Annotated in this window: 58 protein-coding genes and 4 tRNA genes (1 of these 62 running past the window's edge); 25 read left to right on the top strand and 37 right to left on the bottom strand. The window is 48.0% G+C overall.

The genetic code is table 11. The features are described from left to right. From KU392_RS06090 to KU392_RS06080, 3 genes are all read right to left on the bottom strand, one after another. On the bottom strand, window positions 1-44 hold the 5' portion of the coding sequence (locus tag KU392_RS06090; protein ID WP_246587356.1) for an ABC transporter ATP-binding protein. The gene continues 718 nt to the left of window position 1, outside the view; only the first 44 of its 762 coding nucleotides appear in the window; it begins with the start codon at window positions 42-44; the stop codon falls past the left edge of the window. A gap of 122 nt (window positions 45-166) precedes the next feature. Continuing rightward, complete coding sequence (locus KU392_RS06085) at window positions 167-1,189, bottom strand: ABC transporter substrate-binding protein (protein ID WP_217734867.1); 1,023 nt, start codon at window positions 1,187-1,189, stop codon at window positions 167-169. A gap of 43 nt (window positions 1,190-1,232) precedes the next feature. After that, window positions 1,233-2,138: a TauD/TfdA dioxygenase family protein gene (locus tag KU392_RS06080; protein WP_217734866.1), complete on the bottom strand. Its 906-nt coding sequence runs from the start codon at window positions 2,136-2,138 to the stop codon at window positions 1,233-1,235. A 425-nt stretch (window positions 2,139-2,563) separates the two neighbouring features. Between KU392_RS06080 and KU392_RS06075 the strand changes: the two genes are divergently transcribed. Then, the gene (locus KU392_RS06075; protein ID WP_217734865.1) at window positions 2,564-3,925 is read left to right on the top strand and encodes a Fic family protein; all 1,362 of its coding nucleotides are present in this window, start codon (window positions 2,564-2,566) and stop codon (window positions 3,923-3,925) included. Window positions 3,926-3,943: 18 nt separating this feature from the next. On the opposite strand, the gene KU392_RS06070 is transcribed toward KU392_RS06075, so the two are convergent. Genes KU392_RS06070 through KU392_RS06060 form a run of 3 tightly spaced genes read right to left on the bottom strand, consistent with a single transcriptional unit; the run spans window position 3,944 to window position 6,268 of the window. Continuing rightward, window positions 3,944-4,609 carry a thermonuclease family protein gene (locus KU392_RS06070; protein ID WP_217734864.1) on the bottom strand — a complete coding sequence of 222 codons (666 nt, stop codon included), beginning with the start codon at window positions 4,607-4,609 and terminating at the stop codon, window positions 3,944-3,946. 46 nt (window positions 4,610-4,655) lie between these two features. Further along, complete coding sequence (locus tag KU392_RS06065; protein ID WP_217734863.1) at window positions 4,656-4,886, bottom strand: DUF1289 domain-containing protein; 231 nt, start codon at window positions 4,884-4,886, stop codon at window positions 4,656-4,658. Window positions 4,887-4,891: 5 nt separating this feature from the next. Further along, the gene (locus KU392_RS06060; protein WP_217734862.1) at window positions 4,892-6,268 is read right to left on the bottom strand and encodes a class II fumarate hydratase; all 1,377 of its coding nucleotides are present in this window, start codon (window positions 6,266-6,268) and stop codon (window positions 4,892-4,894) included. A gap of 218 nt (window positions 6,269-6,486) precedes the next feature. Here KU392_RS06060 and KU392_RS06055 point away from each other — a divergent pair, with 218 nt between their 5' ends. Beyond that, window positions 6,487-7,137, top strand: coding sequence for a DsbA family protein (locus KU392_RS06055; protein ID WP_217734861.1), 651 nt, complete (start codon window positions 6,487-6,489; stop codon window positions 7,135-7,137). Between the two features lie 23 nt (window positions 7,138-7,160). On the opposite strand, the gene KU392_RS06050 is transcribed toward KU392_RS06055, so the two are convergent. Next, the gene (locus KU392_RS06050; protein WP_343212411.1) at window positions 7,161-8,066 is read right to left on the bottom strand and encodes a DMT family transporter; all 906 of its coding nucleotides are present in this window, start codon (window positions 8,064-8,066) and stop codon (window positions 7,161-7,163) included. Window positions 8,067-8,190: 124 nt separating this feature from the next. Between KU392_RS06050 and KU392_RS06045 the strand changes: the two genes are divergently transcribed. Beyond that, window positions 8,191-8,760: a DNA-3-methyladenine glycosylase I gene (locus KU392_RS06045; RefSeq protein ID WP_217734860.1), complete on the top strand. Its 570-nt coding sequence runs from the start codon at window positions 8,191-8,193 to the stop codon at window positions 8,758-8,760. Between the two features lie 36 nt (window positions 8,761-8,796). Here the strand turns inward: KU392_RS06045 and KU392_RS06040 are convergent, their stop codons facing one another. The 3 genes from KU392_RS06040 to rocF are packed head-to-tail and all read right to left on the bottom strand — an operon-like array spanning window position 8,797 to window position 10,808. Beyond that, on the bottom strand, window positions 8,797-9,417 hold the full coding sequence (locus tag KU392_RS06040; protein WP_217734859.1) for an NAD(P)H-hydrate epimerase: 621 nt from the start codon (window positions 9,415-9,417) through the stop codon (window positions 8,797-8,799). A gap of 2 nt (window positions 9,418-9,419) precedes the next feature. Beyond that, window positions 9,420-9,860, bottom strand: coding sequence for a multidrug/biocide efflux PACE transporter (locus KU392_RS06035; protein ID WP_343212410.1), 441 nt, complete (start codon window positions 9,858-9,860; stop codon window positions 9,420-9,422). Between the two features lie 12 nt (window positions 9,861-9,872). Beyond that, window positions 9,873-10,808, bottom strand: coding sequence for an arginase (rocF, locus tag KU392_RS06030; protein ID WP_217734858.1), 936 nt, complete (start codon window positions 10,806-10,808; stop codon window positions 9,873-9,875). A 144-nt stretch (window positions 10,809-10,952) separates the two neighbouring features. Here rocF and KU392_RS06025 point away from each other — a divergent pair, with 144 nt between their 5' ends. Next, window positions 10,953-11,723 (top strand): SDR family oxidoreductase, encoded by a 771-nt coding sequence (locus KU392_RS06025; protein ID WP_169295645.1) that lies wholly within the window; start codon window positions 10,953-10,955, stop codon window positions 11,721-11,723. On the opposite strand, the gene KU392_RS06020 is transcribed toward KU392_RS06025, so the two are convergent. Further along, a complete protein-coding gene (locus KU392_RS06020) occupies window positions 11,720-12,415 on the bottom strand; it encodes a GntR family transcriptional regulator (protein WP_246587338.1) in 696 nt (231 codons plus the stop codon). The two genes, KU392_RS06025 and KU392_RS06020, sit on opposite strands and share 4 nt — an antisense overlap. A gap of 121 nt (window positions 12,416-12,536) precedes the next feature. Here KU392_RS06020 and KU392_RS06015 point away from each other — a divergent pair, with 121 nt between their 5' ends. Genes KU392_RS06015 through KU392_RS06000 form a run of 4 tightly spaced genes read left to right on the top strand, consistent with a single transcriptional unit; the run spans window position 12,537 to window position 16,405 of the window. Next, entirely contained in the window at window positions 12,537-13,745 is a 1,209-nt protein-coding gene (locus KU392_RS06015) for an ABC transporter substrate-binding protein (protein ID WP_217734857.1), read from the top strand. 11 nt (window positions 13,746-13,756) lie between these two features. Further along, entirely contained in the window at window positions 13,757-14,686 is a 930-nt protein-coding gene (locus KU392_RS06010; protein ID WP_200233612.1) for a 3-hydroxyacyl-CoA dehydrogenase, read from the top strand. A 27-nt stretch (window positions 14,687-14,713) separates the two neighbouring features. Then, window positions 14,714-15,640 carry a 3,5-dioxohexanoate:acetyl-CoA acetone transferase gene (gene kce / locus KU392_RS06005; RefSeq protein ID WP_169295649.1) on the top strand — a complete coding sequence of 309 codons (927 nt, stop codon included), beginning with the start codon at window positions 14,714-14,716 and terminating at the stop codon, window positions 15,638-15,640. Between the two features lie 12 nt (window positions 15,641-15,652). Then, entirely contained in the window at window positions 15,653-16,405 is a 753-nt protein-coding gene (locus KU392_RS06000) for an SDR family NAD(P)-dependent oxidoreductase (RefSeq protein ID WP_169295650.1), read from the top strand. 35 nt (window positions 16,406-16,440) lie between these two features. On the opposite strand, the gene KU392_RS05995 is transcribed toward KU392_RS06000, so the two are convergent. The 6 genes from KU392_RS05995 to KU392_RS05970 all read right to left on the bottom strand — a co-directional run bounded on the left by KU392_RS05995 (window position 16,441) and on the right by KU392_RS05970 (window position 21,453). Continuing rightward, window positions 16,441-16,569: a helix-turn-helix domain-containing protein gene (locus KU392_RS05995; protein ID WP_329610620.1), complete on the bottom strand. Its 129-nt coding sequence runs from the start codon at window positions 16,567-16,569 to the stop codon at window positions 16,441-16,443. A 176-nt stretch (window positions 16,570-16,745) separates the two neighbouring features. Continuing rightward, complete coding sequence (gene dmpG, locus KU392_RS05990) at window positions 16,746-17,768, bottom strand: 4-hydroxy-2-oxovalerate aldolase (protein ID WP_217734856.1); 1,023 nt, start codon at window positions 17,766-17,768, stop codon at window positions 16,746-16,748. Between the two features lie 17 nt (window positions 17,769-17,785). Then, window positions 17,786-18,685, bottom strand: a complete 900-nt coding sequence (locus tag KU392_RS05985; protein ID WP_217734855.1) for an acetaldehyde dehydrogenase (acetylating) — start codon at window positions 18,683-18,685, stop codon at window positions 17,786-17,788. A 25-nt stretch (window positions 18,686-18,710) separates the two neighbouring features. Continuing rightward, window positions 18,711-19,499, bottom strand: a complete 789-nt coding sequence (locus KU392_RS05980) for a 2-keto-4-pentenoate hydratase (RefSeq protein WP_169295653.1) — start codon at window positions 19,497-19,499, stop codon at window positions 18,711-18,713. A 15-nt stretch (window positions 19,500-19,514) separates the two neighbouring features. Continuing rightward, window positions 19,515-20,432, bottom strand: coding sequence for an alpha/beta fold hydrolase (locus tag KU392_RS05975; protein ID WP_211182414.1), 918 nt, complete (start codon window positions 20,430-20,432; stop codon window positions 19,515-19,517). A gap of 121 nt (window positions 20,433-20,553) precedes the next feature. Next, complete coding sequence (locus tag KU392_RS05970) at window positions 20,554-21,453, bottom strand: LysR substrate-binding domain-containing protein (protein WP_169295654.1); 900 nt, start codon at window positions 21,451-21,453, stop codon at window positions 20,554-20,556. Window positions 21,454-21,589: 136 nt separating this feature from the next. On the opposite strand from KU392_RS05970, the gene hcaE reads away from it, so the two are divergent. The 6 genes from hcaE (at window position 21,590) to hcaD (ending at window position 26,890) form a co-directional block, all read left to right on the top strand. Further along, window positions 21,590-22,963, top strand: a complete 1,374-nt coding sequence (gene hcaE / locus KU392_RS05965; protein ID WP_217734854.1) for a 3-phenylpropionate/cinnamic acid dioxygenase subunit alpha — start codon at window positions 21,590-21,592, stop codon at window positions 22,961-22,963. Then, window positions 22,963-23,496: a 3-phenylpropionate/cinnamic acid dioxygenase subunit beta gene (hcaF, locus tag KU392_RS05960; protein WP_200233601.1), complete on the top strand. Its 534-nt coding sequence runs from the start codon at window positions 22,963-22,965 to the stop codon at window positions 23,494-23,496. The genes hcaE and hcaF overlap by 1 nt, the downstream gene beginning before the upstream one ends. 2 nt (window positions 23,497-23,498) lie before the next feature. Then, window positions 23,499-23,822, top strand: coding sequence for a 3-phenylpropionate/cinnamic acid dioxygenase ferredoxin subunit (hcaC, locus tag KU392_RS05955; RefSeq protein WP_169295657.1), 324 nt, complete (start codon window positions 23,499-23,501; stop codon window positions 23,820-23,822). Beyond that, window positions 23,819-24,631 carry a 3-phenylpropionate-dihydrodiol/cinnamic acid-dihydrodiol dehydrogenase gene (gene hcaB, locus KU392_RS05950; protein ID WP_200233585.1) on the top strand — a complete coding sequence of 271 codons (813 nt, stop codon included), beginning with the start codon at window positions 23,819-23,821 and terminating at the stop codon, window positions 24,629-24,631. The genes hcaC and hcaB overlap by 4 nt, the downstream gene beginning before the upstream one ends. Before the next feature lie 67 nt (window positions 24,632-24,698). Continuing rightward, window positions 24,699-25,637, top strand: coding sequence for a 3-carboxyethylcatechol 2,3-dioxygenase (locus KU392_RS05945; protein ID WP_217734853.1), 939 nt, complete (start codon window positions 24,699-24,701; stop codon window positions 25,635-25,637). Window positions 25,638-25,657: 20 nt separating this feature from the next. Next, a complete protein-coding gene (gene hcaD / locus KU392_RS05940; protein ID WP_217734852.1) occupies window positions 25,658-26,890 on the top strand; it encodes a 3-phenylpropionate/cinnamic acid dioxygenase ferredoxin--NAD(+) reductase subunit in 1,233 nt (410 codons plus the stop codon). Between the two features lie 43 nt (window positions 26,891-26,933). On the opposite strand, the gene KU392_RS05935 is transcribed toward hcaD, so the two are convergent. Then, complete coding sequence (locus KU392_RS05935) at window positions 26,934-28,028, bottom strand: ornithine cyclodeaminase (RefSeq protein ID WP_169295661.1); 1,095 nt, start codon at window positions 28,026-28,028, stop codon at window positions 26,934-26,936. 143 nt (window positions 28,029-28,171) lie between these two features. Here KU392_RS05935 and KU392_RS05930 point away from each other — a divergent pair, with 143 nt between their 5' ends. Further along, on the top strand, window positions 28,172-28,591 hold the full coding sequence (locus KU392_RS05930; protein WP_169295681.1) for an Lrp/AsnC family transcriptional regulator: 420 nt from the start codon (window positions 28,172-28,174) through the stop codon (window positions 28,589-28,591). A 114-nt stretch (window positions 28,592-28,705) separates the two neighbouring features. Here KU392_RS05930 and KU392_RS05925 read toward each other — a convergent pair whose 3' ends face one another. Continuing rightward, on the bottom strand, window positions 28,706-29,779 hold the full coding sequence (locus tag KU392_RS05925) for an ion channel (protein WP_217734851.1): 1,074 nt from the start codon (window positions 29,777-29,779) through the stop codon (window positions 28,706-28,708). Between the two features lie 266 nt (window positions 29,780-30,045). On the opposite strand from KU392_RS05925, the gene KU392_RS05920 reads away from it, so the two are divergent. From KU392_RS05920 to KU392_RS05880, 9 genes are all read left to right on the top strand, one after another. Next, complete coding sequence (locus tag KU392_RS05920) at window positions 30,046-30,831, top strand: enoyl-CoA hydratase (RefSeq protein WP_246587337.1); 786 nt, start codon at window positions 30,046-30,048, stop codon at window positions 30,829-30,831. A 333-nt stretch (window positions 30,832-31,164) separates the two neighbouring features. Beyond that, complete coding sequence (locus tag KU392_RS05915; RefSeq protein WP_217734849.1) at window positions 31,165-32,313, top strand: acyl-CoA dehydrogenase family protein; 1,149 nt, start codon at window positions 31,165-31,167, stop codon at window positions 32,311-32,313. A 45-nt stretch (window positions 32,314-32,358) separates the two neighbouring features. Then, window positions 32,359-33,333 (top strand): Bug family tripartite tricarboxylate transporter substrate binding protein, encoded by a 975-nt coding sequence (locus KU392_RS05910; RefSeq protein ID WP_217734848.1) that lies wholly within the window; start codon window positions 32,359-32,361, stop codon window positions 33,331-33,333. 41 nt (window positions 33,334-33,374) lie between these two features. Beyond that, window positions 33,375-34,232 (top strand): cupin domain-containing protein, encoded by an 858-nt coding sequence (locus KU392_RS05905; protein WP_217734847.1) that lies wholly within the window; start codon window positions 33,375-33,377, stop codon window positions 34,230-34,232. A gap of 36 nt (window positions 34,233-34,268) precedes the next feature. After that, a complete protein-coding gene (locus tag KU392_RS05900; RefSeq protein ID WP_217734846.1) occupies window positions 34,269-35,027 on the top strand; it encodes an HpcH/HpaI aldolase family protein in 759 nt (252 codons plus the stop codon). Beyond that, a complete protein-coding gene (locus KU392_RS05895) occupies window positions 35,028-35,426 on the top strand; it encodes a hypothetical protein (protein ID WP_217734845.1) in 399 nt (132 codons plus the stop codon). Continuing rightward, on the top strand, window positions 35,414-36,277 hold the full coding sequence (locus KU392_RS05890; RefSeq protein WP_217734844.1) for a class III extradiol dioxygenase family protein: 864 nt from the start codon (window positions 35,414-35,416) through the stop codon (window positions 36,275-36,277). The genes KU392_RS05895 and KU392_RS05890 overlap by 13 nt, the downstream gene beginning before the upstream one ends. A gap of 23 nt (window positions 36,278-36,300) precedes the next feature. Next, window positions 36,301-36,693 (top strand): RidA family protein, encoded by a 393-nt coding sequence (locus KU392_RS05885; protein ID WP_217734843.1) that lies wholly within the window; start codon window positions 36,301-36,303, stop codon window positions 36,691-36,693. Window positions 36,694-36,732: 39 nt separating this feature from the next. Further along, window positions 36,733-37,710: a flavin reductase gene (locus KU392_RS05880; RefSeq protein ID WP_281421600.1), complete on the top strand. Its 978-nt coding sequence runs from the start codon at window positions 36,733-36,735 to the stop codon at window positions 37,708-37,710. A 13-nt stretch (window positions 37,711-37,723) separates the two neighbouring features. Here KU392_RS05880 and KU392_RS05875 read toward each other — a convergent pair whose 3' ends face one another. The 4 genes from KU392_RS05875 to KU392_RS05860 all read right to left on the bottom strand — a co-directional run bounded on the left by KU392_RS05875 (window position 37,724) and on the right by KU392_RS05860 (window position 41,194). Next, window positions 37,724-38,680, bottom strand: a complete 957-nt coding sequence (locus tag KU392_RS05875) for a LysR family transcriptional regulator (protein WP_217734841.1) — start codon at window positions 38,678-38,680, stop codon at window positions 37,724-37,726. A 79-nt stretch (window positions 38,681-38,759) separates the two neighbouring features. Then, the gene (locus KU392_RS05870) at window positions 38,760-40,148 is read right to left on the bottom strand and encodes an amidase (protein ID WP_217734840.1); all 1,389 of its coding nucleotides are present in this window, start codon (window positions 40,146-40,148) and stop codon (window positions 38,760-38,762) included. 77 nt (window positions 40,149-40,225) lie between these two features. Then, window positions 40,226-40,444: a hypothetical protein gene (locus tag KU392_RS05865; RefSeq protein ID WP_217734839.1), complete on the bottom strand. Its 219-nt coding sequence runs from the start codon at window positions 40,442-40,444 to the stop codon at window positions 40,226-40,228. A 192-nt stretch (window positions 40,445-40,636) separates the two neighbouring features. Continuing rightward, window positions 40,637-41,194, bottom strand: a complete 558-nt coding sequence (locus KU392_RS05860; protein ID WP_169295666.1) for a hypothetical protein — start codon at window positions 41,192-41,194, stop codon at window positions 40,637-40,639. A 114-nt stretch (window positions 41,195-41,308) separates the two neighbouring features. Between KU392_RS05860 and KU392_RS05855 the strand changes: the two genes are divergently transcribed. After that, complete coding sequence (locus tag KU392_RS05855) at window positions 41,309-42,442, top strand: PQQ-dependent sugar dehydrogenase (protein WP_217734838.1); 1,134 nt, start codon at window positions 41,309-41,311, stop codon at window positions 42,440-42,442. Window positions 42,443-42,569: 127 nt separating this feature from the next. On the opposite strand, the gene serA is transcribed toward KU392_RS05855, so the two are convergent. The 14 genes from serA to KU392_RS05785 form a co-directional block, all read right to left on the bottom strand. After that, window positions 42,570-43,799: a phosphoglycerate dehydrogenase gene (serA, locus tag KU392_RS05850; protein WP_217734837.1), complete on the bottom strand. Its 1,230-nt coding sequence runs from the start codon at window positions 43,797-43,799 to the stop codon at window positions 42,570-42,572. Between the two features lie 145 nt (window positions 43,800-43,944). After that, complete coding sequence (gene rpoC / locus KU392_RS05845) at window positions 43,945-48,201, bottom strand: DNA-directed RNA polymerase subunit beta' (protein WP_217734836.1); 4,257 nt, start codon at window positions 48,199-48,201, stop codon at window positions 43,945-43,947. Next, on the bottom strand, window positions 48,198-52,313 hold the full coding sequence (gene rpoB / locus KU392_RS05840; RefSeq protein ID WP_169295670.1) for a DNA-directed RNA polymerase subunit beta: 4,116 nt from the start codon (window positions 52,311-52,313) through the stop codon (window positions 48,198-48,200). Before rpoB ends, rpoC begins: the two co-directional genes overlap by 4 nt. Window positions 52,314-52,496: 183 nt before the next feature. Beyond that, window positions 52,497-52,880 carry a 50S ribosomal protein L7/L12 gene (gene rplL, locus KU392_RS05835; protein WP_169295671.1) on the bottom strand — a complete coding sequence of 128 codons (384 nt, stop codon included), beginning with the start codon at window positions 52,878-52,880 and terminating at the stop codon, window positions 52,497-52,499. A gap of 80 nt (window positions 52,881-52,960) precedes the next feature. Continuing rightward, the gene (gene rplJ / locus KU392_RS05830; RefSeq protein WP_169295672.1) at window positions 52,961-53,485 is read right to left on the bottom strand and encodes a 50S ribosomal protein L10; all 525 of its coding nucleotides are present in this window, start codon (window positions 53,483-53,485) and stop codon (window positions 52,961-52,963) included. A gap of 229 nt (window positions 53,486-53,714) precedes the next feature. Continuing rightward, window positions 53,715-54,410: a 50S ribosomal protein L1 gene (rplA, locus tag KU392_RS05825; protein WP_169295673.1), complete on the bottom strand. Its 696-nt coding sequence runs from the start codon at window positions 54,408-54,410 to the stop codon at window positions 53,715-53,717. Next, entirely contained in the window at window positions 54,410-54,844 is a 435-nt protein-coding gene (gene rplK / locus KU392_RS05820) for a 50S ribosomal protein L11 (protein ID WP_014752666.1), read from the bottom strand. Before rplK ends, rplA begins: the two co-directional genes overlap by 1 nt. Window positions 54,845-54,901: 57 nt before the next feature. Beyond that, a complete protein-coding gene (gene nusG, locus KU392_RS05815; protein WP_169295674.1) occupies window positions 54,902-55,435 on the bottom strand; it encodes a transcription termination/antitermination protein NusG in 534 nt (177 codons plus the stop codon). Window positions 55,436-55,445: 10 nt separating this feature from the next. Continuing rightward, on the bottom strand, window positions 55,446-55,826 hold the full coding sequence (secE, locus tag KU392_RS05810; protein WP_169295675.1) for a preprotein translocase subunit SecE: 381 nt from the start codon (window positions 55,824-55,826) through the stop codon (window positions 55,446-55,448). 39 nt (window positions 55,827-55,865) lie between these two features. Beyond that, a tRNA-Trp gene (locus KU392_RS05805) sits at window positions 55,866-55,941 on the bottom strand. A 74-nt stretch (window positions 55,942-56,015) separates the two neighbouring features. Further along, entirely contained in the window at window positions 56,016-57,206 is a 1,191-nt protein-coding gene (gene tuf, locus KU392_RS05800; RefSeq protein ID WP_217734835.1) for an elongation factor Tu, read from the bottom strand. Between the two features lie 45 nt (window positions 57,207-57,251). Beyond that, window positions 57,252-57,326: transfer RNA gene (locus KU392_RS05795), tRNA-Thr, on the bottom strand. A 37-nt stretch (window positions 57,327-57,363) separates the two neighbouring features. Then, window positions 57,364-57,437, bottom strand: a tRNA-Gly gene (locus KU392_RS05790). An 88-nt stretch (window positions 57,438-57,525) separates the two neighbouring features. Further along, a tRNA-Tyr gene (locus KU392_RS05785) sits at window positions 57,526-57,611 on the bottom strand. Window positions 57,612-57,671: the final 60 nt, after the last annotated feature.

Genomic DNA, 57,671 nt, shown 5'->3' with positions numbered 1-57,671 from the left:
GCATATTCCAGATGAACATTCTTGACAGCCAGCAGGGGTTCCATCGCAAAGTGTGGCGTTGTTTCTATGGCTGTACCAGGAACCGTTACGGTTGCAGCCAGCGACCCTTTTTCAACAAAATCCCGCTGCGCCTGAAATGGCAAGGTAAGACTGTGGCTCATACCCGTTAACTCCCTGATGCATTGTGTGCATCGTCAAAGAAATAATCCTGTGCCGATTGCGGTTTGTTCTTGATAGCGCCAATACGATGCATGAAATCAGCCAGCGTAAAGGTATTTTGGGGTGTCAGCTTGGCCTCAATATCGGGGTTTTTAATAATTTCCAGCAACAGATTGCGATCTAGGCTGCTGTTATTGATGCGCTGGTAAGCATCAGCAGCCCCTTCCGGATTGTTTTTGATATATTGGGCCGCCTCAGCCAGTGCGCCAATAAATGCCTTATAGGTCTTGGGGTTTTCCGTACGGTATTTTTCTGTTGCATATAGAACAGTTGCGGTAGAAGGTCCGCCCAGTACGTCATAGGCCTCCAGCACCACATGGGCATTAGGGTTACCGGCCAGTTCCTGATCATGGAATGGCGGTGTTGCGAAATGCGCATTGATTTCCGTACCTTCTTTTAAAATGGCGGCGGTTGCCTCGGGATGCGGTATGGTAACCGACAGTTTATCCAGCTTTTTATAGTTTTCATCCCCCCATTGTCTGGCCGCTGCCAGCTGCAGAATACGTGACTGCACGGAAACACCCGCATTGGGCAGGGCAATCCGGTCTTTTTCCGTAAAATCTTCTATGCTTTTTACATTGGGGTTGGTGCTGATCAGCTTATAGGGAAAATTGCCCAATGAAGCCACCCCCCGCACATTATGACGGCCTTTGGTTTTGTCCCAGATGGTTAACAGGGGTGCCACACCGGCACCGGCAATATCAATGGAATTTGACAGCAAGGCATCATTAATGGCCGCACCGCCCGACAGTTTAATCCACTCTGGCTTGATATCCAGCCCCTGTTCCCTGCCATGCTTTTCAATCAGCTTCTGGTCCTGGGCCACATGCAACAGCAAATAAACAATACCATGCTGCTCGGCAATACGGATCTGGCCTTCGGCATAGGCCACGCTCAAAGGCGCGATACTTAATAATGCCACCAGTGAAGCCAATAAGCGTTTTTTTGATTTTGCAAAAAACATATTCATGCCATAAACCTTTAATATTAAAATATTATTTTCTTATTAAGAATCATGCAGCCAGTGGACTGGTGCCCTCGACCGTAGTACGGTACATTTTGCGCGGCAAATGATCGGGCGTACCGGCAGCCAAGTGAATCACGGAACGGTTATCCCAAAAAACAAGATCATTGTCCTGCCATTTATGCACATACACATTTTGCGGTTTGATGCTGTGGGCAAACAATTGCACCAGCAGGTCATCACTTTCATCTTGCGGCAAACCAATAATGCGTGATGTAAAGTTTTCATTCACAAAAAGGGTATTAAGACCGGTATCCGGATGACGGGTAACAACCGGGTGCACCACCGGTTTCACCTCTTCCAGTTGCGCTGCTGTCAGCTTGGGACGCCATGATGAACGGGCCTGCAATTCGGCATATTTCTTGATATAAGTATGTTCCGCCTGCCTGCCTTCAACCGCATTTTTCAGGTGTGCCGGCAAGGTTTGCCAGGCCAGATGCATATCGGCAAAATGGGTGTCTCCACCTTCTTCGGGTAATTGACGCGCATACAGCAAGGAACCCAGGCTGGGAATTTCCTTGTATGACAAATCAGAATGCCAGAAAGCGCCCGCATCACCCAAACCGATTGGATTATTATTTTCTTTTATATTTGAAATAATTAAAATTTCAGGATAACCCTGCAACTGGAACTGGTTCAGAACATGAATTTGCAGAGGGCCAAACAAACGGCTGAAATTTATATGCTGTTGTGGCGTAATATCCTGCTCTCGAAAAACCAGTAAATGATGATCAAGAAAAGCCTGTTTAACCCGTAAAAAATCTTTATGGTTCAATACCCTGGAAAGATCAATATGCGTGATTTCAGCACCCAGTGCAGGTAATGCATTAACTGTAAAAGACTGGCCAATTTCATCATTAACCAGGTCATTGATTGTTTTCAGTGAAGCCGCCATAATAAAAAAACCTTATTTATAAAATGTATTTACATACACTATAAATAAGGTTTAATCGCAGGCAAAATACAAGAAAATCATTTAGATATTTTTGTATTAGCTTATATTTTGCGGTCATTGGATCACTGTTTTATTATCACCTTTAATTGATATTTTTTAATAGATTAAATTTAAATTATTCAGGGCAATTACCCGCCTTGCGAAAACCGGCTGTCCTGGCTTCTTTCCCAGTTTTACGTGCTACCGTAAAAAACCTCTTGCAGTGTCTTAAATTACTTGATCACTGCAGCATTAGAAACCTCATCTTCCACCCTAAAATGGCGCAGATCATCACAAACTGCGCCATTTTCCTGTTTAAATCTGGCGCAATTTAATAAATTGCGCCATAATTGCGCCATATAAATCCAGAATGGCGCCACAACACTATGTCATCCACAACAGATTTACTGAACAGCATCCGGGTATCCCCGAACGGATTGTCGCTGGCCGAACTGCTGACCATACACCCTGATATTGCCAGGCGAACAGCACAGCGTTTGATCGCAAAGCTGATCGATAGCGGCCAAATCACTGCAACAGGTAAAAGTCGGGCCCGTCGCTATTTCTATGCTGATACCCAGGCTGACAACAGTGTACTAATCACTAAAACAGATCGCTTCCCGCCTTTTATTCCCCTGTCTGCCGACAGCCAGGACATCCTTGCCTATATTGATCAGCCTGAGGAAGCACGCAAACCGGTAGGATATCAGCGGGATTTTCTGGACGCTTACCGCCCGAATGAAACCTGGTATTTGTCTGAGCCGCTACGTCGCCAATTACAAAAAATGGGCAGAACCACTGACGCTGACAAACCAGCGGGCACCTACAGCCGCGCCATTCTCAATAGATTACTGATCGACTTGTCATGGGCCTCAAGCCATCTGGAAGGCAATACTTACTCCCGACTTGACACACGCGAACTCATTGAACATGGCAAGGCCGCACGGGGCAAGGCTGCCATTGAGACGCAAATGATCCTGAATCATAAGACGGCGATTGAACTTCTCGTGGACAACATCGACAGCGCAAGGCTCAACCACTACACGTTAATGAATTTGCACAGTGCTTTGGCAGAAAACTTGCTGCCCAATCCTGCTGATGAAGGACGAATTCGCCAACATGCTGTCGATATCGGCAAAAGCGTTTATCGTCCGCTATCGATACCACAACAGATCGAAGATATGCTGGAAGAGCTTCTGGGCAAAGCCAATCAGATTAAAGACCCGTTTGAGCAATCCTTTTTCATGATGGTGCATTTACCCTACCTGCAACCCTTTGCCGACATCAACAAACGCACCTCACGGTTAGCCGCGAATTTGCCGCTGTTTCACGCAAACCTTTGTCCGCTGACTTTTCTGGATGTGCCTGAGCAAGCGTACAGCCGGGCCACCCTCGGCGTATACGAAATGACCCGCGTGGAACTGCTGCGTGACCTTTACGTTTGGGCCTACGAACGCTCTACACAGGAATATCTGGCGATCAAACAAGACCTGGCGGAACCCGACCCTCTTCGTTTGGCCTGGCGTGATTTAATCAAGCAGACCATCCGCGAAGTCATCACACATCCAGAACTTGAACCACTCTCCTGCATTCACCAAGCCGTGGCAAAACATGTGCCTGAAGATGAACAGGCAAGTGTCCAGGCACTGGCGGTCGAAGAGCTCCGCAGGATGCATGAGGGCGTGCTGGCGCGCTACGGTTTACGACCTTCCGAATACACAGCCTGGAAGACGGTCCACGGGCATTAACAAGCACAGAAGGCATAGTTATTTAGGGCAATTACCCGCCTTGCGAAAACCGGCTGCCCGGGCTTCTTTTTCGGTTTTAAAAGGCTGCACATTTTTAGGGCTCATCGCGGTATAGCCCGGGCAGTTGGATAAATGGTAAACCTTGGAGTTTTTGTTACCCCGCACGTCACCGTTTCCCACTTTAGGGCCTGTCTGGCTGGCAGCCCGCGCGGTTGTCTGCCCCTTGCGCCAAAGCCATGGCGCAACCGGATTGGCATCGGCCCACAAACCCTTGCGTGCTTTTTTGGCCTGGCTTTGCACGTCATACAGGCTTTTATCCTTGGCATAACTGTCGTACACCCAGGCCATGCCACGGTGCAGCTGCTCTGTATTGGCATCCACGCCATTACAGCTGACCCGCCCCACCACACGGCCATAACGGTCAATATCCTGCACCTGTACCACGGCATTCCTGCCACCGCATATCTGGATTAAAGACTCCTTTGAACGCTGCCCGAAAGCCTGTTTACTTTCTGGCGCATCAATCTCACCCAGGCGGATGCGTTTTTGGGTTTTATCATTTTGCAGAATGGTAAGGGTATCGCCATCGGCAATACTAACCACCTTGCCTTTCAGTTGTGAGGCCTGTGCCTGCCCTGCCAATGTATTCAATACAAGCGCGAATACAATCAAACTTTTTTTCATCTGTTGCTACTATTTTCCAGCTAAAGGGCCACCACTTATACCACAATTAATTCCCGCCGGGCTCCGTTTTCTTTCTGGCTTCCAGCATCGCCAGCACGGCACGCTGCCTGCGCATCTGACACAAACGGATCACCTCGCGTTTTTGCGGGTCGGAATACGTCTGCCAGTTAAAACGCTCTTCACGGCTGCGAAAGCAGCCTTTACAGTAACCCCTTGCATTGGCTTCACACACCCCAATGCAAGGGCTGGGAATTTCAAAGAACTCCAGTTGTTCCATATGAATTACAAACCACCCTGTGTCAATGTCATCGGGTCAAGCAGGCGTAGCAGCTCATCCCGCGGGATATCCGTCTGCTCGGCCGCCACGTCTACAATCGGACGCCCTTCTTTATAGGCCTGCTTGGCAATTTCCGCCGCTTTCAGATAACCAATGATCGGATTCAGCGCTGTCACCAGAATCGGGTTGCGGGCCAGAGCCTCTTGCAAACGGGCGTCATTCACCCTGAAGGTTTTAATACTCTTGTCAGCCAGCAAAACGGCAATATTGGCCAGAAGCTCAATGCTATTGAGCAAATTATGCGCAATCATGGGCAACATCACGTTCAATTCAAAATTGCCCGCCTGGCCGCCAACGGTAATGGCTGCATCATTGCCTATCACCTGTGCCGCCACCATGGCCGCCGCCTCGGGGATAACCGGATTGACCTTGCCCGGCATAATGGAAGAGCCAGGCTGCAAGGCCTCCAGCTCGATCTCGGCCAAACCGGCCAAGGGCCCGGAATTCATCCAGCGCAAGTCATTGGCAATCTTCATGATGGAAACGGCCGTTGTTTTCAACTGCCCCGACAGGGACACCGCAATATCCTGTGAACCGATGTGGGCAAAAAAGCTTTCCGCCGGCGTAAAGGCAAGCCCGGTCATTTCACTTAACTGACGGGTAAATTCGGCAGCAAACGCCGGATCGGCATTAATGCCCGTCCCCACTGCTGTCCCGCCCTGTGCCAGGCTGTGCAACAGGGGCTGGCTGGCTTTCAGCTGGCTAATATTCTGTTCGATTTGCACGGCCCAGCCGGTCAGGCTCTGGCTAAGGCGTACCGGCATGGCATCCATTAAATGCGTGCGGCCGGTTTTAACATACCGGTCTACCGTTGCCGCCTTGTCACGAATCACGGCAGCCAGGTGGACAAGCGCCGGCAGCAATTTTTTATCCAGCTCAATCGCGGCACTGATATGGATCGCGCTGGGAATAATGTCGTTGCTGCTTTGCCCGAAATTGATATGATCATTGGGACTGACCGCACTGCCATAAACCTGCGTTGCCAGGGTCGCCAGCACTTCATTGGCATTCATGTTGGTGCTGGTGCCCGAACCGGTCTGGTATACGTCAACGGGGAAATGTACCATGAAATCGTTGCCGGCCAACAATTCATTGACTGCGGTTTCAATGGCCTGGCCCATGGCTTCGGGCAGGTGCCCCAGCTTGACATTAGCCCTGGCCGCCGCCGCTTTGGCCGTTAACAGCGCGGCAATGAATGCCTTGGGCATGTGTTGTCCGCTTACCGGAAAATTATTAATGGCCCGCTGCGTTTGTGCCCCGTAAAGCGCCTTTTCAGGTACTTCAAGCTCACCCATGCTGTCCCGTTCAATGCGTATTGTCATCTCTGGTTCCTTAACATTTCATAGACCCGATCATGCTGCCAATCCATGCCTGTCACGGACTGATACTCGTTCATTATACGTCTCGCAGGCCGGTTTCCCTAAACATCCCCTGATACACTATGACCTTTTCCGCCCGGGGTTTCGGTTGCAACAGCGATACCCACCCGGCAGATACACTACAATTGGCTATCACACAAGTATATTGCCAGGAGACACGCATGCAAACCAAACTACATTATATTTACGACCCTTTATGTGGCTGGTGTTATGCCGCGGAAAGCCTGCTGGAAGCCGCCATGGCCTCGGGCAGTCGTTTATATGAGCTGGAATTGCATGCGGGCGGCCTGTTCCAGCGCATGCACATTCCTGCGGACAAACGTGACATGATCAGGCAGTCCGATGCCCGAATTGCCCAAATGACCGGCCAGGTTTTTGGCCCGGCCTATCTGAACGGACTGTTGGACAACCCGCACACCATTTTTGATTCCCTGCCCCCGATTGCCGCTATTCTTGCCGCAGAAAAACTGCAAAGAAAATATGCCCCGTTTATGCTCAAGGCTATTCAACATGCGCATTACCGCAGTGGCAAACCGATTGTACAGGTGGACGTGTTAACCGATATTGCCGAAACAATCGGACTGGATCGCCATGAGTTTGCCATGGCTTACGAAGAAATACTTTCAGGCCCCATACAACACCATATTGATGACACCTTAAGACTGATGCATTACGCAGGGGTGAACGGGTTCCCCGCCTTTGTGCTGCAAAAAGGTGATCGCCTGGAAAAACTGGAACACACCCAATACTATGGCCAACCCGAGGCGTTCAGGGATTTGCTGACAGACAAACTTGTCATGCCAGGGGCCTGAACAGGCTGATGCTCGGGCGTTGCTTATTCGGCAGGCATCTTGTGCCTGCCCAGCCACTTCAATTTCAGTTCACTCACCAACACGCCCAATAAAATCAACCCGGCTCCCAAAAATGCCAGGGCGGGCAAACGTTCACCATAAATACGGCCTATCACCCCCGCCCAAACGGGTTCTCCTGCGTAGATCAGGGTGGCCCGTGTGGCTGAAACATATTTTTGCGCCCAGTTCATGGTGACCTGGATAAATGCGCTTCCAAGACCCAGCACCAGGGTACACACCAACAGCAGCCACGAAAATGCAGGCACCGTTTCCCCCACGCCAGCCGACACAATAAAGGAAATCAGCGAGGTGACTGCCAGCTGCACAATCGTGACCCTGAACAGGTTGATGGTGCCGGCAAAACGGCTGATCAGGATAATTTCTACCGCAATGGCCAGCGCTCCCAGGGCCGTTAACAATTCCCCCTTGCCAATACCACCACTAAGGCCCTCGGGCCCGGCCAACAAAGCCAAACCGGCAAAAGCCAGAAAAATACCCAGCCAATTCATGACAGAAGGCTTTCTTTTCAGGAAAATCCATTGCAGCAGTGGCACTAACGGCACATACAGGGCCGTGATAAAGGCCGATTTGCTGCTGGGAATGGTTTGCAGGCCCACGGTTTGCAGACTGTAACCCAGAAAAATGCCAATCCCGATTAAAAACCCTGCCCATAATTCCTGGCGGGTGAGCCCTTTAAGCAGCTTAAAGCTCAGCATGCTCATGGCCAGGGCGGCACAACCAAACCGCAGCCCGACAAAAAAGAACGGCTCACTCACCGTAACCGCCAGCTGAACAATCAGAAAAGTCGCCCCCCAGAACACGGTCACCAACATCAGGGCAAGTTCCGGCTTTCCGAAAGAGTTTGAAGCAGGCTGGGTATTCATATTCATGATGGATGACTTACAATAAAAAATCCGCGCGAGGGACAGGAAGAAAATAAGCGCCCATCATAGCAGAATCCTGCCCAACCACAGCCCTCGTGATTGACATACCCAACCCACCTTCGGGAGCCCCATGAGCTATTGCGAATATGTTACCCGTTTACCCGCCCACCAACCCTCGGTTCACCGCGCTTACCATGACACCCAATACGGTTTCCCGCTGGATGATGACAATGAACTGTTTGGTCGGCTGATTCTTGAAATCAACCAGGCCGGGCTTAGCTGGAACACGATTTTGATGAAGCAGGATAATTTCCGGCAGGCCTATGACGGTTTCAGCATAGAAAAAATCGCTGCCTACCAGGACGCAGACCGGCAACGCCTGCTCAATGACGCGGGCATTATTCGCAACCGCCTGAAAGTAAACGCAGCGATTGAAAACGCCCGCACAATACTGGCACTGCAAAAAGAATTCGGCTCATTCCAGGCCTGGCTGAACCACCATCACCCTTTATCAAAAGAAGCGTGGACACGCCTTTTTAAAAAAACCTTCAAGTTTACCGGTGGGCAAATCGTCAATGAATTCCTGATGAGTACCGGTTATCTGCCCGGTGCCCATGATGCCGACTGCCCCGTTTACCAACGGGTACTGGCCAGCAAACCGGCCTGGCTGGACAACACGGGTCATCTACTTCCCGAATAAAAGTAGGGGCCATCACACCTGGCAACAAACCGCGTTTTAATCAATCCCGATATCCAGGCAAACAATTTGGCCACAATAGGTCTTGGCCTGCGCCTGTAAGTGCGCGGGCTTGTAAGCGGCAAAGGTATAGGTAATATCGGCCATAAAGGTGTTTTCAGCAGCCTGCCCGGTATCACAATTCAGGCCCGTGGGCATGTCCAGGGCAATCCGGGTACCTGACATTTGGTTCAGTGCCTTCATGCATTGCCCCACTTTATCGGGCAAAGCCCCTGAAAAGCCGGTTCCGAAAACGCCATCAAGCAATAAATCATAAGATTTTTGCTGCGAAACCTGCTGCAGGGCCATGATTTGCAAACGCTCGGATTGCGGCAAGCGCTGGCGATTCAGCTCAGCCAATTCAGATAATTGCTCCCCAAGCAGGAACACGATATCCACCTGCCAGCCCTGCTCGTGCAGGCAACGGGCAATGACCAGGCCATCGCCCCCGTTATTACCCTTGCCACACACCACAAGACAACGCCCAGGTAGCGGAAAGCGCTGCAAAATATCACTGGCCGCCGCGGTTCCGGCATTTTCCATTAATTGCTCAAAACTGGTACCGGCATCCACGGCTGCCTGTTCCCGTTCACGCATTTGTGCAGAGGTATAGATTTTCATTTTCAGGCCGCCGCCAAACGCCCCCAGTAACGGGCACGCAAGCGGTCATAAATCAGGTTATACACATAGGTATAAGGCAGGTAAAACATCACCAGCCCAACATCCAGAATAAGCGCTTCAACAAGACCCATATCCAGCCACCAGGCAATAAAGGGTATGGCCATCACCAGCAGGCCAAACTCGAATCCGGCCGCATGCATGCAGCGCATGAAGGTGTTCTTTACCCAGCCAAATTTCTTCAAAAGGCGATCAAAGAAGATGTTGTAAACCATATTCCACAACAGGGCCATTACCGCAATCACAACGGTAACCACCCCCATATCCACCATGGATTCACCCGAAATCCAGGCTGCCAAAGGTGCGCTAATGCCAATGGCCAGCACCTCAAAACAGAAAGCATGCAAAAACCGTTCAAGCACCGATTTGTCTTTTTCCAATTGCACAGCAAAAATCTCTTATTTAACGTTACGACGTACCAGTGTACTTTGCCCAAACAGGCTTTCCACCATATCCAACGCAATTTCCGCCGTTAAATTGCGCACATCCAGGGCCGGATTCAGTTCAACAATATCCAAAGAGGCCATCATTCCTGTATCGGCAATCATTTCCATGCATAACTGGGCCTCACGGTAATTGGGTCCACCCCTTACCGTTGTTCCCACACCCGGTGCGATATCCGGGTCAAGAAAGTCCACATCAAAACTGACATGTAAATGCGTATCCTGGTCCAGGCCATACAAGGCCTCTTGCATAGTCTGACGCATGCCGGTTTCATCGATATGACGCATATCGAAAACATCTATGCCCGCTTCATGGATGAAATGCTTTTCACCGGCATCAACACTGCGGATGCCAATCTGGCGGATCATGTCCGCATTAAGCGCAGGCCTGGTGCCCGACATATTGACGAGCGCCTCGGGGCCATAACCGAACAGGCAAGCCACCGGCATACCGTGGATATTGCCCGTGGGCGACAGCTCGGCAGTGTTGAAATCGGTATGGGCATCCAGCCACAATACCCGCAGCCGCTTTTGCTGTTCCCGGCAATAGCGGGCCACGGCACTGATGGAGCCCACACCCAGGCAATGATCGCCCCCCAGCATGACCGGCAAACGGCCTTCCTGCAGTTGGGCGTAAATGGCATCATGGGCCAGCCGGTTCCAGGCTACAACCTGCTCAAGATGGCGGTAACCATTGACGGGTGACTGCCAGGGATTGGCCGGACCGTGAATATTGCCACAATCGCGCACCTCAAGTCCCAGTTTCTCAAGGGACTGGGTAATGCCCGCCACCCGCAAGGCTTCCGGGCCCATGCTGGAACCACGATGGCCGGCACCCACATCGGTCGGTACGCCAATCAGGCTAAGCCGTTTATTTTGAATATCCACCACTTCATCTTCCTTAAGAATCCGTTGGCCTATTTTCTCACATCGCGCAGGGGCTGGCAAAAATCAATTGGCACACCCGCATTTATTTTGATAACATATCTGTGATCACAGATGTGTTATCAAAATAAATATAATTCGGAGACATGAATGAAGCTGAACGGAAAAAAAGTACTGGTCACGGCAGGCGCCAATGGCATTGGTCTTGCGATTGCAACGACTTTCAAGCAAAGAGGCGCCAATGTTTATGTGACGGATATCGATCCAGAAGCCTTAAGCCGTTTACAACAAAACCATCCCGACATTTACAGCAGCCAGTCTGATATTTCCAAAGAAGAAGACATCAGAAACATGATGGCGGCTGCCGAAAAAACACTCGGCGGCCTGGACATCCTGGTCAATAACGCAGGTATTGCCGGGCCTACCAAACCCGTTGAGCAGATCACCCGTGAAGAATGGGATAACACCCTTAATATCAATCTTACCGGGCAGTTCCTCTGCATCAAGTATGCCCTTCCCCTGCTACGCAAGGAAAAAAATGCCGCTATTATCAATCTCTCTTCTGCCGCTGGCAGGCTCGGCTTTGCCGGCCGCTCTCCCTATTCCGCCTCTAAATGGGCCGTTATCGGCTTGACACGATCCCTCGCCATTGAGCTGGGCCCGGAAAATATTCGGGTCAATGCCATTTGTCCGGGTGCCGTTGATGGCCCACGAATTCAACATGTCATCAGTGAGAAAGCCCGCATGCTGAACAAGCCCCATGAAGAAATTGAGAACCTGTATAAAGGACAATCTTCCATGCACTGTATGGTGACCGCACAGGATATCGCCCATCAGGCCCTGTTTCTGGCCAGTGACCTGAGTATGCATATTTCAGGACAAGCCCTGGCTGTGGATGGTCATACCGAAAAACTCTTCTAGACGTTGATATTGATTTGTTCTGGTTGAAAAAGTGATGGTTTTTCTTTGGAAATATACTCAAAGCTACTCAAAATATCTCCATGCAAGGCTGCTATGGCAGCTTTGCCATCGTGTGCCCTCAAGGCCTTGATCAGATTCTCGTGATGGATCACGGCTATTTTATCAGTGGTCCTTTGTGAACCCTGGCGCAAGTCGTAATTTAGCACTGGCCCTATCCGTAACCACAGGCTTTCTATCAATTTCAGCAGTACCGGCATCTGCGCGGCTTCATAAATCACGAAATGAAATTTCTGATTCAACAGGACCAAGGCCGATTTATTCTGGCCCGATGACGCCATCTCCTTGGCCAGCTGGTCATTAATTCGCGTAATTTTCCGAATCAGGTTTTCATCCGCATGTTGTGCCGCCGCCTCTACCGCCATCCCTTCCAACTGTAAACGGATTTTAGTAATTTCGGCAAAAACCTCCTGACTCAGCAAAGGAACCCTGACCGATTTGTTGGGTGCCACTTCCAGCGCATAATCGGCCACCAATTGGGCAATCGCCTGCCTGACAGGCATAACACTGACGCCCAGACTTTCTGCCGTCGTTCTCAAAGATAAATGCTCACCGGGCATTAATAGACCCGTCCAGAGCATTTCCTTAATCCGATTGAGAATATCTGTACTCAAAGTTTTGCGCGATGTTGTCATATCAGAAGCCATATCAGGGTAAATACTAAAATAAAAACTGTGATCACAGTTGTATAGTGTCGTTATGTTTTAAAAATGTTCGAAATTCATTTCAATGGTTCATCATAACCGAGGAGCAGGCATGAAAATAGTAACACTACCGTTCGTACTGGCATCAAGTATCCTTTGCACGACGGTTGCACAAGCCAATGGCATTTCCAATGATGCCATCCGCATTGGTTTTATTACCGATATGTCAGGCGTTTATGCCGATACGGACGGACCCGGTGGAGTGCTAGCCATCAAAATGGCCATTGAAGAGGCGGGTGGTAATATTAATGGAAAACCCATTGAATTACTAACCGCTGACCACCAGAACAGGGCCGATATCGCTGCGTCCAAAGCCCGGGAATGGATTGACCAGAACAAAGTGGATGTCATTATTGGCGGTACCAACTCCGCCACCACGATTGCCATGATGGGTGTCGCTGCAGAGAAAAAAGTGCCGGTCATTTCAGTAGGTGCTGGCGCAACCTCCATTACCAGCGAACATTGCACACCATACACCATTCATTATGCCTATAACACGCAAGCCACTGCCTATGGCGTTTCTTCCGCCGTACTGAAACAAGGGGGCAAAGATTGGTTCTTTATTACGTCAGACTATGCCTTCGGACATGCACTGCAAAAAACAGCCTCGGATGTTGTCAACACCTCCGGTGGAAAGTCAATGGGTAACGTGCTGGTCCCTTTAAATACTGCCGATTTTTCTTCCTATATGCTGCAGGCACAAACATCAGGGGCCAAAATTCTGGGCTTGGCCAATGCGGGCAATGATTTTATCGGTTCCATCAAGGCGGCACATGATTTTGGCGTCACCTCTTCCATGCGTATCGCCGGTTTACAGGTATATATCAGTGATGTTCATGCTCTGGGGCTGGATGCCACCCAAGGTATGTACCGCACCTCTCCCTGGTACTGGAATCAGGACGACGCTTCACGTACATGGTCCAAGAAATTCTATGAAAAACAAAAAACCATGCCTACCTTCAACCAGGCAGGCAACTACTCTGCCGTTTCCAACTACCTGAAAGCCGTCAACCAGACGGGTACTGATGATGGCGCCACCATCATGGGCTGGTTCAAATCCACACCGATTTCCGACATGTATATTAAAAACGGTAAAGTCAGGGAAAATGGCCTGATGGTACACGACATGTTTCTTCACGAAGTCAAGACACCTGCCGACTCCAAAGAACCGTGGGATTATTTCAATATCATCAGCACCATTCCCGGTGAAGAAGCCTTTGGCCCTGAAAGCATGTCTACCTGCAAACTAAAATCTGCATAGGCGAAACAACAATGATCAAAACAGCCATTATCGGAACCGGCCTGATTGGCCAGGCATGGGCCATTGTTTTTGCGCGGGCAGGATGCCAAACCATCCTGTGGGATGGTAATTATCAGGCAGCTCAGAAAGCGCTTGAACTCATTGCCCTGCAACTAGAAGATCTGCAACAAAATGGGCTGGTATCCGAACCGGCTGCTATTTTGCAAAACATTCGTGTGGTACAGCATCTGGATGAGGCACTGGAAGACGCCGAGTACGTTCAGGAAAATCTTCCCGAAAACCGTGATGTGAAGCGGGCCATTTATAAAGAAATGGATGCCCTGGCACCACCCGGAACGATCCTGGCCAGCTCCACATCCAGTATTCCGGCGTCTGAATTTACCCAAGACCTGAACGGACGCCATCGTTGTCTAGTTGCTCACCCAGTCAATCCGCCCTACCTGATTCCTGCCGTGGAAATTTGCGGTGCGCCATGGACTTCTGAACAGACCATCGCCAAAACCCGACAGATCATGAATCAGGTTAAGCAAAAACCCGTTGTCATCCATAAAGAACTGGAAGGTTTTATTCTGAATCGTCTGCAAGGTGCCCTGCTGCGTGAAGCTTATCGGCTGGTTGAACTGGGTTATGTCTCTGTTGAAGACCTTGATGTAACGATCAAAGACGGACTGGGCTTGCGCTGGGCTTTCATGGGCCCCTTTGAGACCATCGACCTTAACGCTCCAAATGGCATAAAAGAGTATTCGGAACGCTACGGCCCTCTTTTCCAGTCTATATCAAAAGAACAGACCTCTACCGAAAGCTGGTCGGAATCCCTGATCACAAAACTGGAAAACAGCCGCAGGGAACAACTGCCAAACGAGCAATTGCTACAACGCCGTTTATGGCGTGATAAGCAATTAATGGCCTTATTAAAGCACAAACAAAAACAGTCTCTTTAATTTATATTCAAATCAGGATTTCTCAAAATGTCGTCAAAAGTCATTATTACCTGCGCAGTTACAGGTGCCATTCACACCCCCAGCATGTCTGAACATCTACCGGTTACCGCAGATGAAATTGCCAACGCTGCCATTGCTGCTGCCGATGCCGGTGCCGCCATTCTTCACCTACATGCACGTGATCCCGAAAACGGCAAGCCCACTCAGGACCCGGATTATTTCCGTCCATTTCTATCGCAGATCAAAGAAAAAACCAATGCAATCATTAATATTACAACAGGTGGCAGCCCACACATGACGGTTGAAGAACGCATGCTACCCGCTACCACCTTCAAACCGGAATTGGCCTCACTCAATATGGGCTCCATGAATTTCGGCCTGTACACCATGCTGAACCGTTTTACCGAATTCAAACACGAATGGGAACGTCAGCATCTGGAAAACAGCCGTGATCTGGTCTTCAAGAATACATTTAATGATATTGAAACCATTTTACGTATCGGCAATGAAAACGGCACCCGTTTTGAGTTTGAATGCTATGACATCAGCCATCTGTATAACCTGGCTCATTTTATGGATCGCGGACTGGTCAAAACACCGCCGTTTATTCAATCAGTTTTTGGTTTACTGGGTGGTATCGGGCCCAATCCCGAAGATCTGATGCATATGCGCCGTACGGCTGACCGACTGTTTGGTAATAATTACCAATGGTCTATTCTAGGCGCTGGTCGCAACCAGATACCATTAGCCACCATTGGTGCCGCCATGGGTTCCAATGTACGTGTCGGGCTGGAAGATTCCCTATGGATTGCCCCTAAAAAGCTGGCCCAATCCAATGCTGACCAAGTCAAACAGATCAGAACTATTCTGGAAGCCCTGAACCTTGAAATTGCCACCCCAGCTGAAGCACGCCAGATATTGCAATTAAAGGGTGCCGATAATGTTAACTTCTAAGGCATGATGATTATGTTTAAACTTACCGGCCAAACGGCCTTCATTACCGGAGCATCCCGTGGCATTGGTTTTGCAGCAGCAAAAGCACTGGGGTTACAAGGCGCAAAGGTCATTATCAATGCCCGTAATCCAGAAAACCTGCAACAGGCCAAACAGGTACTGGAACAAGCGGGGATAGAAACCATTGCCGCTCCCTTTGATATCAGCAACCCACACGAAGCAGTCGCTCATCTGGAAAAAATTCTGGAGACCCATAAAATTGATATTTTCCTGGGCAATGCCGCCAGCCAGCACCGTCAAAATCTGCTGGACTATCCCCTGGAGAAATTTGAAGAAATCATTCAGGTCAATTTAACCTCACAATGGGCCATGGGGCGCCACCTTGCCCGCCATATGGTTGAAAACGGCCATGGCCGCATTATTTTCACCGGTTCAATCACCGCCCTCTCAGGACGCAAGGATGTCACCGCCTACTCCATTGCCAAGGCAGGCTTGCATGCCATGGTCAAGCAATGGTCGGTTGAACTGGGTAACGCCGGTGTTACCATTAATGCCATCGCCCCCGGTTATATTGCCACCGAATTTACGGAAAAACTGAAACAGGATACTGAATTCACGTCATGGCTACACCAACGGGTTCCCCAACAAAAATGGGGAAACCCCGAAAATGTAGCCGCTGCCGTTTGTTTCTTTGCCTCGCGTGAAGCCGATTTTATTACCGGACAAACGCTGGCCATTGATGGAGGGCTGTCATCGGCGCTTTAAGCGTTGCACCATCACAGATTGACATAATCCCCTCCCTAAAGGAGCAACACCAGCGCCTTGTTGTAGACGAACCAGCACGAGCCAGCGAAGCAGCGTATTTGCCGCTCCTGCTGGTCGTCGGGCATCAATTCGTACTTGTAGTCGAGCAGCAGCAAACCCCACACTGAAACCTAAAGACAAGGACGGCTACACCGCCCTCGCTATCCTTTACGTTTGGCAAAAGCCACCATAAAAAACACCCCAAACCCGGATATCGTTCCGGGCTTGGGGTGTCATTCCATTTTACCAAAGAGACAATGGTGTGACGCTTGAGCTCAAAAAGAACCCGATACCGTTTTTTTTATTTCACCCTGTTATTTGCCATGGTCAGGGCCAAATCCTCAATCATGTCTTCCTGACCGCCAACCGTGCCCCTGCGGCCAAGTTCAACCAGAATATCCCGGGCAGAAACACCGTATTTCTGCTCTGCCCGTTTGGCAAACAGCAGAAAAGAGGAATAAACACCCGCATAACCCAGCGTAAGCGCATCCCGGTCCACACGAATGGGTTGATCCATAATAGGCGTGACCAAATCCTCGGCCACATCCTGTGCCTTAAACAGGTCAATACCCGTAGGAATTTCCATCCGGTTCAATACCGCAACCAAAACCTCAAGTGGTGTATTGCCAGCCCCGGCACCCAAACCGGCCGAAGCGGCATCAATCCGTGTGGCACCGGCCTTGATGGCTGCCACCGAGTTGGCGACCCCCATGGCCATATTATGGTGGCCATGAAAGCCCAATTCTGTTTCCGGCCTTAAACCATCCCTTAACGCGGTAACCCGAGCAGTAACATCTTCCGGCAACATATAGCCAGCCGAGTCCGTTGCATAAATACAGTTGGCTCCATAAGATTCCATGAGCCTGGCTTGTTCCAGCAGTTTTTCAGGCGTGGCCATATGGGCCATCATGAGAAACCCTACCGTATCCAAGCCCATTTTTCGGGCAAAGCCAATATGTTGTTCAGAGACATCCGCCTCGGTACAATGCGTGGCCACGCGAATGGTTGAGACCCCTTTTTCACATGCCATTTTCAAATCATCAACCGTACCAATGCCGGGTAACAGCAAGGCTGAAATTTTTGCCTGTTTCATTAAGGGGATAACGGTTGACAGATATTCTTCATCGCTATGTGCCGGAAAACCATAATTGACAGAGCTGCCCCCCAAACCATCACCGTGAGTGACTTCAATAAGGGGAACACCCGCTTCATCAAGCGCACAGGCAATGGATTTCATCTGTTCTAAAGACATCTGATGCCGCTTGGGGTGCATCCCGTCACGCAGCGTCATGTCGTGAATCTTGATTTTTTTCATGTCGACCATTTTTATTTAATCCTTTATTATTGCGCTACAGCCGTATTTGCCAGTACATTTTCTGCAAACATTTCAGCAGTCCGGGTTGCGGCAGCGGTCATGATGTCCAGGTTTCCGGCATACTTTGGCAGGAAATCACCCAGGCCTTCCACTTCCATAAACATGGATACCCGATTGCCATCAAAAACCGGCCCGTTAACCAGCTTATAACCCGGTACATATTTTTGTACTTCCCGGATCATTTCCTGTACGGAAGCCGTAATGGCTTCACGGTCGGGTTCTCCAACCACCAGACAATGCACCGTATCACGCATCATTAATGGTGGTTCGGCCGGGTTGATAATGATAATGGCTTTGCCTTTTTTGGCCTTGCCCACTTTTTCAACCGCACTTGCCGTGGTTCTGGTGAATTCATCAATATTTTTACGCGTACCGGGCCCCACTGAACGACTGGATACCGTTGCAATGATTTCCCCGTATTCAAGTTCTTGCACCCGGGAAACCGCTGCAATCATGGGAATCGTGGCCTGGCCACCACAAGTGACCATATTCACATTCATGGCCCCCTGCTTCAGGCAATCATCCAAGTTAACCGGCGGCACACAAAAGGGCCCAATTGCCGCGGGTGTCAGGTCAATCATCAGGACACCCAATTCGTTAAGCTTGCGGCTGTTTTCCGCATGTACATAAGCGGAAGTGGCATCAAAGGCAATCTGGATATTGTCTTCTTTGACATGCGGCAACAGACCATCCACCCCTTCGGAAGAGGTTTTCAGGCCAAGCTCACGGGCACGGGACAAACCGGCAGAATCAGGATCAATACCCACCATCCAGACCGGCTCCAGAAACTCACTGCGTTGCAATTTATAAAGTAAATCGGTTCCAATATTACCCGGGCCGATAATTGCACATTTAATTTTATTCATCGTATTATTCAAGAAAAGCAATTTATTATTCAAACACGGTGGTAACCGTACCCAGCCCATCAATGCTAACGCTGTAAGTGCCAGCCGATGACACGGCCACCATTGGCCCCAGTGCACCCGTCAGAATAATGCTGCCAGCCGTCAAGGGACGCCCGCATTGCACCATGACATCCGCCAGCCAGACAGCCGCATTCAATGGATTTCCCAAGCAAGCAGCCCCTTTTCCGACCGATACCTGCGCGTTATTGTGCATCATGGACATGTCGCATTCAGTCAGGGAAAAATCTTTAAGCAAAACGGGCTGACTACCCAATACAAACAGGGCACTGGACGCATTATCCGCCACAGTATCCGTAATACTGATTTTCCAGTCAGCAATACGGCTATCCACAATTTCAATGGCCGCCAGCGCATATTCGGTTGCACCGATAATATCCGCATACGTATGGCGTTCATGGTTCAGGTCTTTACCAATCACCAGTGCGATTTCGGCTTCAACCTTGGGCTGGATAAGACCGGACAACTGTACGGGGATATTTTCTCCAACCGCCATATCTGCAAACAGCATACCAAAATCGGGTTGATCCACCCCCAACTGTGCCTGTACAACGGGCGAAGTCAGTCCGATTTTCCGGCCCACCAAACGGCGGCCCTGGCTCAATGCATATTGCGTATTTTGCTCTTGAATGGCATAAGCCGTTTGTATATCGGCCTGCACAAGACGGTCTTTAATGGGTGCTAGCGGTTTGCCCGATTGCTGTGCCACCCGCAAAAGCGCGGCGGCACTTTCTATACTTAGCAATTGATCACTCATAATTAATGTGTTTCCTTAGTCTTTGTGACCATTTAACAGGAAATCAATATGTAGTGCATTGAACGTTTCCGGGTCTTCATATTGTGGCCAATGACCGCAGTTTTCCATCACAATCAAACGGCTGTTGGATACCAGCGAATGCAGTTTTTCACCCACGCTGACTGCAGCGGTAGGATCATGGCTGGTCCAAAGCACCAATGTTTCGGCTTCGATTTTGGCCAGTTCTTCGGGGGTCAGCAGGTTGCGCAGGCGTACGTCCATATCCTGCAGGCACATGATGCTTTCAATGGCTTCAAGCATGCCCGGAGAACGATAGGTGGCATATCTGGCTTCAACCAGATCTTCGGTAACAATTGAAGGATCCGCCATCAGGAATTCAAGGCGTTTACGGGTTGCTTCCCGGTCTGGGTTTCTGACCGCGTTCAGACTAAGGGTACGTAAACGTTCCATCACTTTGGGGTCTGCAATCATGCCACCGCAGGTATTAAGCACCAGACGCTTAACCCGTTCGGGGTATTTGGCCGCAAAACGGGCACTGACCCATCCGCCCAATGATTCACCGGAAAGATGAATTTTTTCCAGTCCCAATACATCCATCAAATCACGCAGATGTTCTACATAATCGATGACCTCATAATTGGATTTGGGCTTGTCGGTAAAACCGTGTCCCAGCATATCAATGGCCAGCACGCGAAAATGCTTTGCGTGCGGCAGAATATTACGCATATAAGCTTCCAAGTGACCTGAAATACCATGCAGTAAAAATAATGTTTCGGGCCCCTCACCGGCTTCCAGGACACGGGTTTTTACCCCTTTTACGTCGATATAATGCAAACGGACACTGCCATCCGCAACGGCAGACCATAAAGAACGCAGTTCGGGCTGGGCATTATTCTTATGATTATTTTCCAAAGTGCTGGATGAACGACTCACTTACTCTATCTCCAATATGTGATTAACAATACCTTAAGCATTAAGCATGTTAAAAAACATTGATTTAATCCAATATTTATTTTGTAGTTATTGATAGGATAAAAATCTAATTCAATTTTTTTTATTCATTACCGCAACACGAAATATTGAAATTCTGTTCCATCAAAGACAGAAAATACTGAAACTCTTCCATCGCACAATGATCATGCCATGACATGTATAAATTGATTGTTGGCGGGGTTGGATTCACCATTCTCTTGAAACAAATTGAAGGATTCAGTAGCGAAATAACATAATCTGGCAATATGGCAACGCCCATTCCCATAGAAACCAGATTCAGGGTAAACAGTATATTGGATGCATTCTGGATTTTTTTATATTTGACATTGTTTTCTTTAAGGTATTGATTGGTCAATATGCCAAGCGCCCCCGAAAAATTAGGATCGGTAACAATAATATTTTGATCCTGCAGCAAGTTTACGGGGATTTCATTTTCCAGGGCCAGGGGATGTTCAACTGACATCACCAATATCAACTCTTCCTGATAAATAAGATTATTTTTAAATCCCTCCACTGTTTGTCTCAAAAAAGCAACATCCAGATTCCCCTTCAGTAATGCCTTTTCCTGCTCAATTGTATTAAGACTTTTCAATTCAATATTCAGGGAAGGCATTTTCTCCCTGATAAAAGGCATAATTTTCGGGAAAATTTTCACCTCAGCCGAAGGCACGAACCCCATTGTTATTTTTCTGTTGGATTTCCTGACCGAATCACGGGTTACCTGAATGGCAAGGTTAGCCTGCTGCAATACCAGCCGAGCCTCCTTGAGAAAGACCTCTCCCGCTTTGGTCAGTTCTACTTTCCGTTTCGTTCTGCTAAACAGTTTGACGCCTATTTCACTCTCTAAATCACGAATCTGCTGACTCAATGAGGGCTGGGCAGTAAACAGCTTTTCAGCTGCTCTGGTGAAATTCAATTCTTCCGCAACAGCAATGAAATATCGTATGTGTCTAAGTTCCAAGTCACCCTCCAGTAATCTTTTTTAAATATTAATTCAAATAAAAAAAGTATTTCACAGTTGTTACAACTGCAACGATCATATCGGTTGTTACCACACAAAAGAATGATCTTAAATACGACTACTGGAGGCTTAGTTAATGAATAAAACCATAGACATTCAAGCTTTAATAGATTCCAAGAATGGGCAAGTGACTCCTTCAATTTATACTGACCCTGAAATATATGAACTTGAACTAGAAAGAATTTTCGGGCGCTGCTGGCTGTTTCTTGCGCATGAAAGCCAAATTCCAAAAGCAGGGGATTTTTTCAATACTTACATGGGTGAAGACCCCATTGTTGTTGTCCGTCAAAAAGATGGTACCGTGAAAGCATTCTTAAATCAATGCCGTCACCGTTCCATGCGGGTCAGCTATGCCGACTCAGGCAATACCAAGGCGTTCACCTGTCCCTATCATGGCTGGTCTTATGCCACCAACGGAGAACTGATCGAGGTTCCGCTTGAACCCCGAGCCTACCCGCAAGGTCTATGCAAATCTAAATGGGGCCTGCAAGAAGTCACTAAAGTTGCCTCTTATAAAGGCCTCATCTTCGGCACCTGGGACGAAAATGCAGTCAGCCTTGAGGAGTATATGGGTGACATGGCCTGGTATCTTGACGGTGTTCTCGACCGTCGTGAAGGCGGCACCGAAATTGTTGGTGGCATTCATAAATGGACCATTGATTGCAACTGGAAATTTGCAGCCGAACAATTCGCCAGTGACCAGTACCATGCCCTGTTCTCCCATGCCTCAGCGGTACAAGTGCTTGGCGCTAAACCCGAAGATGAACAAAAAGCACTGGGCTCAGGCCAAACACCGCGCCCTGTATGGGAAACAGCAAAAGATGCCATACAGTTTGGCCAAGATGGTCATGGCAGCGGTTTTTTCTTTACCGACAAACCCGATGCAAACGTTTGGGTCGATGGCGAAGTATCCGACTATTATCGTGAGACCTATCCCGAAGCCCTTGAACGCCTGGGTGAAATCAGGGCCCTTCGTCTGGCCGGTCATAATACTCTTTTTCCCACCCTGTCTTGGTTGAACGGTACTGCCACGCTGCGTGTCTGGCATCCCCGTGGCCCCAACCAGGTTGAAGTCTGGGCATTCTGTATTACCGATAAAAATGCTCCTGAAGAAGTCAAGGCCGCCTTTGAACGCAGCGCTACCCGTGCATTCGGTCCTGCCGGTTTTCTGGAACAGGATGACTCTGAAAACTGGGTTGAAATCCAGAAAATCCTGCGTGGCTACCGTGCACGCAACAGTCAACTGTGCATGGAAATGGGTATGGGCAATGAAAAAATCCGTGATGATGGCGTCCCTGGTATCACCAACTACATTTTCTCGGAAACAGCCGCTCGTGGCTTCTATCAGCATTGGGCAAATTTGTTAAGCAGTAAAACCTGGCAGGAAGCCAAAGCCAAAACCGATGCTTATCAGAACACCTTGGTTGAGAACAGCAAGGAGGTCGCATAATGACACAAGTTATCACGCCCGTTTCCATGGAATTACATCATGAAATCAGCCAATTCCTGTTTTATGAGGCTCAAAAGCTGGATGACTGGCAATTCCGTGATTGGCTCACCCTGATCGCAGAAGATATCCACTACACCATGCGCACGGCAGTAAACGCCCAAACCAGGGATCGCCGCCGCTGTGTACAACCGCCTACCACCTGGATTTTCAACGATAGCAAATTCCAGCTTGAGAAACGGATCGCCCGACTTGAAACTGGTATGGCCTGGGCCGAAGAACCTCCTTCCCGTACCCGTCACTTCGTCAACAATATCCAAATATCTCCCACTGAACAGGAAGATGAATACGATATTCGTGTGAACTACTTGCTTTATCGTTCACAAAAAGAGAAAGATGAAACCTTCTATGTCGGCATGCGCAACGATCGTATTCGTCGAACCGGAAACAATGACATGGGTTGGGAAATCGCCCATCGGGAAATTATCCTTGATCAGGTTGTTATTACCTCTCATAACCTAAGCATACTGTTCTAGTCATGGAAAAGATTTTTGTTTGCTCAAAAAATGACTTGCCCGAAGGTGAAGCTATCAAGGTGGACTGCCAGCCCGAAGCGATCGCCGTATTTAATATTGGCGGCTCATTTCATGCCATGAATGACAAATGCAGTCATGGCAACGCGTCCATGTCCGAAGGCTATATTGAAGAGGATGGCACGGTGGAATGTCCATTACATTCCGCCCTGTTTTGCGTCAAAACCGGCAAGCCTTTATGCCTGCCGGCAACCGATCCTATCGCCACCCATCCGGTTGTGGTTGAAAATGATTCCATCTATGTCCTTCTTAAGGAGCAGCAACAATGAGCTGGTTACAAGACCAAACGGTTCTGATTACCGGTGGCGGATCGGGCCTGGGCCTGGCCCTGGTGGAACGCTTCCTGAATGAAGGTGCCAATATCGGTGTCTTGCAACGCTCCGCGTCAAAAGTCGAGTTACTGAAAGAACGTTACGGCAATGACATCGTTGTGGTGCAAGGCGACGTGGCCAATTACGAAGACAACCAGCTTGCCGTTCAGGAAACCGTCAAGAAATTTGGAAAACTGGATTGTTTTATTGGCAATGCCGCCGTCTGGGATCATGGCGCCAGCCTAATGAGCCTGTCAGCCGAACAACTGGATACCGGCTTCAATGAACTGTTTTCAATTAATGTAAAAGGCTACTTGCTGGGTGCCAAGGCGGCCAGCCAGGAACTGATCAAATCAGAAGGTTCCATTATCTTCAGTCTCTCCAACTCCGCCTTCTACCCCGAAGGCGGGGGCCCTTTGTATACATCCAGCAAACATGCCGCCGTTGGGCTAATACGTCAGCTGGCTTTTGAACTGGCACCCAAAGTGCGGGTCAATGGCGTTGGCCCATGTGGCATGGCCAGTGATTTGCGCGGTCCTGCTTCCCTGGGACAAGACCAGTTGCGAATCATGGATTCACGCACACCTGAAGCCATTGCCAGCATTTTACCGCTGCAGTTTTTTCCTGACGCCAGTGAATTCACCGGGCCTTTTGTTTTATTGGCATCCCGTGAAAACAACCGTACATTAAGCGGTGTCATGATTAATGCCGATGCGGGTCTGGGCATCAGGGGCATCCGCAATACTGCCGGTGGCATGAACCTGTAAACAGTTCAAGTTTTAATAATAATTAAAGAATGGCTATTTTAATAATAGCCATTCAAGGACATACCTTATGACCGTAAAATTAATATGTGTGGCGCACACGCCAATGATGGACCATTGTTCACCGGGTGACAAGGTCGAAAAGGAAGCACGTGCCGCTTTTGCCAAACTTGCGGCCGAGGTCGATGCATACAATCCGGATCTGATCGTCGTTTTCGCTCCCGATCATTTCAACGGTTTTTTCTATGATTTAATGCCTGCTTTCAATATTGGCATTCGTGCATCGGCCGCCGGTGACTGGGATATTGGCAAGGGTCCGCTTAACATTCCTGAAGACAAGGCGCTGGCCTTAACCCAGGACGTACTGGATCAGGGCATTGATGTCGCCTATTCCTATCGCATGCAGGCAGACCATGGCTTTACCCAACCCCTGATGCTTCTGTGCAATAGCCTGACCAAATACCCTGTTATCCCGATCTTTGTTAACGGTGCGGCAAAACCCCTGCCAAGCTGCAAACGTGCAGTTGATCTGGGCAAGGCCGTTGGAAAGCATCTGTCCAAATCCGATCAGCGTATTTTAATTATCGGATCCGGTGGCTTGTCACATGATCCTCCAACGCCTCAAATGGGCTCGGTTCCCCCAGAAGTTGAAGAATTCCTGATAGCAGGACGCAACCCCACCCCTGAAGCCAGGAACAAGCGCCAGGCCAATGTTATTGCCACTGGTCAGGCACTGGCCAAAGGTGAAGGCCCCTCCATTCCCCTGAACCCTGAATGGGACATGGCCTTGATGGAGCAATTCAAAAAGGCCGATTTCAAGCGCATTGCCGCCTACACCAATGAAGAAATCCAGCGGGATGGTGGTAAAGGTGGACAGGAAGTCCGTGCCTGGATGTCCGCATTCGCGGCCCTGTCTGAATTTGGTCCTTACGATGCCGAGATTGTCTATTATTACCCCATCAAGGAATGGATTGCCGGCATGGGCATGATGAAAGCACAACCCATTTAAATTAATCCTGGAAAAATTCAATGAATAAAGAAACTATTATCATCATTGGAGCTGGCCAGGCAGGTGCAACCGTGGCGATACAGTTACGCCAGGATGGTTTCACAGGTCGCATCATCCTGGTAGGAGACGAACCTCATTTGCCCTATGAAAGGCCCCCTCTTTCAAAAGAAAGGCTGTTAACACCCGATACAACCAATTGCCAGATTTTCAGTGCTGACTTTTATGCTGAAAAACAAATCGAAGTCAGAAACAATGAAAAAGTCACCAGCATCAATACACAAACCCGTCAGATTTTGTTAGCCAATGGTGAAAAGCTGGACTATTTCAAGCTGGTAATAACAACTGGCGCAAGTGTTAAACATATTTCCATGCTTGATGAGCTTGGGGAGAAGGTTCATACACTCAGAACCATTGATGATGCCGATATGCTCAGGCTTTCACTATCGCCAGAAAAACGCATTGCCATTATTGGCGGTGGTGTGATCGGCCTGGAACTGGCATCCACAGCCATTGACCTGGGTTGCCAGGTCAACTTGGTTGACACCGGAAATCGTGTCATGCGCAGAAGCATCCCCCCCATTCTCAGCCAGTTCCTGTTTGAACAGCATCAAAAAAACGGTGTTCAATTCCATATGAATACCGGTTTGCGCACTGCCAGCCGGAACCAGGACAACAGTTTTACCCTGACTCTGGAAAACGGCACTTGCCTGCAGGCAGATGCCATTGTTTACGGGATTGGCGTTGAACCCAATGTCAATCTAGCCATCCAGGCCGGCATCCGGGTTAACAATGGCATTGTGATCAACAGTCACGGACAAACCTCCGACCCGGATATTTACGCAGCCGGAGACGTCACTGCATGCTGGCAAGGTCAAACACAAACATTTACCCGCACTGAAACATGGGAAAATGCCCAAAACCAGGCCATCACAGTCGCCAAAGCCATTCTGGCACAAAATCCCCCCGAGTTTTCAGCTCCTTGGTTCTGGACCGACCAATGCGGGTTAAATATCCAGCTTTGCGGTCAAATGAACGCAGACCAATGGATTTGTCGCGGTGACATGAACGCTCCCGAAGGATTTATTCTTTTCGGCTTCTCGCAAGATATTCTGGTGGGTGCCATTACGGTCAACCAAGGCAGGGAAATGCGTAATCTGAAAAAAATGATCGCCCTGCAACATCCTTTTTGCAAGGCAACCCTTGAAAACAAGGAAACGAATTTACGTCAATTAAGTAATTCTGTTACGGTTTAATCGCTTCCTTGTCGTTAAAAGGGTAGCACCCAAGCATTACCGTTTAACCTGTCACGGCCGCATCTTTGACCTTATCCGTCAAAACCGGAATGGCAGGCCCTACCCCCAAATAAGAAAACAGGTCTTTCGGATCGGCCAGCTCGGGCACCAGTGAAATCGACTGCATAAAGCCCAGTTCTTTTGCCGCGTCACGCATGAACAGCATGGCAGAATAATCCTCCAGGGCAAATCCGACCGAATCAAACAGGGTAACCTGCTTATGATCACTGCGGCCCGGCTTTGTTTGACCAAACACTTCCCATAAATGCACCACCGGAAAATCTGCCGCTACATTCTGCAACTCACCTTCGATCCTGGTCTGCTCCTCAAACTCAACAAAGACCGGTCCCATTGACAGGATCTCGGGATGTAATTCCGTTTTACCGGGTGAGTCACCCCCCACGGCATTAATATGCATGCCCGGCTCTATCATATCCGGGGTAATAATATGCGCTTTGGCGTATTCGGCCGTGACCGTGGTGATGATATCCATCCCCTTGACTGCACTGGCCACATCGCTGGCAATCACAAACTTCATGCCGGTATGAGCCAGATTACCCGCCAGTTTCTCAGAAGCCTTGGGATCTTTATCATACAAATGGATTTCTTCAATACCCAGCAGGTAATGAAAGGCCAGGGCCTGGAATTCTGCCTGGGAGCCATTGCCAATCAAGGCCATGGTACGGCTGTTTTTGCGGGCCAGGTATTTGGCCACCAAAGCAGATGTGGCCGCTGTCCGGAAAGCCGTTGTCAGGGTCAGCTCTGAAATGGCCATTGGCATGCCTGTGGCCACATCCACCAGAGCACCAAATGCAATCACGGTAGACAAACCCTTGACCGGATTATGCGGATGGCAATTCACATATTTAAACGCATAATGCTTTTTATCGGCAATTGGCATCAGCTCCATCACGCCATCTTCCACATATTTGGCGACCCGTTTGGATTTATCAAATTCATCCCAACGCAAATAATCCGTCAGAATATAGCTTGCAACCCCTTCAAGGCAGGCTTTCATGCCTTTTTTCTGGACAATGGCAGCAATATCCTGTGGACGGATCAATTCGGTCATTAACTGATTCTGTAATAAGTGATTCATGCGAAGCCTCCTGTATTTATATTTATCATTCAAGCTGTTAGCTATAGTCTGAGGCATGACGCCATCAATTGGCAGTCCGCATTTTGCATACATTTGAGCAATTTTCTATCATAATGACAGAACACATTACCGGAATGACAATGATGGATACGATCGACCAGGCTCTGATTGCCCTTTTACGCCAGAATGCCCGCTATACCGTGGCCGATCTGGCCCAGAAACTGCAGGTCTCACGCGGCACGGTACGCAACCGCATGCTGAAACTGGAAGATGAAGGCGTGATTACCGGTTATTCGGTGCAGCTGCGCCCCACCAGCCAGAACCGGCCCATTACCGCCTGGATGAGTATTGCCATTGAAGGCAACGCCACCCGGCAGGCCGTGGCCAGTTTACTGGGTGAACCCTGCGTGGTTGCCCTGCATGACACCAATGGCCGCTGGGATTTGCTGGCCGAACTGCAGGCGCAAACCCTGGATGAACTGGGGCAGGCACTGGAGCGGATCAGGCTGATAAAACATATCAATAACTCAGAAACCAGCATTCATTTGAAGAGTTATAAATAATCACGGTACCTTGGTTTTAATTAATGGATTAATGCCACCCGATACCAAGGTCGCCCCCATCGTGGCCAGTTCAACCGTTGTTTATTGCTTTACTTTATATTAACGATATTAAAGTTAACTATGATTTATGAGCAAATCAGCAATCGTATTATTGTCAATGGTCTCACCGCTTAAATACTTCATTAAAACCTCACTGCCCATTTCAGGTAATGAAAACATATAATCAACATGCAAAAGTTGCAATTTCCGGCGATTACGTTCTTCATTAATCATGGAAATGGTTTTAACCTTGTCACCCGCAATTTCCCTTACCGCCAATAAAATATAAGTGTTTTCCACATCGCTCTTTTCCAATGCCATCACACAATACGCATCTTTTACAGAAGCCTTGTCCAGGATCGCGATCTCGGCAACTTCTCCTGAAACCACAATCGCATCTGCAGGGAATAAATCCCGGTTTTTTTCATCACACACAATCACAGCATGCAGGCCACGCTTTTTCAAGCCGTTATAAACAAACACCGCCAATTGGGAAGCGCCAACAATAACATAATGATCTTTCATTTTTAACAACCTTTTATGCACGATTTTGCGTGTATCAGTTGCCGCAATACCTGCCAAGTACACCACTGAAGTGGTAAAAATAGTAATACCAAAAAAAACGACACTAACCGTAAAAAGACGTGATTCTATCGTTACCGGAACGATATCTCCATAGCCCACCGTTGCCATGCTTACCATGGAAAAATAAAATGCCTGAAAAACATCGGTAATTTTTGGATTGAAGTGTGAACCCAGATATAAAGAACCCAATACTGAATACACATTAAGGATGGCAATACTGAAAACAGCCACTCCTGCTGTGTTGCTGATGCTCTGATTCGGAAAATGTTTCCAAAAATGTATTAGCAGAACCAATAAAACTGAAGAATAAGCACCATGAATCAAATAAGCACTACCCAGTGTTATATCCAGAACAAGCAATAAGACCAAGGCAATAACACTAAAAAACCAGGCTAGCCGGGCTCCTTTAAACAGGAAAAAACCAAATAAAACCAGGCAAGTACCTAATGCAAAACGGGGCAGTTCAAGTAAATGAAAGAATCCCAGGGTTTGCATCCAATGCACAAACTCAATTGTGTCTTTACCAAAGTGATTGAAGTATTTAGACAGAACAGGTAAGGTCAACCATAATCCATTGCCAATTATTAGCAATGACAATAAAACCCGTATATTTAATATTGATTGGCAAAACGGGCCTATATATTTTTTTACACTCATAAAAGTCCATTAACTCTGCTTATCCGCCAGATTATTTTTGGTCACTGCGAAGGCCATATTCGGTATTGTACCAACGCCTTAAATCAAGCACCCTATGTCTTGACATACGTCATAATACGATAAGATCCAACAAGATTTAAAACCATTCAAAAATGACAAACAAAGGAGACAATATGGACACCCCCACACCCCCCATTCTTGAAACCACCAGAACCAATGGTGTCGTAACCCTGCGCCTTAACCGCCCCGGTCAGTTCAATGCGCTTTCAGAAGCCATGTTGCAAGCTTTGCTGGATCAATTTGAAATACTCCAGCAAGACCACACCCTGCGTTGCGTGATTATTGAATCCACCGGCAAAGCCTTTTGCGCAGGACATGACTTAAAGGAAATGCGCAGCCAGCCCTCTCTGACCTATTACCGTTACCTGTTTGCCAAATGCGGCAAAGTCATGCAGGGTATTCAGTCCCTGCCAGTGCCGGTCATTGCCAAAGTTCACGGCATTGCCACGGCAGCAGGATGTCAGCTGGTCGCTGCCTGCGATCTGGCCATCTGCACCGATTCGGCCAAATTTGCGGTTTCGGGTATTAATGTCGGCCTTTTCTGCTCCACACCTGCTGTGGCCTTAAGCCGGAACATATCTTCCAAACGGGCCTTTGAAATGCTGGTCACCGCCCGTTTCATCGACGCCGCCACGGCACTGGATTGGGGGCTGGTGAATGATGCCGTACCGGAAGCACAGCTTGATGAGCGGGTTGCGGCATTACTGGCTGATATTTTAAGCAAAAGCCCAACCGCCATTCGCTACGGCAAACACATGTTCTATAAGCAGAAACAAATGGCGCTTGCCGATGCTTATGATTATGCGGCCGATGTCATGGCGCGCAACATGATGGAAGAAGACGCGATGGAAGGGATTGATGCGTTTCTGGAAAAACGGGTGGCGATCTGGAAAGACTGAATTTACTTAAGCGCGATTAGGTTTTCAAAAAAAGCAAAGGACATTAAATTATCATTAATTTAATCAATTAAATTAATTTGATGCAAATCAGTTATTTGCGCTTTCCTTCTTGACTTTTATAAGTATAAGCTATCTCGAAATGAGATGGCTACGATACCAGAATTGATCTATCTCAAACCTATCTCCAAGTGCTTTAATTTCAACCAATGAAAGAAGCATTTTTTATCTAAAAAACATATATAGGATTTTGAGAACATGCCAATCAGTCAAATTAATAACTATTTAAGAGGGGACTTCAGCGACTCGGAATATGTCCAAAAAGCCCGGGCATTGGTGCCTACCCTGAAAAAACGCTCGGCAGCACAATGGGATTGTCCAAAAATATTTGACGAAACGATTGCCGATCTCCAAGAAGCCGGTTTTTTTCAAATGCTACAACCCAAGCGCTGGCACGGTGGAGAAACTACACCCATTGAATCATTTGAGGTTACCTCAATCCTTGCAGAAGCAGATCCATCTGTTGCCTGGGTACTGGGTGTCGTTGGCATCCATCATTATCATCTGGCATTTTTTGATCCAAAAGCACAGGAAGAAGTCTGGGGAGATAACCCCCAAACGCTGATTAGCTCTCCCTATGCACCCGGTAAGGCCAAAAGAGTCGACGGCGGATATGTATTAAGTGGTAGATGGGGTTTTTCCAGTGGAAGCGATCATTGCTCTTGGACATTTCTGGGCGGGAATATTGATGGTGAAGAAAATACGGGCCAAGCAAAACAATCCGGTATGGCGCAATACTGTTTTCTGTTACCTCGCAGTGATTACGAAATCATTCCAAATTGGGATGTACACGGTTTACGTGCGACCGGCAGTAACGATATTGTTGTCAAGGATGCCTTCATCCCCGAACACAGGGCCTTGCGCTGGGAATCTGTCCTGACCAACAAAGCTCCCGGTTTGAAAATGAATGATGGCTTGCTTTATAAAATTCCTTTTTTCCAGATTTTTTCAAGAGCCACACAAGCCCCCAGTGCTTTGGGTGCATTAAAAGGCCTGGTGCAAACATTTATTGACTTTAATTACCAGAAAGTCAGTCGTCATGGCGTAAATATTAGTGCGAATCAAGCCGCTGTATTGGCTGTTTCCCAAGCCTTGTCACATGCTGAAGAAATGAAAACCCAAGTTTACAAAAACTACGCTCGCGTAATTGCCGAGCTTGAAAAAGGACCTTCAATAAGCATGGACGAACGGCGCCAATTCCGTTTTCAAAGCTCACAAATTCCTCCGCGTTGTGCGCACTTGGCCGGTGAGCTTTTCAGACTCAGTGGAGGACATGCAATTTATAAACAATATGACTTTGGCCGACTTTATAACGATCTGATCGCCATTCAGAGCCACCAATTAAATAATTATCAACATCATGCCAATGCATGGGCAGGCACTCTCTTGGGTGATGAAAAAATCGCCCAAAATTATTTTGCATAATTCACTGAATCATCAATACACAATTATTAATTTAACGGAGACCTAATGAATAAAATCATATTAACTGCGCTTTCACTGCTTGCAACTTCTTTTGTGCAAGCCAATGAGGCGGACAGCTTTCCCAATCAGCCCATCAAAATAGTCGTTCCGTACGCAGCAGGCGGTGGTACCGACATTATGGCGCGGCAAGTCGGACGGACACTGAGTGAAATCATTAAACAACCCGTTATTATTGAGAATAAACCTGGCGCAGGAACCGCTATTGGTGCAACTGCAGTTGCAAACTCAACACCCAACGGATATACCTTGTTATGGGGTGACAATGCAACTTACGCCACCAATACCGCGCTTTACAAAAAACTGTCTTATGACCCCGTAAACAGTCTAAAACCGGTAAGCACCATACTGACCGGTTCATTGGTCCTTTCAGTCAATAAGGATATTCCCGTCAATAATGTTAAGGAATTTATTGATTACGTAAAAGCAAATCCCCAAACCATGAGTTATGGAACAGCAGGTAACGGAACGCCTCATCACCTCATGATGGAGAGTCTGAAAATTGCCAATGACAATCTGAATATTGTACATATTCCCTATCAAGGGGAAGGGCCTGCCATGCAAGATCTTGTGGGTAAAGAATTACAAGCCATGTTTTCAGGCGCCCGAATTGCCGCTGCACAAAGCAAAGATGGAAAAATCAAGATTTTGGGAGCTTCAGGCAAAAAACGCAATCAAATAGTACCGGAGATTCCCACTCTATCAGAATCCGGTCTTCCCGATTTTGTGTATGAGTATTGGCATGGTATTTCAGCGCCCGCTGGCACACCCGATGCCATTATTAATAAGCTGAATGACGCTTTCAAACAAACACTGGCAAATGAAGAATTAGTGCAATGGATTGCCACATCAAGTGGTGCCTATCTCAAAAGCAGTTCGCCTGAAGAAATGACCGACAAAATCAACCAAGACATCATCAAGTCCAAAGCGCTGGTTCAGGAAATCGGCTTGTCTTTAGATTGAATAAATAAATTTAAACTGAATTATTATTGAGTGTAAGCACAATGACCAAAACACGTCAGGCATATACAGGGCATTTTTACCGTGACCCCCATACAACGATTGATTCCTATGATACCAAGAACTGGATAACACGTGCAGCCAATTTTGTCGTCATGGCCAGTCATGCAAAAGAAAATGCCATTCTAACCAGAACAGCAGAATACCAAAATGATGAGTACTTCATTCTGCTCCCTGAAGATACGGCAGCAATTATCAGCAGCAATGGCAATGAAATAAAAAGTAATGGCGACTCATTACTCATTGCCCCCCCGGGTGACAGCCAGATCAAAATGTTGAATGGCGGTTGGGTCTACAGAATTTTCAGCAAAAATGCCAAAGATTTAATTGAAATAGCACCCAATCATCAAGCCTGGGATAACGTGACCGACGTTGCAGAATTAATTGACTGGCCAGCCCCTGTCGATGGTTTCAAGTTACGTCACTATCCGTTGCAAGACTATATCCGTACAGATACCACAATGCGCCTTTTCCGTACATGCAATTTGATGGTCAATATCTTCCTACCAAGTACAGCACCACGGGACATCCACAAACTATCCCCACACTCTCACCCTGACTATGAGCAAGGATCCCTGGCTGTCCATGGTGCTTATATCCATCATTTACGTTACCCATGGACACCGGATCTTGCGCAGTGGCGTGAGGATGAGCATATTGTCGCATCCGCCCCTTCACTTTGCATCATCCCCCCAAACGTCATACATACCTCCCAAGCCGTTGGGGAAAAAGGTATGCGTCTTGTGGATATTTTTGCACCTCCACGCACGGATTTCTCACTTAGACCTGGTCTTGTGTGCAATGAAAAAGAATACCCCCTACCCGACAACATTAATGCATAAATCAAGATATCTTTACTTTTAATCACAGGATGCTATATGACAAGCCGTTTTATAGAAACACTGAAAGTACCGGGTCGCTGTCAATTCGGTACCTGGGTCAAACTGGACTCTCCAGAAACCATTGAATGCCTGGCTCTGGCTGGTTTCAATTTCATTGCCATTGATATGGAACATGCCCCACTAACTTTTCAGGCAAGCTACCGCAACATTGTCATCGCTCAAGGCTTGGGTTTAAAAGTACTGGTTCGCCTGCCTGACAGCTCGGGTGCTTATGCCCAGAGAATATTGGATTGTGGCGCTGATGGCGTTTTAATTCCACGGGTCCGCTCAGAGCAGGAAGCACGAGATGTCATGACTGGCATGATTTTCAGCCCTGTCGGGCATCGTGGTCTGGGCATCACCTCAAGGGCTGGACATTGGGGCCTGAAGCCAACTGCCCAATATGTTGAAGAAGGCAATAACCACGTCTTGCGTATTCCACAACTTGAAGATCCCGGTGCATTAGGTGACGTTGAAAAAATCCTGGCAGTCCCAGGGGTCAATGCCATTTTTGTCGGTCCGGGAGATTTGGCCTTATCAACCGGTAAACCGGCTTCACATCCCGATAACAGCCAATTAATCACAAACTTGATCAACGTTGCCAATCGCTTGAATATTCCTTGCGGAACTGCGGTTGGCGATGTCAATGCTGCCATTAAGGCCAAAGAAAATGGTTTTAATTTTGTCATGATCAGCAATGACATAAGCATTTTTGCCAAATCATCCGCCAGCATGATCAATCAGCTTAAAAGTTAAATGATGAATACAAAATCACAAGATATTCAGAAAAAGTTAGGGCCACGGATCACTCTTAAAGGCCTGTGCCCATTAACGACGGAACGGGCAGAAAGAGGATATAGACTTACTAAGTTCCTCACCAGCATGCGTTCAGTAAAACAGCGTACATTTTTTTTAAATAATGAAGAATCATGCATGGATCGTTTTGGTTTAAACGACCAGGAAAAAGAAATGGTTCGTAACAGAGCTTTTACCAAAATGATGGAATATGGCGCCTGTACAGTTGCGATTGGCAAGGCGAATGGCGCTTTCAAAACATCATTAATGGAAAGAGGCGCCTCCGAATTGGGCATGACGGTTGATGAATTTGTACGTATAAGAAAAGAAGCAAACAAAGGATATATATGGCAGAGTTAATTGGTGCAATCGGATCTTCACACGCCCCCTCAATCTCTTTTGCTTTCGATGCAGGCCATCAGGAAAAACCGGAATGGAAACCTTTTTTTGAATCCTACAGGCCCGTCCATAATTGGCTGAAACAAAAAAATGTCACCACCATGATTGTTATTTATAACGATCACCTGAATCAGTTCCAGTTTGACGCTTACCCTACTTTTGCCATGGGCATCGCAAAGCAGTTGAATATTGCCGATGAAGGCATTGGTGCTCGCAATTTTGCATCCGTTCCCGGTGCTCCAGACTTTGGTTGGGAACTGGCCAAATCACTGGTAACCGATGAGTTTGATTTGACTATTTGTCAGGAAATGGAACTGGATCATGGCGTCATGTCCGTTCTGCCCTTACTGATGCCCCCAAGCTGGCCAATACGTATCATTCCCATTCATGTCAATGTATTGCGTGAGCCCCTTCCAACTCCCATGCGATGCTGGAAACTGGGACAAAGTATTGGTCGCTTCATTAAAAATTCAGCTTGTAATGAACGGGTCGTTGTCGCTTCTACTGGCGGTTTATCCCATCAAATTCATGGTGATAATTTTGGTTTGGTGAATCCGGAATGGGATAACCGATTCATGGACTTATTGACGCATGAACCTGAAATACTGGCACACGCCACTCATGAAGATTACATATACCGCGGTGGCCTGGAGTCAGTTGAAATGATGTTATGGCTGACAATGCGTGGTGCACTTTCTGAGACCAGCGAATCTTTCAATGAAATTCAACGATTCTACTGGGCTCCCATGCTAACCGGCTACGGTTTACTGGCTTTAGAAGCCGAAAAGCCAGCAACTCCTTCCTCAAAATAGCTGATTAACCGGAAAACTCGAACATGCGTAAAAGTATTTATATTGATGGATTTTCTCATGGCAACAATCCTGTTCCTGCCGCTTGCCTGCATCACAATATTTTAATGAGTGGCGCCATCTTTGGCACAGATAAAACAACGGGAAAAATTCCCGAATCTATTGAACAACAATGTCAACTCATGTTTGAGAATACGCGTCGCATTCTTGAAAAAGCGGGCGGCAACTGGAAAGACGTTATCAAAATGACTTTTTATCTCAGACCAGAGGTATCGCGGGCTTTACTGAATCAATATTGGGTTGATATTTTTTCTGATGAGACAAGCAGACCCGCCCGACATGTGATCGTTTCCAATACCTTACCTGCCTCAATGGATATGCAGTGCGACCTTTTCGCAATTATGGCTCCCCATAATTAAAAACCCACTCTTAAAATACTTGCTTATACTTATAAAGACATGGACATAATATCTGAACCCATACAAATCATTGAAAGTGGCAGTCCGGAAGAGGATTCACGCGCATTCAGAAGATGCTTATCTCAATTTGCCACTGGTGTCACCGTAATGACTGCTTGCAACGGGACCGACATGGCAGGCATGTCTGTGAACTCATTTGCCGCGCTTTCTCTTGAACCACCCCTTGTTTTATGGTCTATACGAAAAGAGTCTGGCAGCCTTAAAATCTTTCAGGAGGCCCGGCATTATGCCGTTAATATTCTTTCTGACAATCAGGTGGATCTCTCAAATTTGTTTTCAAAAGGCGATGAGGATAAATTCAGCAAGACCGGCTGGTTCAAGGGAAAACTAGGTGCACCATTGTTGCGTGATGTAATCTGTACATTGGAGTGCAGCCTTGAAAATACCATTGATGGTGGGGATCATTTGATTCTGATTGGTCGCGTCAAACATTACACCCGTTACAACGGAACCCCACTCTTGTTTTACCAGGGCCGTTACGGTGTCGCCAATGACTTGTCATCGATTATGAACCAAACTGAAGCGGAAAAAAACGCATCCTTTACAAGTAAATACAATACACATTTATCTCTGTTGCGTCGTTTACATTATGTGAGCCATCTTGTTTCTTCACGTTTTAATACTCAAAGACAAGAACTGAACATAAGCGTTGCGGAATTCAGAATATATAGCTGGTTGAACTCACAGGCAATGAGCAAACAGGAGCTTCAGGCATGTATTTACCTCAGTCAGGAGGAAATTAAAGATGCCCTGCAGGAAATGGAAAACCGGAATCATCTTGAATATATCACCAACGAAAAAATACACTTGACAAACAGTGGTCGCGAATATGCCATGTTCATTAATCAGCGAGTAAAAAGTTTCGAAGCGAAGATGATCCAAAACATCGATAAGAAAGATCTCGAAACCGCATTGCGCGTTATAGACAATTTGATTACACAGGCCAAAAACGCTTAAACCCACGATATTTTTAATCGTTAATATTCCATTTTGAAGCGTGAGACCATGCCCCCTGCTCTAACAGATAATCAATTTCCTTCTGGAGGATGGCATATATTGCGTTGATGGCCAATAAATTGGGCGCTCTCCTGGACTTTACCAAATACAGATTCCAACATACTAAAGGCGACTTAAAAGGTATTGCCGCGACCTGACCGGTTTCAACGGAATAACTCCAGGAGGTACTCATGCTGAAAATAGTACCTCCAATTCCCTGCTCAACCATGCCTCTTGTCACAAAAGAACCGTCAGTTTCAAAGACAATGTTCGGGCGGATATTATTTAACACGCATAATCTGTCTATCATTACTCTCAAAATATGTGGTTTCGAGGGCAGAATCAATGGAATTTGTGGTAAGTCTTTGATAAGCAGTTCTGCGGGCACCTTTCCTTTAAAAATCTCTCGTAGTTTTCTTGTATCGCAAAACAAGTGCAAACGTTCTGTCATAACAGGCATGACTTCATAATCAGGCCCTATTTCGCTGTTATAAACCAATGCAATATCCACTTCTCCACGACTCAACCAACCATGCACTTGGGACGGAGACCCTTCAAGAAACTCAAGCTGTACCAAGGGTAATGTTGCCAGTTTTTTTTTATAAACTCTTGGTGCCAATAAGCCACTGCTTCTCGGTGGAAAGGCAATTCGTACCTTGCCTGCCGGCTCTTTTACAAAAGTAGAAAGATTGGCTTCCATATCTGATATTTCATCCACTATTTTTTCCACTCTTGATAAAAACAACTTTCCGGCTTCAGTAAGCACAACGCCACGTGCATTTCTTTCCAGCAATACAGTCCCCATCCTTGACTCTATCCTTTTTACCCGCCTGCTCAAGGCCGATTGAGCCACACAGGCATCAATGGCAGCTTTGCTAAAACTGCCTGCACGCACCACTGCAACAAACGCACTAATGTCTTCAAAAAACATGTCTTCCTCACCCACAATATTATTAATTTATGTTATTAATTCAGTAATATTATAGATAATACCCGCTTGCTTAAAAAGCTCACCCCACCATCGGATGATAAGCGTGCCAGGCCGTCATGCGCTGTATTACGCTGGCAATCTGCAACAGCGTATATTCGTGATTGGCCTTGCCCACGAGCTGCGCACCAACGGGCAAATTCTGCGGATCAAACCCGGCCTGGATGGACAAGGCACATGCACCGGTCCAATTCACAAACCGGGTAAAGAAACCGATTGATGTACTGTTTTCATCGACCTGGTTTAACGGTAATGCCGTAAAGGGTGTGGCAGGAATCAGCAAGGCATCGACCCCGTCCATCCATTCCTGCCATATCGTTTTCATGGCCGCATGTTGCGCCAATAATTCCGCATAATTCCTGTCATCAATGTTCTGGCCGGCCAGAACACGCTGACGGACATTGGGATCAATTTGTTTTTCCGGGTCGGCAATATGCTCCTTATGCACACGCCATCCCTCGGCGGCAATCAGCCTGCCACAATTATTCATGGCGGTTTCCATGCTAAACGGCAAGGCTTTGCGTACCAATTTCGCCCCCGCCATTTCCGCCATACGGACCATATCTCGCACACCCAACCGTACACTGCGCTGGACTTGCGTTTCATACTGCTCATCAGGTAGAACACAAATCACCTTTCCACCAAGATCAGCGCCTTCAAGGCCATGAATCCGATAATTTTCCTGCAAACGCGACTGTGCAGGTGCATTCATCATGGCATCAAAAACAATAGCGGCATCGTCAGCACAACGCGTAAAGACACCCACACTGTCCAGGGAATGCGATAATGGCAAAACACCTTGGGTGGCAATGCGTCCCACCGTTGTCTTCAAACCAGTCACACTATTCAAGGCAGCCGGAATACGTACAGAGCCACCCGTATCGGTGCCAATGGCAGCAGCCGCCAATCCGGCAGCCACGGCAACGGCAGAACCGCTGGACGAGCCCCCCGGAATGCGATGCTGCCAACGATCCCATGGATTACGTGGTGTTCCCAGCAATGCATTGGTACCCCAGCCACCGAAGGCCCATTCAACGGTATGTGTTTTACCCAGAATCACAACACCATGCGCCCGCAGTTTTTCAATAACCTCAGCCGTTTCAGTGCTGATACGATTAATCCATTCCTTTGAGCCACCGGTCGTAATAGATCCTTCTATCTCACAAAGATCCTTAATTCCCATGGGGATACCATCCAGCCAACCCAATGACATCCCCTTCTTTCGACGCACATCCGACTCCCTCGCCTGTTCCAGGGCCTGCTCCGGAAAAACGTTGATATAGGCATTCAACAGCTGATTATGTTTGTCTATCCTGCTCAAAAAAATCCGTGTTAAAGCTTCTGCTGAAATATTTTTCAGCTCAAGGTGAGCCGCCAATTCAATGATTGAACAGAATGCATAATTATCCATTTTCATACTCCTTCTTCAGGTAACGGTTCCGGCTTATTAAATAGGCCGGTTCCTGAAGCGTCCCCGGCAAAGGCATTTCACGCATAATGGGCTATTTCCAGCGAGTCCTTTACCGAGGCAAGGCCCTTCTTTACCAAGGTCCTCCCGAAAGGTGACTGAATATCCGTTGCTCCGGTAATATTCAATCCACTGCCAGCACTGACGCCAGGGATTGGCAACGCAAAGCTGACAGCAAGCACGCCTGCCAATATCCGCCTGTTCATTTTCAAATCCGATCTGCCTGATACGCTACTCATGATGCACTTCCATGTCAGTTAATAAACTCATAAAGTATTAAGCAAGAACCGTGCCTAAGTGTTTTTACCTATATCGCACCGAAATGGCTTGCGCAGCGCACAAAAAATGGCAGATGCCCCAAATTGAAGCATCTGCCATGTACTCATTTAACTCAAAACGGATCGTTCCGAATTCAACTATTCCTGGAAAACTTACATGTCTTTCAATTTCTCCAGATCAATCGCCTTGGCATATTCTTTCTTGTCGTCCATGCTGGCAGAACCGTCAATGGTCACCATGAAACGGTTGGCCACCACCATTGTCAGTTGACCATCTTTGCCTTCCATGGCCATTTGTTTACCAATGCGGGTCATTTTCCCCATGGAACCGGCAATCATCGGGTTTTGAAATATCCCCATCATTTGTGACAGCATGGGAGAATCACCCATAATCGAGATTTTAAGCTTCTTGCCTTCCCTGGAGTAACTGCGGGATACGGCTATACCCCCCCCAAACATGGCTCCTCCCTGTGATTCATCAGAAACGGCCTGGGCCTCCCAGCCCGCCAATGGCTCTGGCAACAGTTCAGCCAATGTTTTTGCATTAAGCTGATTGATCAATTGCGTTGCCATACCCAATGACTGTTTGGCCATGACATAATCTTTCTGCTCATAAGCAGCCAGCGCTTCCTTAATGGCCTCTTCCACTTCATCGGCATGAGACACATTACCCACGGTTGTCAAAACCCCCGCCAGGCAGACTGCAAGCATTGATTTTCTCATAACATCCCCCTTTGAAAATAATACAAAACGTGACAGCCTAACTGTAGCACAGACCCATAATAATTTTGATGTATTATTTTTATGGATCGTCAAGGAGGCATTATGTTACATTTACTCAAAAAAACTGGCCTGGCCCTCTGCCTTGCAAGCACATTTCTGGCCTGCCCTGCTCTGGCCCAACAACCCTCCTCGTCCAAGGTTTCGATACAAGAGCTTGAAAATCGCCTGGAATATCCCTGGGGAATGGCTTTTTTACCCAACAACCAGGGTATTCTCATTACTGAAAGACCTGGTAGACTGCGCCTGTGGACGGCCCAATCCGGTCTTTCAGCCCCTGTCAGTGGTGTACCCAAAATTTTTAACAGAGGTCAGGGTGGTTTACTGGATGTCACCCTGGCTCCCGACTTTGCCACATCGCGGCATGTGTATCTTTCATTTGCAGAAGAAGACAATACCGGCAAGGCTGGCACCAGCGTAGGCTATGGCCGACTTTCCGAAGACATGAAAAAACTGGAAAACTTCCAGGTGATTTTCCGTCAGGAACCCAGGCTTTCCACCGGCATTCATTTTGGCTCAAGACTGGTGTTTGACGATAATGGCTATCTGTTCATCGCCCTTGGTGAAAACAACCAGCGCCATACTGCCCAGGAACTGGATAAATTACAGGGAAAAATCGTGCGCCTGCTTCCCGATGGACGCATTCCCAAGGACAACCCCTTCTTCAATGTGCCCGGTGTTCGCCCTGAAATCTGGTCATATGGCCATCGCAACCAGCAAGGTGCCGCCCTTAATCCCTGGACTCGCCAATTATGGACTCACGAGCACGGCCCACGCGGCGGTGATGAAATCAACATTCCCGAACCTGGCAAAAACTACGGCTGGCCGGTCATTACCCATGGAATCAACTACTCTGGCACACCGATTCCTGAAGCGGCAGGCACCCATGCCCAGGGTATGGAACAGCCCGTTTATTACTGGAAAGTCTCCCCCGCCATCAGCGGCATGGCATTTTATGACAGTAACCGGTTTCCTGAATGGAAACACTCTCTTTTTATTGGCGCTTTGGTTGGCCAACGGTTAATCCGTTTAGTTGTGGACGGGAACAAAATTACCGCAGAAGAAAATCTGCTGGAAGATCGCAATGAGCGGATTCGGGATGTTCGTGTTGGCCCTGATGGTCATGTTTATGTATTGACTGATTCAAACAGGGGAGCGCTCCTGAAAATTTCCCCATAAGAGGGCCATATCCGGGCCTGGTCCCTTGCAAACGCGAGTTTTTATACCCACCACACACCCCATCATGAAAACTGCCTGTTATACAGGCAGTTTTCATTAATTACAACAAGACAACCATAGCCACGAATCAATAAAGGACCCGGGTTTTGATGGTTCCCTCAATTTCCTTGAGCTTGGCAATTGCCTTGTCAGCATCCACATTTTCCACATCCAGTACCACATAACCAATTTCAGGGTCGGTCTGCAGGTACTGGCCAACAATATTCACCCCATCTTTCATGAAGAGTTTGTTAATCGCTGTCAACACCCCTGGACGGTTGGCGTGAATATGCAGGAAACGGCGGGCATTTTTGTTTTCCGGCAAAGACACTTCGGGGAAGTTGACTGCAGAAAGGGTAGAACCGTTATCTGAATATTTAACCAGTTTGCTGGCCACCTCAATCCCGATATTTTCCTGCGCTTCACTGGTTGAACCACCAATATGGGGCGTCAGGATAACGTTGTCGAATTTGCGCAAGGGTGAAACGAATTCTTCATTGTTGGACTTGGGCTCTACCGGAAAAACGTCAATCGCGGCACCGCCAAGACGTTCTTCTTCCAGTGCCTCTGCCAGGGCATCAATATCCACCACCGTACCGCGTGAGGCATTAATCAGATGGGCCCCTTTCTTCATCTGGGCAATCCTTTCGGCACTCATCAGGTTTTTGGTCGAGGCATTTTCAGGCACGTGCAACGTCACAACATCACTCATATTGAGCAATTCGGTCAATGTCTTGACAGGTTTGGCATTACCCAGTGGCAGTTTGGCTTCTACGTCGTAATAATAAATTTCCATCCCCAAGGCTTCAGCCAACACGCTTAGCTGCGAACCGATATGGCCATACCCGACAATACCCAGTTTCTTACCACGGACTTCATGGCTGCCAACCGCTGATTTTTGCCACTGGCCACGATGTACCTCGGCATTGGCGGCCGGGATCCGGCGCATCAGCAAAATCATTTCAGCCAGTACCAATTCGGCCACGGAACGGGTATTGGAAAAAGGGGCATTAAACACAGGAATACCCCGTTTTTTGGCTGCCTCAAGGTCTACCTGGTTGGTACCAATACAAAAACACCCCACGGCAATCAATTTCTTGGCGGCTGCAAAAACCTCTTCCGTCAATTGGGTGCGGGAACGGATGCCCACAAAATGCGCATCGGCAATCGCTTCCTTAAGTTGATCGCTATCCAGTGCTTTTTTCTGATAATCAATTTGTGTATAACCGGAAGCATGCAAAACATCAATTGCGTTCTGGTGAACACCTTCCAATAAAAGGAATTTGATTTTGCTTTTGTCTAATGAGAATTTTTCCATACCACTTTCCATAAGAAAACAACAATGTGTCCAATCATTGTATAGTATTTTACTCGGGTATTCTCCCATTGATAATCCCAAAGACCATAAAAAAATCGCCTGACCGTAAGATCAGGCGATTTATCAGCTTAAACTACAGCAGTTGTTATTCTGCTGCTGGTGGCTCATCCAAAGATGTATTGTTGAACGGTGCAAAAATACTTTCCAGGGAAACCGGTGCTGAAGTCGGTTCTTCGAAAGGATTTTCCTGGGCACGGGCTGCCACACGTTCTGCGCGTTCCACTTCTTCTTTCGCTTTACGTGCATGATGGTAAGCAAGACCGGTACCCGCAGGAATCAGGCGTCCAACGATCACGTTTTCTTTCAGGCCGCGCAGTTCATCACGTTTACCCATAATGGCCGCTTCGGTAAGAACACGGGTTGTTTCCTGGAACGAAGCCGCTGAAATGAAGGAGTCGGTAGAAAGCGAGGCTTTCGTGATACCCAACAGAACGTTCTCATAAGTGGCCGGAATTTTGTTTTCGGCAATCATGCGATCGTTTTCATTCAGCAGTTCTGAACGCTCAACCTGCTCACCCGGGATGAATGATGTATCTCCCGCGTCAACAATGTTTACGCGACGCAGCATCTGACGAACAATCACTTCAATGTGCTTGTCGTTAATTTTCACGCCTTGCAAACGGTAAACGTCCTGAACCTCGTTAACCACATAGGTGGCCAGTTGTTCAATACCTTTCAGACGAAGAATATCGTGCGGATCAGCCGGACCGTCAACAATCAGCTCGCCCTGGTTAACCACCTGACCGTCGTGAACCATGATCTGTTTCTCTTTGGGAATCAGGAATTCATGGGCCACACCATCAATATCGGTCAACACCAGACGCTGTTTACCCTTGGTGTCTTTACCAAAAGAAACGGTTCCGGTTACATCAGCCAGAATACCGGCATCTTTGGGTGAACGGGCTTCAAACAGTTCGGCCACACGTGGCAGACCACCGGTAATATCGCGGGTTTTTTGTGATTCCTGAGGAATACGGGCCAGAACTTCACCCACCGAAACCTGCTGTCCATCATGCACCGTAATCAAGGCACCAACCGGGAATGAAATATTCACGGAGTGATCGGTACCGGCAATCTTGACTTCATCACCAGTTTCATTCAACAGCTTGATTTGCGGACGCATCATGATCTTGCCACCACGCGTCTTCGGTGTAATCACGACCAGTGTGGACAGGCCAGTGATCTCATCAACCTGTCTGGCAACGGTTACACCCTCTTCAATATTCTCGAAGCGGACAGTTCCGGTGTATTCGGAAACAATCGGACGGGTCAGAGGATCCCATGTTGCCAGGCGTGCACCTGCCTTGACCACTTCATTATCACCCACCATGATGGTGGCGCCATATGGAATTTTATGGCGTTCACGTTCACGATTGTTGTCATCAAAAATAACAATTTCACCGGAACGGGAAATGGCAATGCGTTCGTTCTTGGCATTGGTGACATAACGCATGGAGCTGGTAAAGCCAACCGTACCGGCTGATTTGGTTTCAACCGCAGAGGCCATGGCCGCACGAGAAGCGGCACCACCAATGTGGAAGGTACGCATCGTCAGCTGGGTACCTGGTTCCCCAATTGACTGGGCGGCAATAACACCCACGGCTTCACCGGTATTAACCAGATAACCACGACCCAGGTCACGACCATAACAGTGGGCGCACAAACCATGACGTGTTTCACATGTCAGCGGTGTGCGGATCTTGACTTCATCCACGCCAAGTTTGTCAATCAGCTCAACGATATCTTCATCAAGCATGGTACCGGCAGTAATCACGGTTTCCTGGGTATCAGGATTCACGATATCCACCGCGGTTACACGACCCAGAATACGCTCGCGCAATGGTTCGATAACCTCACCACCTTCGAGCAACGCTTTCATCACATAACCCTGGGTGGTACCGCAATCGGTCTCGGTAATGACCAAGTCCTGGGTCACGTCCACCAGACGACGGGTCAGGTAACCCGAGTTCGCCGTTTTCAGTGCGGTATCAGCCAGACCTTTACGGGCACCGTGGGTTGAAATAAAGTACTGAAGAACGTTCAGACCTTCACGGAAGTTCGCGGTAATGGGCGTTTCAATAATTGAACCGTCCGGCTTGGCCATCAGACCACGCATACCGGCCAACTGACGAATCTGTGCTGCAGAACCCCGGGCACCGGAGTCCGCCATCATATAGATGGAGTTGAACGATTCCTGACGAACGGTTTCACCAAAACGATCCACGACAGGTTCGGTTGCCAGTTGTTCCATCATGGCCTTACCGATTTTATCGCCGGCCTTACCCCAAATATCAACCACGTTGTTGTAACGTTCCTGGGCAGTGACCAGACCTGATGAATACTGCTTGTCAATTTCCTTGACTTCGCCACTGGCCTGGGCAAGGATTTCTTCCTTGTTGGTTGGAATAACCATATCGCCCATGGCAATGGAAATACCTGCCCGGGTAGCCAGACGGAAACCATTCTGCATTAACTTGTCAGCAAAAATAACGGTATCACGCAAGCCGCAACGACGGAAAGACTGGTTAATCAAACGTGAAAGTTCTTTTTTCTTCAGCGCCCGGTTCAGTACTGAGAACGGCAGGCCTTTAGGCAAAATTTCAGACAACATGGCACGGCCAACCGTTGTTTCAAAACGGCGCAGCACAGGTTGCCATTCATCATTTTCGTCTTTGACATATTCATTCAGACGTACGGTAATGCGTGATTGCAGTTCAACCACACCGTTGCCATAGGCACGATGCACTTCGGCCAGGTCGGCAAAGAACAGACCTTCACCCTTGCCATTGATACGCTCACGGGTTGTGTAGTACAAGCCCAGCACGATATCCTGTGAAGGAACAATGGAAGGCTCGCCACTGGCAGGGAACAACACGTTGTTGGAAGCCAGCATCAATGTACGTGCTTCCAGCTGTGCCTCCAGTGACAATGGTACGTGTACCGCCATCTGGTCACCGTCAAAGTCAGCGTTAAAAGCGGCACAAACCAGTGGGTGCAGCTGAATCGCCTTACCTTCGATCAGGACCGGTTCAAAAGCCTGAATACCCAAACGGTGCAGCGTTGGCGCACGGTTAAGCATTACCGGATGCTGGCGAATGACTTCCTCAAGAATATCCCATACCACAGGTTCCTGGGCTTCAACCAGTTTCTTGGCTGCCTTGATGGTGGTCGCCAGACCCATGGTTTCAAGACGGTTGAAAATGAACGGTTTGAACAGTTCAAGCGCCATTAATTTAGGCAGACCGCATTGATGCAAAAGCAGTTGCGGACCGACCACAATCACCGAACGGCCAGAGTAGTCAACACGTTTACCCAACAGGTTCTGACGGAAGCGACCACTTTTACCCTTGATCATGTCTGACAGGGATTTGAGCTGACGTTTATTGGCACCCGTCATGGCTTTACCGCGACGGCCGTTATCCAGCAGCGAGTCTACCGCTTCCTGCAACATCCGTTTTTCATTACGCAGAATGATATCGGGTGCTTTCAGTTCGATCAGGCGTTTCAGACGGTTATTACGGTTAATAACACGGCGATACAGATCGTTCAGGTCTGAAGTGGCAAAGCGGCCACCATCCAGCGGTACCAACGGACGCAAATCCGGTGGCAACACAGGCAGCACTTCCAGGATCATCCAGTCGGGCTTGATACCTGATTTCTGGAAGCCCTCAATCACCTTCAGGCGCTTGGAGATTTTCTTGATCTTGGCATCGGAAGAGGTGGCTTTCAGTTCGGCACGCAAGGCTTCCGCTTCACGATCGATATCAATCGTGCGCAGCAGTTCACGAATCGCTTCAGCACCCATCAGGGCGGTGAAATCATCACCGTACTCTTCCGTTTTGGCCAGGAAGTCATCGTCAGACATGATCTGACCGCGTTTTAGCGGTGTCATGCCTGGCTCGATCACGCACCATGCCTCGAAGTACAGAACCCGCTCGATATCGCGCAAGGTCATGTCAAGCACCATACCCAAACGGGATGGCAAACTCTTCAGGAACCAGATATGCGCAACCGGGCTGGCCAGTTCAATATGACCCATACGTTCGCGACGAACCTTGGTAACAGTAACTTCAACACCGCATTTTTCACAAATGACACCACGGTGTTTCAGACGTTTGTATTTGCCGCAAAGACATTCATAATCTTTGATTGGGCCAAAAATTTTGGCACAAAACAAACCATCACGTTCGGGTTTGAACGTACGATAGTTGATGGTTTCGGGTTTGCGCACTTCACCATAAGACCACGAACGGATTTTTTCTGGAGAAGCAATCCCGATCTTGATGACATCAAATTGTTCATCTTGCGAGATTTGTTTGAATAAACCTAGTAATCCCTTCATTCTTTACGCTCCAAATCCATATCGAGTGACAGTGATCGAATTTCCTTGACCAACACGTTAAACGATTCTGGCATACCTGCATCAATTACATGATCGCCTTTGACGATATTTTCATACACTTTGGTACGGCCGGTAATGTCATCCGACTTGACCGTCAGCATTTCCTGCAAGGTGTATGAAGCACCATATGCCTCAAGCGCCCAAACTTCCATCTCACCAAAGCGCTGGCCACCAAACTGGGCTTTACCGCCCAACGGCTGCTGGGTAACCAGTGAGTAAGGACCCGTAGAACGGGCATGCATCTTATCGTCAACCAGGTGATGCAGTTTCAAATAGTGCATATACCCAATCGTGACAGGACGCTCGAAACGATCTCCGGTACGGCCATCGAACAGATAAGCCTGAGTCCGTGAGTCTGTCAGTTGCAGCTGTTCTTTAATCTCTTCAGGATAAGCAATCTTCAACATGGTGTCGATTTCTTCTTCGGTGGCACCGTCAAATACCGGTGTTGCCAAAGGAACGCCATTTTTCAGATTATGGGCCATCTCGATGATCTGCTCATCAGTCAGTTCTTCAAGGTGAGCTTTGCTGCCGGTTGTGTTGTAAACGGTATTCAGGAACTCACGCAATTGCGCAACCTGAACTTCGCGCTCATCACGAAGCATGTCGGCAATACGATGACCAATACCTTTGGCAGCCCAACCCAGGTGAACTTCAAGAACCTGTCCCACGTTCATCCGTGAAGGAACGCCCAGAGGGTTCAACACGATATCGGCAGGGGTACCGTCAGCCATGTGTGGCATATCCTCAACCGGAGTAATACGGGATACCACACCCTTGTTACCGTGACGACCGGCCATCTTATCGCCAGGTTGCAGGCGACGCTTAACAGCCAGGTAAACCTTGATCATTTTCAGGACACCCGGTGGCAATTCATCACCCTGTGTCAGTTTCTTGCGTTTTTCCTCGAAGGCCAGGTCAAACTCATGACGTTTCTGCTCAACAGATTCTTTGATCTGTTCCAGGGCAACCGCATGGTCTTCATCGGCAAGACGGATGTCAAACCACTGCCAGCGGTCAACACCCTCAAGGTATTCGGCGGTAATGGCCGTGCCTTTAGGCAGACGATTAGGGCCACCATTAACGGTTTTTCCAATCAGCAATTTGCGGATACGGTCAAACGTATCGTTTTCAACAATCCGCAACTGGTCATTCAGATCCTGGCGATAGCGGCTGAGTTCATCATTAATGATGGATTCGGCACGCTTGTCACGCTGTACGCCTTCACGGGTAAATACCTGAACGTCAATAACGGTGCCCACCATGCCAGATGGCACGCGCAGGGACGTGTCTTTAACGTCAGATGCTTTTTCACCAAAAATCGCACGCAGCAGTTTTTCTTCCGGTGTCAGCTGGGTTTCACCTTTTGGTGTCACCTTGCCAACCAGCACGTCATCGGCACGCACTTCGGCACCAATGTAAACAATGCCGGATTCGTCAAGACGGTTTAACTGTGCTTCAGGTAGGTTACTGATATCCCGGGTGATTTCTTCGTTACCCAGTTTGGTGTCACGGGCAACAACGGTCAATTCTTCAATATGAATTGAGGTATAGCGATCATCCGCAACCACTTTTTCAGAAATAAGGATCGAGTCCTCGTAGTTATAACCGTTCCATGGCATGAAAGCGATCAACATGTTCTGACCCAGTGCCAGTTCACCCAAGTCGGTAGAAGCACCGTCAGCCAGAACGTCACCACGGGCAACGATATCACCGCGTTTTACAACAGGACGCTGGTTGATATTGGTGTTCTGGTTGGAACGGGTGTATTTGATCATGTTGTAGATATCCACACCTACTTCACCCGCCTGGTTTTCTTCGTCATTAACACGAATAACCACACGCTCGGCATCAACGTGATCAACAATACCACCACGTCTGGCCTGTACGGTTGTACCGGAGTCAACCGCAACGGTACGTTCGATACCGGTACCAACCAGTGGTTTTTCCGGACGCAAACAAGGAACGGCCTGACGTTGCATGTTGGCACCCATCAGGGCCCGGTTCGCGTCATCATGCTCAAGGAATGGAATCAGGGAAGCGGCAACCGATACGATCTGTGACGGCGCAACGTCCATGTAATGCACATTTTCAGGTGCTGTCAACATGGTCTCACCGGCTTCACGACAAGCAATCAGATCACCGGCAAAACTGCCATCCTCATTAAGCTCGGCGTTAGCCTGGGCAATCACATAACGGCTTTCTTCAATGGCTGACAGGTAATCAATTTGATCACTGACTTTTCCATCGATGATTTTGCGGTAAGGGGTTTCAAGGAAACCATACTCATTCAGGCGTGCATACAACGCCATGGAGTTGATCAAACCAATGTTTGGACCCTCAGGAGTCTCAATGGGACATACCCGACCATAGTGAGTCGGGTGTACGTCACGAACCTCAAAACCGGCACGTTCACGAGTCAAACCACCAGGACCCAAGGCAGAAACACGACGTTTGTGCGTAATTTCAGACAATGGGTTGGTCTGGTCCATAAACTGGGAAAGCTGACTGGAACCGAAGAATTCCTTGATGGCAGCAGAAATGGGCTTGGAATTGATCAGGTCGTGTGGCATCAGGTTATCGGCTTCTGCCTGACCCAAACGCTCTTTCACGGCACGCTCAACACGAACCAGACCGGCACGGAACTGGTTCTCGGCCAATTCACCGACACAACGGACACGACGATTACCCAGGTGATCGATATCGTCAATTACACCCTGGCCATTACGCAACGCAACCAGCACCTTGATGGTCTCAAGAATATCTTCATCAGTCAGGGTCATTGGACCGGTGATTTCATCACCACGACCAAGGCGACGGTTCACTTTCATACGACCAACGCGTGACAGATCGTAGGTGTCTTCGCTATAGAACAGACGCTGGAACAGGGCCTCGACAGCTTCTTCAGTTGGAGGCTCGCCTGGACGCATCATGCGGTAAATAGCGATACGCGCAGCATTCTGGTCAACGGTATCGTCAGTACGCAGCGTTTGTGAAATATAGGACCCGCGATCCAGCTCGTTCGTGTAGATAGTCTGGAATTCACGAATATTGGCATCACGCATTTTCTCAAGCAAAGTCTCGGTGATTTCATCATTGGCATGAGCAATGATTTCACCGGTTTCTTCACTAATGATGTTTTTTGCCAACACTTCGCCAATCAGGAAATCTTCCGGTACGGAAATACGCTCGATTTTGGCAGCAGCCAAATCACGCAAATGACGGGTATTAATGCGCTTGTCTTTTTCAACAATGACGTTACCGTCTTTATCTTTCAAGTCAAACCCAAGGACTTCGCCTTTCCAGCGCTCAGGAACGAATTCCATGACAGCACCGGTTGATTTCAATTCATAATGATCGAAATCGAAGAAATGCGCCAGGATGGTTTCAGGCTGCATGCCGATGGCTTTGAGCAGAATGGTAACCGGCATTTTACGACGGCGGTCGATGCGGAAAAACAGAATATCTTTTGGATCGAATTCGAAGTCTAGCCAAGAACCGCGGTAAGGAATCACACGGGCTGAAAACAGCAATTTGCCTGAACTGTGGGTTTTACCACGGTCATGTTCAAAGAAAACGCCTGGAGAACGGTGTAACTGTGAAACAATGACACGTTCTGTACCATTGATCACGAAAGAACCGGTGTCAGTCATCAGGGGAATTTCACCCATATAGACTTCCTGTTCCTTCACTTCTTTAATAGTTGGTTTGCTTACTTCGCGGTCAAGAAGCACCAAGCGTACTTTGGCACGCAGGGGTGAAGCATAGGTCAAACCACGCAGTTGACATTCTTTAACATCAAATACGGGTTCGCCCAACACATAACTAACAAACTCTAGACGAGCCATGCCGTTATGGCTGATAATAGGAAATATTGAATTGAACGCAGCTTGCAGACCTTCGTCTTTGCGTGCCGACGAACGAGCGTCAGATTGTAAGAATGTACGGTAAGAATGTAATTGCGTTGCTAGTAAGTAGGGAACATCCTGAACGTCTTCACGTTTTGCGAAGCTTTTACGGATACGCTTTCTTTCTGTGTACGAGTAAGGCATGAGCACTCCGACTCGAGAGGTTGCACGGACTATGGGACTCCATAACCGTTAGGGTTTTACGACTCCACGAAAAACGGCTTTTTATTAATGTAGCACTAATTTTAATGCAATAAAGCACGTCTTTCCTGAAAGCGCAAAAACCCGGAGGTAGCAAAAGCCACTCCGGGTAACATTAAGTAAAGATTACTTAAGTTCGACTTTAGCGCCAGCTTCTTGAAGCTTTTTCTGGGCTTCTTCAGCTTCAGCTTTAGACAAGCCTTCTTTAACAGCTTTAGGAGCACCGTCAACCAGTTCTTTTGCTTCTTTCAGGCCCAGACCTGTCAGTTCGCGAACTGCTTTAATAACGTTAACTTTTTGTGCGCCTGCTTCAGCCAGGAAAACTGTAAATTCAGTTTGCTCAGCTGCTGCTGCACCAGCGTCGCCACCAGCAGCAGGTGCTGCTACAGCTACTGCAGCTGCTGCTGCAGAAACGCCAAATTTCTCTTCCATTTCTGTGATCAGTTCGGACAATTCCAGCACTGTCATGCTAGCGATTGCGTCCAGAATTTCTGCTTTGCTTAAAGCCATTTTAAGAACTCCAAATAAATAAATTTAATGCCAGGGTTTTGTATCGCTTAGTCTTTAAAAAAGATCCAATGAAGCTTGCCTTATGCCGCTTCTTTTTGATCGCGCACGGCAGCAAGGCCACGAACGAACTTGGTTGGAACTTCATTAAGCGTACGCACAAATTGTGCAACAGGTGCTTGCATGGTACCCAACAGTTTCGCCAGCAACTCTTCACGAGAAGGCATTGTTGCCAATGCTTTAATGCCATTTTCGTCTAAAAGATTGTTTGGCAATGAGCCAACTTTCAGAACGATTTTGTCATTGGTTTTGGCGAATGTAGAGAGTACTTTTGCAGCCGCTACAGGATCAGCACTGACCGCATAGATCAGGGGACCTGTCAATTTATCGGTCAAACCTTCAAAAGGCGTGCCGGCAATTGAGCGACGTACAAGCGTGTTTTTAAGAACACGCAGATACACACCAGATTCACGTGCAGTTTTGCGCAATACGGTGACAGAAGCGACGTCAATACCACGGTACTCAGCAACAATAATAGATTGAGCATTGGCAACCTGTGCCGATACTTCTTCAATTACTGCCGCTTTCTCATTACGATTGAGACTCACGGTTTGAACACTCCATCTAAAGACGCGGTGGGAACGGTTCCCAATTGCGTCAACCATATGCGGCGTACCTCTGGTAGAGCTCTGAATAGAATTCTTCCATGGGACGCCGTCTACGTTGGATCCGGAAACTTCCCGGGATTAAGTCAGATATAAACCGCTTATCCGACTCCAACGGTCTTTGACAGCAGTGTCTGGTGCACGACCAGACACAGCCCAAAGTTCTTTATAATCAGACTGCCAAAGAGGCAATCTCGACCTTGGCTCCGCCACCCATTGTGGATGACACAGCCACTTTACGCAGGTAAACACCTTTAGAGCTAGCAGGACGTGCTTTGTTCAAAGCATCAATCAGGGCTGCCAGGTTTTCCTGCAATTGTTCTGTACCAAAAGAAGCACGGCCAATCGTTGCATGAATGATACCAGCCTTGTCAGTACGATACTGGATCTGACCGGCTTTTGCGTTTTTAACAGCAGTGGCCACGTCAGGGGTTACAGTACCTACTTTAGGGTTTGGCATCAGGCCACGAGGACCCAAGATCTGACCCAGAGCACCAACAATACGCATTGTATCGGGTGAGGCAATCACGATATCGAAGTCAAATTGACCAGACTTGATCTGGTCAGCCAGATCTTCCATACCCACGATATCAGCACCTGCTTCTTTAGCGGCTTCAGCTTTTTCACCTTGTGCGAATACTGCTACACGTACGGTTTTACCGGTACCCGCAGGCAATACAACTGAACCACGAACCAACTGGTCTGATTTCTTGGGATCAATACCCAGTTGAACAGCCACGTCGATGGACTCATCGAATTTGGCAGTTGCAGTTTCCTTGACCAGGGTCAGGGCTTCTGTAACAGGATACAGTTTGGTGCGATCAATTTTTTCTGCAATTGCTGCAGCGCGTTTAGATAACTTAGCCATTAGTTTACACCCTCAACTGTGATACCCATGCTACGTGCGCTACCAGCGATCGTGCGAACAGCTGCGTCCAAATCCGCAGCAGTCAGATCTGGCTCTTTGGTTTTGGCAATTTCTTCAGCCTGTGCACGTGTCAATGTACCAACTTTGTCGGTATGCGGACGTGCTGAACCTTTCTGGATACCAGCTGCTTTCTTGATCAGAATGGTAGCTGGTGGGGTTTTCATGATGAAAGTGAATGATTTGTCTGCAAAAGCAGTAATCACCACTGGAATTGGCAAGCCAGGTTCCATGCCTTGTGTTTTGGCATTGAACGCTTTGCAGAATTCCATAATATTCAGACCACGTTGACCCAATGCAGGACCAATCGGAGGTGATGGATTAGCTTTACCAGCTGGCACTTGCAGCTTGATGAAGCCGACGATTTTTTTCGCCATTTTTAGCTCCTAACGGGTAATAGCGCAATAAAAACATTGCTCCCCGGGTTAATAAAATCAGACCTTTTCGACCTGACTGAAATCCAGTTCCACGGGAGTGGCACGACCAAAAATCGTAACACTGACACGCACTTTACTTTTCTCGTAGTTGACTTCTTCAACATTACCGTTAAAGTCGGCAAAAGGACCTTCTTTAACGCGCAGTGTCTCACCAACTTCGAACAATATTTTCGGACGGGGTTTTTCACCACCCTCTTCAATTTGAGACAGGATCTTCTCAACTTCTTTTTCGGAAATAGGGGTTGGCCTATTGCCTGATCCACCCAAAAACCCGGTAACACGGTTTGTATTTTTTACAAGATGCCATGTCTCATCGGTAAGATCCATTTCAACCAGGACATAACCCGGGAAAATACGACGTTCTGTGATGGATTTTTGACCGCCCTTGACTTCAATGACCTCTTCTGAGGGTACCAAAATGCGACCAAATGAAGTTTGCAAGCCAGCACGCTCGATTCTTTCGAGCAAAGCTTTGTGAACACTTTTTTCCATGCCAGAATAGACATGCACAACGTACCAACGTTTACTCATTTGCTTGTCCTTAGTTCCAGCCTAATACCACGCCATAGATAAGCCAACCTAAAACCTTATCTACAATCCACAGGAAAAGAGCCATGACACTGACGAAGGCAAATACAATACCCGTCATTTGAATGGTTTCTTTTCTGGTTGGCCATATTACGCGTTTTAATTCATTGTAAGAGCCGGTGGCAAAACTGATGATGCGCTTGCCAGGCTCACTGAACCATACCAGCAGAGCCGCAATGACCAAGCTGCCAACAAAAATACCGACTCGCGCATACGCATTTAAATCACTGAAAAACGAATACGCAAATATACCCGCAGCAACAACAATTATTGCCATAACAATTTTGGCTTTATCTGCAGGTTGGGTGATGGTTTCTACACTACTGTTTGACATTTGCTTGAGCAGCCTTTTTTTCGCGGCGCCATAATAAGGTGGCAGGGGCAGTAGGAATCGAACCTACAACCTTCGGTTTTGGAGACCGACGCTCTGCCAATTGAGCTATACCCCTAATGTTTTAATTTCCGTAATGACTCACGGAAATCTGGGTAGTACACCGTACTACCCATACTGCCATATTAACTGTTAAGCAGCGATTTTAGCAACAACACCGGCGCCAACAGTACGGCCGCCTTCACGGATCGCGAAACGCAGACCTTCTTCCATCGCGATAGGTGCAATCAGCTCAACGTCCATGGAAACGTTATCGCCTGGCAGAACCATTTCTTTGTCAGCTGGCAAAGTGATGGTACCGGTTACGTCCGTTGTACGGAAGTAAAACTGAGGACGGTAACCTTGGAAGAATGGTGTGTGACGACCACCCTCTTCTTTGGACAGAATATAGACCTCTGCCGAAAATTTGGTGTGCGGCTTGATTGAACCGGGTTTGGCCAATACCTGACCACGCTCAACGTCTTCACGCTTGGTACCACGCAGCAACAGACCTACGTTATCACCAGCCTGACCTTCGTCCAGCAGTTTGCGGAACATTTCAACACCGGTACAAGTGGTTTTAACGGTATCGCGGATACCCACGATTTCAATCTCTTCACCAACCTTGATGATACCGCGCTCGATACGGCCGGTTACAACAGTACCACGACCGGAAATAGAGAACACGTCCTCAACAGGCATCAGGAATGTACCGTCAACGGCACGCTCAGGTGTAGGAATGTAAGTATCCAGGGCTTTGGCCAGTTCCAGAATGGCTTGTTTACCCAATGGGCCTTCATCGCCTTCCAGAGCCAGTTTGGCTGAACCCTTGATCACAGGGGTGTCATCACCGGGGAAGTCGTATTTGCTCAGCAATTCGCGAACTTCCATTTCAACCAGTTCCAGCAACTCTTCATCATCAACCATGTCGGCTTTGTTCAGGAACACGATGATGTAAGGAACACCCACCTGACGTGACAACAGGATGTGCTCACGGGTTTGTGGCATTGGGCCGTCAGCGGCTGAACAAACCAGGATCGCACCGTCCATCTGGGCAGCACCGGTGATCATGTTTTTAACATAGTCAGCGTGTCCTGGGCAGTCAACGTGTGCGTAGTGGCGCTCTTCAGTTTCGTACTCAACGTGTGAAGTGTTGATGGTAATACCGCGTGCTTTTTCTTCGGGAGCTGCGTCAATTTGTGAGTAGTCTTTCGCTTCACCGCCGAACTCTTTTGACAGAACAGTACAAATCGCTGCTGTCAATGTTGTTTTACCGTGATCCACGTGACCGATCGTACCTACGTTTACGTGCGGTTTGGTACGTTCAAACTTACCTTTTGCCATGACCGACTCCTGATGATGGTGCTGGAATTAATAACAAAGTTTACATGGTGCCCAAGGCGGGAATCGGACCCGCGACCTCTCCCTTACCAAGGGAGTGCTCTACCACTGAGCCACTTGGGCGAATTCTGTGCTTACCGATTGAGGTTACCGGCAAGTCTGGAGCGGGTGAAGGGAATCGAACCCTCGTCATCAGCTTGGAAGGCTGTTGCACTACCATTGTGCTACACCCGCGGATCTTTCGCTTGACCCATTATTTGTTATTGTTTAACGGATATCACATAGCCATCACAAAGAACAAATAATTTTTAATTAGGCTCTCTGGTGGTGGAGGTTGGATTCGAACCAACGTAGGCGCAAGCCAACAGATTTACAGTCTGCCCCCTTTAGCCACTCGGGCACTCCACCCAGAGAATGTGTAATTATGCACATATATTTTAGATGCGTCAAGTGCTCTTCAACAAAAAA

The organism is Advenella alkanexedens, from assembly GCF_019132845.1.
In the GTDB taxonomy this organism is placed as follows: Bacteria; Pseudomonadota; Gammaproteobacteria; order Burkholderiales; family Burkholderiaceae_B; genus Advenella; species Advenella alkanexedens.
The sequence above is the reverse complement of the archived record's forward strand: the minus strand, read 5'-3'. Positions and strand labels throughout refer to the sequence as shown.

Bases quoted from the DNA above. Each gene is read 5' to 3' on its own strand.
- KU392_RS06085 (WP_217734867.1), bottom strand. From the start codon at position 1,189: ATGAATATGTTTTTTGCAAAATCAAAAAAACGCTTATTGGCTTCACTG.
- KU392_RS06080 (WP_217734866.1), bottom strand. From the start codon at position 2,138: ATGGCGGCTTCACTGAAAACAATCAATGACCTGGTTAATGATGAAATT.
- KU392_RS06075 (WP_217734865.1), top strand. From the start codon at position 2,564: ATGTCATCCACAACAGATTTACTGAACAGCATCCGGGTATCCCCGAAC.
- KU392_RS06070 (WP_217734864.1), bottom strand. From the start codon at position 4,609: ATGAAAAAAAGTTTGATTGTATTCGCGCTTGTATTGAATACATTGGCA.
- KU392_RS06065 (WP_217734863.1), bottom strand. From the start codon at position 4,886: ATGGAACAACTGGAGTTCTTTGAAATTCCCAGCCCTTGCATTGGGGTG.
- KU392_RS06060 (WP_217734862.1), bottom strand. From the start codon at position 6,268: ATGACAATACGCATTGAACGGGACAGCATGGGTGAGCTTGAAGTACCT.
- KU392_RS06055 (WP_217734861.1), top strand. From the start codon at position 6,487: ATGCAAACCAAACTACATTATATTTACGACCCTTTATGTGGCTGGTGT.
- KU392_RS06050 (WP_343212411.1), bottom strand. From the start codon at position 8,066: ATGAATATGAATACCCAGCCTGCTTCAAACTCTTTCGGAAAGCCGGAA.
- KU392_RS06045 (WP_217734860.1), top strand. From the start codon at position 8,191: ATGAGCTATTGCGAATATGTTACCCGTTTACCCGCCCACCAACCCTCG.
- KU392_RS06040 (WP_217734859.1), bottom strand. From the start codon at position 9,417: ATGAAAATCTATACCTCTGCACAAATGCGTGAACGGGAACAGGCAGCC.
- KU392_RS06025 (WP_169295645.1), top strand. From the start codon at position 10,953: ATGAAGCTGAACGGAAAAAAAGTACTGGTCACGGCAGGCGCCAATGGC.
- KU392_RS06020 (WP_246587338.1), bottom strand. From the start codon at position 12,415: ATGACAACATCGCGCAAAACTTTGAGTACAGATATTCTCAATCGGATT.
- KU392_RS06015 (WP_217734857.1), top strand. From the start codon at position 12,537: ATGAAAATAGTAACACTACCGTTCGTACTGGCATCAAGTATCCTTTGC.
- KU392_RS06010 (WP_200233612.1), top strand. From the start codon at position 13,757: ATGATCAAAACAGCCATTATCGGAACCGGCCTGATTGGCCAGGCATGG.
- kce (WP_169295649.1), top strand. From the start codon at position 14,714: ATGTCGTCAAAAGTCATTATTACCTGCGCAGTTACAGGTGCCATTCAC.
- KU392_RS06000 (WP_169295650.1), top strand. From the start codon at position 15,653: ATGTTTAAACTTACCGGCCAAACGGCCTTCATTACCGGAGCATCCCGT.
- dmpG (WP_217734856.1), bottom strand. From the start codon at position 17,768: ATGGTCGACATGAAAAAAATCAAGATTCACGACATGACGCTGCGTGAC.
- KU392_RS05985 (WP_217734855.1), bottom strand. From the start codon at position 18,685: ATGAATAAAATTAAATGTGCAATTATCGGCCCGGGTAATATTGGAACC.
- KU392_RS05980 (WP_169295653.1), bottom strand. From the start codon at position 19,499: ATGAGTGATCAATTGCTAAGTATAGAAAGTGCCGCCGCGCTTTTGCGG.
- hcaE (WP_217734854.1), top strand. From the start codon at position 21,590: ATGAATAAAACCATAGACATTCAAGCTTTAATAGATTCCAAGAATGGG.
- hcaF (WP_200233601.1), top strand. From the start codon at position 22,963: ATGACACAAGTTATCACGCCCGTTTCCATGGAATTACATCATGAAATC.
- hcaC (WP_169295657.1), top strand. From the start codon at position 23,499: ATGGAAAAGATTTTTGTTTGCTCAAAAAATGACTTGCCCGAAGGTGAA.
- hcaB (WP_200233585.1), top strand. From the start codon at position 23,819: ATGAGCTGGTTACAAGACCAAACGGTTCTGATTACCGGTGGCGGATCG.
- KU392_RS05945 (WP_217734853.1), top strand. From the start codon at position 24,699: ATGACCGTAAAATTAATATGTGTGGCGCACACGCCAATGATGGACCAT.
- hcaD (WP_217734852.1), top strand. From the start codon at position 25,658: ATGAATAAAGAAACTATTATCATCATTGGAGCTGGCCAGGCAGGTGCA.
- KU392_RS05935 (WP_169295661.1), bottom strand. From the start codon at position 28,028: ATGAATCACTTATTACAGAATCAGTTAATGACCGAATTGATCCGTCCA.
- KU392_RS05930 (WP_169295681.1), top strand. From the start codon at position 28,172: ATGGATACGATCGACCAGGCTCTGATTGCCCTTTTACGCCAGAATGCC.
- KU392_RS05920 (WP_246587337.1), top strand. From the start codon at position 30,046: ATGGACACCCCCACACCCCCCATTCTTGAAACCACCAGAACCAATGGT.
- KU392_RS05910 (WP_217734848.1), top strand. From the start codon at position 32,359: ATGAATAAAATCATATTAACTGCGCTTTCACTGCTTGCAACTTCTTTT.
- KU392_RS05905 (WP_217734847.1), top strand. From the start codon at position 33,375: ATGACCAAAACACGTCAGGCATATACAGGGCATTTTTACCGTGACCCC.
- KU392_RS05900 (WP_217734846.1), top strand. From the start codon at position 34,269: ATGACAAGCCGTTTTATAGAAACACTGAAAGTACCGGGTCGCTGTCAA.
- KU392_RS05895 (WP_217734845.1), top strand. From the start codon at position 35,028: ATGATGAATACAAAATCACAAGATATTCAGAAAAAGTTAGGGCCACGG.
- KU392_RS05890 (WP_217734844.1), top strand. From the start codon at position 35,414: ATGGCAGAGTTAATTGGTGCAATCGGATCTTCACACGCCCCCTCAATC.
- KU392_RS05885 (WP_217734843.1), top strand. From the start codon at position 36,301: ATGCGTAAAAGTATTTATATTGATGGATTTTCTCATGGCAACAATCCT.
- KU392_RS05880 (WP_281421600.1), top strand. From the start codon at position 36,733: ATGGACATAATATCTGAACCCATACAAATCATTGAAAGTGGCAGTCCG.
- KU392_RS05875 (WP_217734841.1), bottom strand. From the start codon at position 38,680: ATGTTTTTTGAAGACATTAGTGCGTTTGTTGCAGTGGTGCGTGCAGGC.
- KU392_RS05870 (WP_217734840.1), bottom strand. From the start codon at position 40,148: ATGGATAATTATGCATTCTGTTCAATCATTGAATTGGCGGCTCACCTT.
- KU392_RS05865 (WP_217734839.1), bottom strand. From the start codon at position 40,444: ATGAGTAGCGTATCAGGCAGATCGGATTTGAAAATGAACAGGCGGATA.
- KU392_RS05860 (WP_169295666.1), bottom strand. From the start codon at position 41,194: ATGCTTGCAGTCTGCCTGGCGGGGGTTTTGACAACCGTGGGTAATGTG.
- KU392_RS05855 (WP_217734838.1), top strand. From the start codon at position 41,309: ATGTTACATTTACTCAAAAAAACTGGCCTGGCCCTCTGCCTTGCAAGC.
- serA (WP_217734837.1), bottom strand. From the start codon at position 43,799: ATGGAAAAATTCTCATTAGACAAAAGCAAAATCAAATTCCTTTTATTG.
- rpoC (WP_217734836.1), bottom strand. From the start codon at position 48,201: ATGAAGGGATTACTAGGTTTATTCAAACAAATCTCGCAAGATGAACAA.
- rpoB (WP_169295670.1), bottom strand. From the start codon at position 52,313: ATGCCTTACTCGTACACAGAAAGAAAGCGTATCCGTAAAAGCTTCGCA.
- rplL (WP_169295671.1), bottom strand. From the start codon at position 52,880: ATGGCTTTAAGCAAAGCAGAAATTCTGGACGCAATCGCTAGCATGACA.
- rplA (WP_169295673.1), bottom strand. From the start codon at position 54,410: ATGGCTAAGTTATCTAAACGCGCTGCAGCAATTGCAGAAAAAATTGAT.
- rplK (WP_014752666.1), bottom strand. From the start codon at position 54,844: ATGGCGAAAAAAATCGTCGGCTTCATCAAGCTGCAAGTGCCAGCTGGT.
- nusG (WP_169295674.1), bottom strand. From the start codon at position 55,435: ATGAGTAAACGTTGGTACGTTGTGCATGTCTATTCTGGCATGGAAAAA.
- secE (WP_169295675.1), bottom strand. From the start codon at position 55,826: ATGTCAAACAGTAGTGTAGAAACCATCACCCAACCTGCAGATAAAGCC.
- tuf (WP_217734835.1), bottom strand. From the start codon at position 57,206: ATGGCAAAAGGTAAGTTTGAACGTACCAAACCGCACGTAAACGTAGGT.